At 68.0% G+C, this 56803-nt stretch carries 48 protein-coding genes and 2 tRNA genes (1 of these 50 only partly in view); 30 read left to right on the forward strand and 20 right to left on the reverse strand.

Annotated elements, in window-relative coordinates; translation table 11 throughout:
- Positions 1-111: 111 nt before the first annotated feature.
- Positions 112-187, forward strand: a tRNA-Glu gene (locus AC3WOH_RS12880).
- A 52-nt stretch (positions 188-239) separates the two neighbouring features.
- Positions 240-316: transfer RNA gene (locus AC3WOH_RS12885), tRNA-Asp, on the forward strand.
- A gap of 115 nt (positions 317-431) precedes the next feature.
- Here AC3WOH_RS12885 and AC3WOH_RS12890 read toward each other — a convergent pair.
- A complete protein-coding gene (locus AC3WOH_RS12890; protein WP_492229718.1) occupies positions 432-1376 on the reverse strand; it encodes a LysR family transcriptional regulator in 945 nt (314 codons plus the stop codon).
- Between the two features lie 111 nt (positions 1377-1487).
- Here AC3WOH_RS12890 and AC3WOH_RS12895 point away from each other — a divergent pair, with 111 nt between their 5' ends.
- The 11 genes from AC3WOH_RS12895 (at position 1488) to paoC (ending at position 13789) form a co-directional block, all read left to right on the forward strand.
- Entirely contained in the window at positions 1488-2471 is a 984-nt protein-coding gene (locus AC3WOH_RS12895; protein ID WP_492229719.1) for a Bug family tripartite tricarboxylate transporter substrate binding protein, read from the forward strand.
- Positions 2472-2491: 20 nt separating this feature from the next.
- On the forward strand, positions 2492-3868 hold the full coding sequence (locus AC3WOH_RS12900) for an MmgE/PrpD family protein (RefSeq protein WP_492229720.1): 1377 nt from the start codon (positions 2492-2494) through the stop codon (positions 3866-3868).
- Between the two features lie 68 nt (positions 3869-3936).
- Positions 3937-4923, forward strand: a complete 987-nt coding sequence (locus tag AC3WOH_RS12905; protein ID WP_492229721.1) for a quinone oxidoreductase family protein — start codon at positions 3937-3939, stop codon at positions 4921-4923.
- A 33-nt stretch (positions 4924-4956) separates the two neighbouring features.
- Complete coding sequence (locus AC3WOH_RS12910; protein WP_492229722.1) at positions 4957-5766, forward strand: ABC transporter substrate-binding protein; 810 nt, start codon at positions 4957-4959, stop codon at positions 5764-5766.
- Between the two features lie 48 nt (positions 5767-5814).
- Positions 5815-6810 carry an MBL fold metallo-hydrolase gene (locus AC3WOH_RS12915; RefSeq protein WP_492229723.1) on the forward strand — a complete coding sequence of 332 codons (996 nt, stop codon included), beginning with the start codon at positions 5815-5817 and terminating at the stop codon, positions 6808-6810.
- 40 nt (positions 6811-6850) lie between these two features.
- Entirely contained in the window at positions 6851-8161 is a 1311-nt protein-coding gene (locus AC3WOH_RS12920) for a hypothetical protein (RefSeq protein ID WP_492229724.1), read from the forward strand.
- Between the two features lie 164 nt (positions 8162-8325).
- Positions 8326-8961: a YbhB/YbcL family Raf kinase inhibitor-like protein gene (locus AC3WOH_RS12925; RefSeq protein WP_492229725.1), complete on the forward strand. Its 636-nt coding sequence runs from the start codon at positions 8326-8328 to the stop codon at positions 8959-8961.
- The gene (locus AC3WOH_RS12930) at positions 8958-9836 is read left to right on the forward strand and encodes a helix-turn-helix transcriptional regulator (RefSeq protein WP_492229726.1); all 879 of its coding nucleotides are present in this window, start codon (positions 8958-8960) and stop codon (positions 9834-9836) included. Before AC3WOH_RS12925 ends, AC3WOH_RS12930 begins: the two co-directional genes overlap by 4 nt.
- Positions 9837-9974: 138 nt before the next feature.
- On the forward strand, positions 9975-10631 hold the full coding sequence (gene paoA, locus AC3WOH_RS12935; RefSeq protein ID WP_492229727.1) for an aldehyde dehydrogenase iron-sulfur subunit PaoA: 657 nt from the start codon (positions 9975-9977) through the stop codon (positions 10629-10631).
- A complete protein-coding gene (locus tag AC3WOH_RS12940; protein ID WP_492229728.1) occupies positions 10628-11578 on the forward strand; it encodes an FAD binding domain-containing protein in 951 nt (316 codons plus the stop codon). Before paoA ends, AC3WOH_RS12940 begins: the two co-directional genes overlap by 4 nt.
- A gap of 3 nt (positions 11579-11581) precedes the next feature.
- A complete protein-coding gene (paoC, locus tag AC3WOH_RS12945) occupies positions 11582-13789 on the forward strand; it encodes an aldehyde oxidoreductase molybdenum-binding subunit PaoC (RefSeq protein ID WP_492229729.1) in 2208 nt (735 codons plus the stop codon).
- A 3-nt stretch (positions 13790-13792) separates the two neighbouring features.
- On the opposite strand, the gene AC3WOH_RS12950 is transcribed toward paoC, so the two are convergent.
- Together AC3WOH_RS12950 and map are read right to left on the reverse strand one after the other, a co-directional pair.
- Positions 13793-16384: a [protein-PII] uridylyltransferase gene (locus AC3WOH_RS12950; RefSeq protein WP_492229730.1), complete on the reverse strand. Its 2592-nt coding sequence runs from the start codon at positions 16382-16384 to the stop codon at positions 13793-13795.
- Positions 16385-16465: 81 nt separating this feature from the next.
- On the reverse strand, positions 16466-17281 hold the full coding sequence (gene map / locus AC3WOH_RS12955) for a type I methionyl aminopeptidase (protein ID WP_492229731.1): 816 nt from the start codon (positions 17279-17281) through the stop codon (positions 16466-16468).
- Positions 17282-17424: 143 nt separating this feature from the next.
- Between map and purL the strand changes: the two genes are divergently transcribed.
- The 3 genes from purL to AC3WOH_RS12970 all read left to right on the forward strand — a co-directional run bounded on the left by purL (position 17425) and on the right by AC3WOH_RS12970 (position 23487).
- Positions 17425-21420, forward strand: a complete 3996-nt coding sequence (purL, locus tag AC3WOH_RS12960; protein WP_492229732.1) for a phosphoribosylformylglycinamidine synthase — start codon at positions 17425-17427, stop codon at positions 21418-21420.
- 306 nt (positions 21421-21726) lie between these two features.
- The gene (locus tag AC3WOH_RS12965) at positions 21727-22719 is read left to right on the forward strand and encodes a DUF808 domain-containing protein (RefSeq protein ID WP_492229733.1); all 993 of its coding nucleotides are present in this window, start codon (positions 21727-21729) and stop codon (positions 22717-22719) included.
- Between the two features lie 159 nt (positions 22720-22878).
- Complete coding sequence (locus AC3WOH_RS12970; RefSeq protein WP_492229734.1) at positions 22879-23487, forward strand: OmpW/AlkL family protein; 609 nt, start codon at positions 22879-22881, stop codon at positions 23485-23487.
- Here AC3WOH_RS12970 and AC3WOH_RS12975 read toward each other — a convergent pair.
- From AC3WOH_RS12975 to AC3WOH_RS12985, 3 genes are all read right to left on the reverse strand, one after another.
- On the reverse strand, positions 23484-24110 hold the full coding sequence (locus tag AC3WOH_RS12975; RefSeq protein ID WP_492229735.1) for a LysE family translocator: 627 nt from the start codon (positions 24108-24110) through the stop codon (positions 23484-23486). The two genes, AC3WOH_RS12970 and AC3WOH_RS12975, sit on opposite strands and share 4 nt — an antisense overlap.
- Positions 24107-24358, reverse strand: coding sequence for a DUF1272 domain-containing protein (locus AC3WOH_RS12980; protein WP_492229736.1), 252 nt, complete (start codon positions 24356-24358; stop codon positions 24107-24109). The genes AC3WOH_RS12975 and AC3WOH_RS12980 overlap by 4 nt, the downstream gene beginning before the upstream one ends.
- Before the next feature lie 111 nt (positions 24359-24469).
- Positions 24470-25537, reverse strand: a complete 1068-nt coding sequence (locus tag AC3WOH_RS12985) for a metal-dependent hydrolase (RefSeq protein WP_492229737.1) — start codon at positions 25535-25537, stop codon at positions 24470-24472.
- Between the two features lie 431 nt (positions 25538-25968).
- Between AC3WOH_RS12985 and egtD the strand changes: the two genes are divergently transcribed.
- Complete coding sequence (gene egtD, locus AC3WOH_RS12990; protein WP_492229784.1) at positions 25969-26925, forward strand: L-histidine N(alpha)-methyltransferase; 957 nt, start codon at positions 25969-25971, stop codon at positions 26923-26925.
- Between the two features lie 55 nt (positions 26926-26980).
- Positions 26981-28240, forward strand: coding sequence for an ergothioneine biosynthesis protein EgtB (gene egtB / locus AC3WOH_RS12995; protein ID WP_492229785.1), 1260 nt, complete (start codon positions 26981-26983; stop codon positions 28238-28240).
- Between the two features lie 18 nt (positions 28241-28258).
- On the opposite strand, the gene AC3WOH_RS13000 is transcribed toward egtB, so the two are convergent.
- A complete protein-coding gene (locus AC3WOH_RS13000; RefSeq protein WP_492229738.1) occupies positions 28259-29542 on the reverse strand; it encodes an O-acetylhomoserine aminocarboxypropyltransferase/cysteine synthase family protein in 1284 nt (427 codons plus the stop codon).
- Positions 29543-29689: 147 nt separating this feature from the next.
- Positions 29690-31693: a peptidase U32 family protein gene (locus tag AC3WOH_RS13005; protein WP_492229739.1), complete on the reverse strand. Its 2004-nt coding sequence runs from the start codon at positions 31691-31693 to the stop codon at positions 29690-29692.
- A gap of 215 nt (positions 31694-31908) precedes the next feature.
- On the opposite strand from AC3WOH_RS13005, the gene AC3WOH_RS13010 reads away from it, so the two are divergent.
- Entirely contained in the window at positions 31909-33060 is a 1152-nt protein-coding gene (locus tag AC3WOH_RS13010; RefSeq protein WP_492229740.1) for a branched-chain amino acid ABC transporter substrate-binding protein, read from the forward strand.
- A gap of 4 nt (positions 33061-33064) precedes the next feature.
- Here AC3WOH_RS13010 and AC3WOH_RS13015 read toward each other — a convergent pair whose 3' ends face one another.
- Positions 33065-34063: a GlxA family transcriptional regulator gene (locus AC3WOH_RS13015; protein ID WP_492229741.1), complete on the reverse strand. Its 999-nt coding sequence runs from the start codon at positions 34061-34063 to the stop codon at positions 33065-33067.
- A 101-nt stretch (positions 34064-34164) separates the two neighbouring features.
- Here AC3WOH_RS13015 and AC3WOH_RS13020 point away from each other — a divergent pair, with 101 nt between their 5' ends.
- The 4 genes from AC3WOH_RS13020 to AC3WOH_RS13035 all read left to right on the forward strand — a co-directional run bounded on the left by AC3WOH_RS13020 (position 34165) and on the right by AC3WOH_RS13035 (position 37584).
- Positions 34165-34785: a LysE family translocator gene (locus tag AC3WOH_RS13020; protein WP_492229742.1), complete on the forward strand. Its 621-nt coding sequence runs from the start codon at positions 34165-34167 to the stop codon at positions 34783-34785.
- 48 nt (positions 34786-34833) lie between these two features.
- The gene (locus AC3WOH_RS13025; protein ID WP_492229743.1) at positions 34834-35097 is read left to right on the forward strand and encodes a hypothetical protein; all 264 of its coding nucleotides are present in this window, start codon (positions 34834-34836) and stop codon (positions 35095-35097) included.
- Between the two features lie 8 nt (positions 35098-35105).
- The gene (gene tadA, locus AC3WOH_RS13030; RefSeq protein WP_492229744.1) at positions 35106-36500 is read left to right on the forward strand and encodes a tRNA adenosine(34) deaminase TadA; all 1395 of its coding nucleotides are present in this window, start codon (positions 35106-35108) and stop codon (positions 36498-36500) included.
- An 85-nt stretch (positions 36501-36585) separates the two neighbouring features.
- Positions 36586-37584, forward strand: coding sequence for an LD-carboxypeptidase (locus AC3WOH_RS13035; protein WP_492229745.1), 999 nt, complete (start codon positions 36586-36588; stop codon positions 37582-37584).
- A 43-nt stretch (positions 37585-37627) separates the two neighbouring features.
- On the opposite strand, the gene AC3WOH_RS13040 is transcribed toward AC3WOH_RS13035, so the two are convergent.
- Positions 37628-37978, reverse strand: coding sequence for a hypothetical protein (locus AC3WOH_RS13040; protein WP_184860862.1), 351 nt, complete (start codon positions 37976-37978; stop codon positions 37628-37630).
- A gap of 418 nt (positions 37979-38396) precedes the next feature.
- Between AC3WOH_RS13040 and AC3WOH_RS13045 the strand changes: the two genes are divergently transcribed.
- The 3 genes from AC3WOH_RS13045 (at position 38397) to AC3WOH_RS13055 (ending at position 43250) form a co-directional block, all read left to right on the forward strand.
- Positions 38397-39326 carry an adenylate/guanylate cyclase domain-containing protein gene (locus AC3WOH_RS13045; RefSeq protein WP_184860859.1) on the forward strand — a complete coding sequence of 310 codons (930 nt, stop codon included), beginning with the start codon at positions 38397-38399 and terminating at the stop codon, positions 39324-39326.
- Positions 39327-39672: 346 nt separating this feature from the next.
- Positions 39673-42225 carry a penicillin acylase family protein gene (locus AC3WOH_RS13050; RefSeq protein WP_492229746.1) on the forward strand — a complete coding sequence of 851 codons (2553 nt, stop codon included), beginning with the start codon at positions 39673-39675 and terminating at the stop codon, positions 42223-42225.
- Between the two features lie 14 nt (positions 42226-42239).
- Entirely contained in the window at positions 42240-43250 is a 1011-nt protein-coding gene (locus tag AC3WOH_RS13055) for an asparaginase (protein ID WP_492229747.1), read from the forward strand.
- Here the strand turns inward: AC3WOH_RS13055 and AC3WOH_RS13060 are convergent.
- Entirely contained in the window at positions 43239-43979 is a 741-nt protein-coding gene (locus AC3WOH_RS13060; protein ID WP_492229748.1) for a hypothetical protein, read from the reverse strand. The two genes, AC3WOH_RS13055 and AC3WOH_RS13060, sit on opposite strands and share 12 nt — an antisense overlap.
- 79 nt (positions 43980-44058) lie before the next feature.
- Between AC3WOH_RS13060 and AC3WOH_RS13065 the strand changes: the two genes are divergently transcribed.
- The 3 genes from AC3WOH_RS13065 to AC3WOH_RS13075 are packed head-to-tail and all read left to right on the forward strand — an operon-like array spanning position 44059 to position 45656.
- Positions 44059-44772: a hypothetical protein gene (locus AC3WOH_RS13065; RefSeq protein ID WP_492229749.1), complete on the forward strand. Its 714-nt coding sequence runs from the start codon at positions 44059-44061 to the stop codon at positions 44770-44772.
- Positions 44773-44832: 60 nt separating this feature from the next.
- Positions 44833-45258, forward strand: a complete 426-nt coding sequence (locus tag AC3WOH_RS13070) for an OsmC family protein (protein ID WP_492229750.1) — start codon at positions 44833-44835, stop codon at positions 45256-45258.
- Complete coding sequence (locus AC3WOH_RS13075; protein ID WP_492229751.1) at positions 45255-45656, forward strand: OsmC family protein; 402 nt, start codon at positions 45255-45257, stop codon at positions 45654-45656. Before AC3WOH_RS13070 ends, AC3WOH_RS13075 begins: the two co-directional genes overlap by 4 nt.
- 31 nt (positions 45657-45687) lie before the next feature.
- Here AC3WOH_RS13075 and AC3WOH_RS13080 read toward each other — a convergent pair whose 3' ends face one another.
- From AC3WOH_RS13080 to AC3WOH_RS13100, 5 genes are all read right to left on the reverse strand, one after another.
- Positions 45688-46962, reverse strand: a complete 1275-nt coding sequence (locus AC3WOH_RS13080; protein WP_492229752.1) for an acyl-CoA dehydrogenase family protein — start codon at positions 46960-46962, stop codon at positions 45688-45690.
- A gap of 36 nt (positions 46963-46998) precedes the next feature.
- On the reverse strand, positions 46999-48084 hold the full coding sequence (locus AC3WOH_RS13085; RefSeq protein WP_492229753.1) for a phosphotransferase: 1086 nt from the start codon (positions 48082-48084) through the stop codon (positions 46999-47001).
- Positions 48085-48193: 109 nt separating this feature from the next.
- Complete coding sequence (locus AC3WOH_RS13090) at positions 48194-48913, reverse strand: Crp/Fnr family transcriptional regulator (protein WP_492229754.1); 720 nt, start codon at positions 48911-48913, stop codon at positions 48194-48196.
- Between the two features lie 281 nt (positions 48914-49194).
- Positions 49195-49974: an oxepin-CoA hydrolase, alternative type gene (locus AC3WOH_RS13095; RefSeq protein ID WP_492229756.1), complete on the reverse strand. Its 780-nt coding sequence runs from the start codon at positions 49972-49974 to the stop codon at positions 49195-49197.
- Between the two features lie 33 nt (positions 49975-50007).
- Positions 50008-51531 carry a 3-hydroxyacyl-CoA dehydrogenase gene (locus AC3WOH_RS13100; protein WP_492229758.1) on the reverse strand — a complete coding sequence of 508 codons (1524 nt, stop codon included), beginning with the start codon at positions 51529-51531 and terminating at the stop codon, positions 50008-50010.
- Positions 51532-51637: 106 nt separating this feature from the next.
- Between AC3WOH_RS13100 and AC3WOH_RS13105 the strand changes: the two genes are divergently transcribed.
- Positions 51638-53908, forward strand: a complete 2271-nt coding sequence (locus tag AC3WOH_RS13105; protein WP_492229759.1) for a hypothetical protein — start codon at positions 51638-51640, stop codon at positions 53906-53908.
- Positions 53909-53986: 78 nt separating this feature from the next.
- Here the strand turns inward: AC3WOH_RS13105 and AC3WOH_RS13110 are convergent, their stop codons facing one another.
- The 4 genes in view from AC3WOH_RS13110 to AC3WOH_RS13125 are tightly spaced (at most 18 nt apart) and all read right to left on the reverse strand, a layout consistent with a single transcriptional unit that may run on beyond the window.
- Positions 53987-54895: a thiamine phosphate synthase gene (locus tag AC3WOH_RS13110; RefSeq protein WP_492229760.1), complete on the reverse strand. Its 909-nt coding sequence runs from the start codon at positions 54893-54895 to the stop codon at positions 53987-53989.
- On the reverse strand, positions 54888-55694 hold the full coding sequence (locus AC3WOH_RS13115; RefSeq protein ID WP_492229761.1) for a thiazole synthase: 807 nt from the start codon (positions 55692-55694) through the stop codon (positions 54888-54890). The genes AC3WOH_RS13110 and AC3WOH_RS13115 overlap by 8 nt, the downstream gene beginning before the upstream one ends.
- 18 nt (positions 55695-55712) lie before the next feature.
- Positions 55713-55910 (reverse strand): sulfur carrier protein ThiS, encoded by a 198-nt coding sequence (gene thiS / locus AC3WOH_RS13120; protein ID WP_492229762.1) that lies wholly within the window; start codon positions 55908-55910, stop codon positions 55713-55715.
- A 2-nt stretch (positions 55911-55912) separates the two neighbouring features.
- Positions 55913-56803, reverse strand: the 3' portion of a protein-coding gene (locus AC3WOH_RS13125; RefSeq protein ID WP_492229763.1) for an FAD-dependent oxidoreductase. Its footprint extends 234 nt past the window's final position; only the last 891 of its 1125 coding nucleotides appear in the window; the start codon falls outside the window, past its right edge; the stop codon is at positions 55913-55915.

Below are 56803 nucleotides of genomic sequence, written 5' to 3' on the forward strand. Positions count from 1 at the left end.
GGGGTATAGCTCAGCTGGGAGAGCGCTTGCATGGCATGCAAGAGGTCATCGGTTCGATCCCGTTTACCTCCACCACGGTTTTTTTGGTTAGTCGGTTAGTTCCAAGGTTATGACCCTATCGTCTAGAGGCCTAGGACATCACCCTTTCACGGTGAGTACCGGGGTTCGAATCCCCGTAGGGTCGCCAAGTTTGTAGCGCTTGGCCTGTGTCGCACGATGCAGGTGAAAGCTATCTACCAGGAGTGGTAGTTCAGTTGGTTAGAATACCGGCCTGTCACGCCGGGGGTCGCGGGTTCGAGTCCCGTCCACTCCGCCATATTCATCAGGGTCAGCAGATATCCATCTGCTGACCCTTTTGTTTTTGTTTTGTCGCTTTTGTATTTTTTGATTCCACCCGGCTTGAATGAAGCGGGTGGCGCATGGCCGCTTTCTCATGCCGGCGCGCGGCTTGGTTTCGGCGGCCGTATCGGCTTGACGGCCATGACCGTCTTTTGGCTTGTGTTCGTCAACAACTGCGCAAATGCCGCGGCTGCCGGCGACAGGCTGCGGCCCCTGCGCTGCAGCATGCCGATGGTGCGCGCGATCTCGGGCTTTTCCAGCCGTACGCCCACCACCGAAGCCGAGCGGCGCGGCAGGGTGAGCTGCGGCACCACGGCCACGCCCAGCCCGTTTTCCACCAGCCCGATCAGGGTGGACACATGCCGCACCTCGCACACGGGGCGCGGCAGGGGCGGCAGTTCGGCCAATGCCTGGTCGATGAAGAGCCGGTTGCGGCTTGCGTGCGAGACGCGGGCCAGCGGGTAGTCGGCCAGTTCCTCCCAGCGCACGGATCGGCGCCCGGCCAGCGGATGTTCCTTCGGGCAGGCCAGCACGTAAGGCTCTTTCAGCAGCGGGGTGAATTCCAGGTCCGGGTCCTGCATGCCGATGTAGTTGAGCGCGAAATCCGCCTCGCCCTGCTTTACCGACTCCAGCACCTCGTCGGCGCCTTCTTCGATGATGCGCACCAGCACCTGGGGATGTTGTGCCCGGAAGGCCTTGATCAGGGGCGGCAGGAAGTGGTGTACGGCCGAAAACACGCAGCCGATGGTCACGTCGCCCGCTTCGAGCCCGGCCGCATCGCGCAGGCTGGCGATGCAGCGGTCGAGCTCATCGACCTGGCCGCGCACCTGCTCGAGAAAGCGGCGGCCCAGCAAGGTGAGGTGCACGGTGCGTGTCGTGCGGTCGAACAGCCGCACGCCCAGCAGGTCTTCCAGGTGCGAAATGCGGCGCGACAGCGCAGGCTGCGACAGGTGCAAGGCCTTGGCGGCCGCAGCGAAGCTCTGCAGATCGCCCACGGTGACGAAGGCGCGCAGATCGGCCAGCGACGGCTTCAGCACGGCAAACCCCAGCTATTCATGCAGAACATGCAATAAAACCTCAGAAAGTTGCAATTTACAGCAGCTGGCCTGGGCCTTCAAGATGCGCTCCATAACAGGAGACAAGCACCCATGAAGCGACGCCAACTGCTGCTGCAGGCAGCCTCGGCCGCGATCGCCTTGCCCGGCCTGGGCAGCACGGCGCTGGCGCAGGCCTACCCGAACAAGCCGATCCGCTACCTGGTGCCCGTCGCTGCGGGCGGGGGCAGCGACATGATCGCGCGCGTCGTCACCGAGCGCTGGGGCAAGCAGCTCGGCCAAGCCTTCGTGGTGGACAACCAAAGCGGTGGCGGTGGTGTGGTCGCCTGCATGTCCACCGCCCGCGCCTCGCCGGACGGCTACACGCTGATGCAGAGCTACGTGGCCACGCACGGCACCACGCCGGCCACGCGCAAGGTGGGCTACGACGCGGTCAAGGATTTCACGCCGGTCGGCATGATCGGCGCCACGCCCAACGTGCTGGCCATCAGCGCCAACCTGCCCGCGAAGACCATCAAGGAGTTCATCGACTACGTGAACCGCAACCCCAGCAAGGTGAGCTATGGCTCGGCCGGGCAGGGCTCGCTCACGCACCTGACGATGGAGCTGCTCAAGCAGGAGACAGGCGCCTTCATGCTGCACATCCCCTACCGGGGCATCGCACCGGCCATCAACGACGTGCTCGGTGGCCAGACGCAGGCGGTGTTCCCAGGGCTCGCGGCCGCGCTGCCGCACCTGCGCTCGGGCCGCCTGCGCGCACTGGCCGTGACCGGCCGCCAGCGCAGCCCGCAGCTCAAGGACGTGCCGACCATGGAGGAAGCCGGCTTCAAGGGCTTCGACGCCATGCAGTGGTATGGCTCGGTCGGCCCGGCCGGCATGCCCCCGGACGTCGTCCAGCGGCTCAACGAGGCGCTGGTGCAGATCCTCAGGGCGCCCGACCTGGCCGAGAAACTCGCCGGTGAGGCGGTGGAGCCCTGGCCCATGGCGCCCGAGCAGTTCGGCCAGTACATGCGCGAAGACATTGCGCGGTGGACCCGTCTGGCCAGCGCGCGAAAAATCCAGCTCGATGAACAGTGAACCGCAGACAGGAACCTACCTTGGCACGCAACACCCACGTAGCCGCCGACACATCGGCACCCGCTGTGACCTCCATCCTGGCGAACCTCGCATCCGCACACCCGAGCAAGGGCTGGAGCGACGCCGTCGAGCACGAGGCGCACCGCACCTTCTACAACTGGCTGGGCTGCGCCATCGGCGCGGCGCGGCACGAGGCCGCAGACGCAGCGCTGTCGGCCATACAGATGCTGGAGCCCGCCGCCCAGGCCACCGTGCTGGGCCGGCGCGAAAAGGTCGACATGGCCAATGCCGCGCTGCTCAACGGCATCACCTCGCACACCTTCGATTTCGACGACACGCACCTCAAGACCATCATCCACCCCGCCGGCCCCGTGGCCTCGGCCGTGCTGGCGCTGGCCGAGCAACGGGGCGCCAGCGGGCGCGAGGTGATCGATGCGCTGGTGCTGGGCATCGACGTGGCCTGCCGCGTGGGCAATGCCATGTACCCCGAGCACTACGACCGGGGCTGGCACATCACCGGTTCCACCGGCATGCTGGGCGCGGCGGCGGGCTGCGCGCGCGTGCTGCGGCTCGGTGCCGAGCAGACTGCCATGGCGCTGGGCATCGCCGCCTCGCAACCGGTGGGCTTTCGCGAGCAGTTCGGCACCATGGCCAAGCCTTTCCATCCCGGCGGCGCGGCGCGCGCGGGGCTGGTGTCGGCACTGCTGGCCAGCCGGGGCTTCACCGCCAGCCCGCGCGCGCTGGAGGCCCCGCGCGGCTTCATGCAGGTGGCCTCGGACAAGCGCGACTGGAACGAGATCACGAGCGAGCTGGGCCAGCGCTTCGAGATCTCGTTCAACACTTACAAGCCCTTTGCCTGCGGCATCGTGATCCACCCGAGCATCGACGCCAGTGTGCAGCTGCGTGCCAAGGGCGTGGCACCAGACCAGGTCGAGTGCATCGAGCTCAAGGTGCACTCGCTGGTGCTGGAGCTGACCGGCAAGAAGGAGCCCAAAGACGGGCTGCAGGGCAAGTTCAGCGTGTACCACGGCGTGGCCGTCGGCCTGATCCACGGCCGGGCGGGTGAGGAGGAGTTTGCCGATGCGGTGGTGACCGACCCCCAGGTCGTGGCGCTGCGCAACAAAGTGCAGGCCAGCGTGGACGACGCCATCGACGAGGCAGCCGTGGAGATGACGGCCGTGCTCAAGGACGGCAGCCGCGTGCGGGTGCGCGTGGACCACGCCATCGGTTCGCTGGAAAACCCGCTGACCGACGCCATGCTGGAGGCCAAGTTCCACGCGCTGGCCGTGCCGGTGCTGGGTGCGGCAAAGGCGCGCGACATCACTGCGGCCTGTTGGTCGCTGGCTTCGATGCCGGACGTGCGCACGCTCACGGTGCTCTGCCAGCCCTCGCTATGATGGATTTCGAGACAGAGGGCGACGCGCAACACTGCGAAATACGGAGACATCGAAAGGTGAGCAAGACCATGCAGTCTTATTGGATGCAGATGACCGATGCGGGCACCGCGCTGGAACTGCGCGATGTGCCGGTACCCGAGGCAGGCCCGGGGCAACTGCTGGTGCGCATGCACGCGGCCTCGCTGAACCGGGGCGAATTTGTCGTCGGCCATAGCCTGCATGGCAAGGCCGGCAGCTGGAAGGCGATAGGCGGTGAGGGCGCTGGCGAGGTGGTGGCGCTGGGCGCCGGGGTGCAGGGCTTTGCGCTCGGTGACCGCGTGATGGGCCGGTGCGTGGGCGGCTTCTCGGAATTCGCCCTCATGGAGATGGTCGAGGCCATCCCGATGCCGCCCGCCATGACATGGCAGGAGGGGGCGTCGATCCCGCTCACCTTTTTGGTTACCTATGACATGCTGGTGCTGCAGGGGCGCCTGCAGGCGGGCGAATGGCTGCTGATCAACGGCGTGTCCTCGGGCGTGGGCGTGGCCAGCCTGCAATTGGGCAAGGTGCTGGGCGCCAAGGTGATCGGCACCTCGGGTTCCGCGGAAAAACTGGCCAGTCTCCGTGCGCTCGGCCTGGACGTGGCGCTGCACACCCGCGCCGCCGATTTCGCACCCGCCGTGATGGAGGCTACGGCCCAGCATGGCGCGGACCTGGTGGTGAATGTGGTGGGCGGCACGGTCTTTGCCGAAGACATCCGCGCCATGGCGTTCGAGGGCCGGCTGGCCACGGTCGGCTATGTGGACGGCGTGATCAACGCCGACATCGACCTGGGTGCGCTGCATGCCAAGCGGCTGGCGGTGTTTGGTGTGTCCAACAAGCTGCGCAGCAAGGCCCAGCGCTCGGCGGCCATACCGCGCTTCATCGCCGAGGTCATGCCGCATTTCGCCGAGGGCCGCATCCGGCCGCAGATCGACCGCGTGCTCGATCTGCTCCAGTTGCCCGAGGCCAAGGCGCTGATGGAGGCCGGCGGGCACACCGGAAAGATCGTGCTCAACGTGGGCAAGGCCGCGTGACGGGCATCAAGAAGGGAAAAGGAAGCAGACGCCATGGACACCACCCGCCGATCACTCTGCGCCGCGGGCGCTCTTCTCTCCCTGGCCGGGTGCGCTGCCTCCCACCGCAACCTGCCTGACGCACGGGCCGCTGCGGCCGAACTGGCGCCCACAGGCACGCTGCGCGCCGCCATCAACTTCGGCAACCCCATCCTCGCTGCGCGCGGCCCGGGCGGCGAACCCACGGGGGTGTCCGTCGACCTCGCGCGCGAGGCCGCGCGGCGCCTGGGCCTGCCGATCGAGCTGGTGCCGTTCAATGCCGCCGGCCTGGTGGTCGAAGCCGTGAAGAGCAAGCAGGTCGATCTGGCCTTTGTCGCCATCGACCCGGTGCGCGGGGCGGACACCGACTACACCGCCCCCTACGTAATCATCGAAGGCGCCTACCTGGTGCGCGACGCCTCGCCGCTGCGCACCAATGGCGAGGTGGACAGGGCCGGCACGCGGATCGCGGTTGGCAAGGGCAGCGCCTACGACCTGTACCTCACACGCGAGATCAAGGCTGCCACTCTGGTACGCGCACCGACTTCCCCTGCGGTGATCGACACCTTCCTGTCGGAGAATCTGGACGTGGCCGCCGGCGTGCGCCAGCAGCTGGAGATGGATGCGCGCCGCGTCGGTGGCGTGCGCATGCTGCCGGGCCGCTTCATGGTCATCGAGCAGGCCATGGGCGTGCCCAAGGGCCGCACGGCGGCGCAGGCCTGGCTGAGCGCCTACATCGAGGAGATGAAGGCCTCGGGCTTCGTCGCCGATGCCCTGCGGCGCCATCGCATCGAAGGTGCCGCGGTGGCGCCGGCCCGCGGATAGTTCTTCCCCCGGGTCCCCTCTGTACCTACCCATCTTGAGGAATTCGCCATGAAAAGCTTGAACCGACTTCTGGCCGCAGGTGCCGTGCTGGCTGCCTGCGCTGCACTGGTGGCCTGTGCGGTGCCCGCATCGGCGCCCGCCGCCGGGCCAACCGTCAAGATCACGCCGCTGGGCGGCATCGACGGCGAGTTCTGCGTGCAGGACCGGGCACTGGTCTTCGAAGACCCGAACGGCACGCGCGTTCTCTATGACCCCGGCCGCACCGTGGCCGGCGCCGACGACCCGCGCCTGGGCAAGATCGACATCATCCTGGTGAGCCACATGCACGGCGACCACGTGGGCAACGCGCACACCCGGGCACCCAATGCCGGCACCTGCGCCGCGCCCGACATGTCCGTCTCGGCCATGCCCAATTCGCTCACCGTGAACATCGCGCTGGCCAAGAAGTCCAAGATCATCACCGGCAGCGAAATGCCCCCGTTCTTCGCTGCCAAGCTGCGGGCCAACGGCGGCAACCCGGCCGATTCGATCCTGGCACGCTTCGGCGGCAGCGTGACGCAGAACGGCATCCGCATTGCCACCGTCACCGCCATGCACAGCAACGGCGTGGACCCCGACTACATCGGCGGAGACCTGGGCAAAGCCATGAAGGACGCCGGCCTGGCCGGCGACGTGGGCCTGGCCACGGGCTATGTGCTGACCTTCAGCAACGGCCTGGTGGTCTACCTCTCGGGCGACACCGGCATCGTGGCCGACCAGGAGCGCGTGGTGCGCGACTACTACAAGGCAAAGCTGGCCGTGATGAACATGGGCGACGGCTTCACCACCGGCCCGGCCGAATCGGCCTTCGTGATGAACGAGCTGGTCAAGCCCGCATCCGTCATCGCCTCGCACGCCAACGAGGTCGGCACCATCAACGGCAAGGTGCGCCCCGGCAGCAAGACCGAGGCCTTCATCAAGGCGGTGAAGATGCCCGTGCACATACCGCTGTCAGGCAAGGTGATGGAGTTCGATGCGGCGGGGAAGTGTACGGCGGGATGCTGAGAGATACCCGCTCGCCGGGCTACGGCAATGCGAGGGCTCCGTGCGCATGAAAGCTCCAGGCGTTCCGCTGGACCCGGCCGCATTTGCCCTGGCATTGCGCAGGGGGCACGGCCGTGCCTTGCAGCATGTGCAATCCCATGGGGCGCATGGTCTGGAGCGCCAGATCATCGACGCCTGCCTGGAGTGCCAAACCCATGATCCCCAATGCGAGGCAGAGAGGGCGCCCTGGCTGCGCTCCATAGTGGCGTGCGCGCAGCTGGAGGCAAGGGTCATTCAGGCCATTGGCTCACTGGTGCATCGGCCGCCGCAAGCAAATCACAGAGACCTCGACCACCGCAGCGCAATGCTCAGAGAGTTTGCTGCTGAGGGGGCGTCGGAGGCCCGGCAGCTGCTGTATGCATCGCTGGTGCGCCTTTCAGGCACCTCTGCCGATGTGATTGCTGCCGACGACATCGTGGCGCTGGATGGCATGGAAGGCCTGGTGCATGTCGCCAGGCAGATGGGCCGATGGAGCCAGGAAGATCCTCGCTTCTGGGTGGACGATGGACTTGTCGAGCAATGCAAGATGTCGGGAGGCGCTCCTGCGGCGCTTGCGGTGTTGGAGCGCGAAGCCGTGGCAGACCCGTGCATTGGGCGTTATTTGCAGGTGCTGGCTGAAACCCGTGCTCTGCGCAGCGATCACCCCAGCGCGCCGGATGCTGCGGCATTCACGGCGGAGCAGGTTGTGGCTTATGCACGCAACCATCCCAAGGATCCGTGTCATTGGTTCAGGCAGTGGGCCTTGCGGGCAAAAGCCTCTGCGCTGGAGGTGGTCTTTCTCGCGCTGCTGGACGTGCAAGAGCCGGGACATGCCACGCGCTTGCTGAGATGCTTCGCCCAGCGGGGCGTGCCGCGATTTGACAACCGATTGCTGTCCTGGCTCGACCACCCGGATCCGGCGGTGAACATGGCCGCCATGCGTGCCGTCAGGTCTACTCGGCACCCGGCCCTGCGCGGCCTGGCACTTCGCTGGATGGCCGATGGAGATTTGGCAGGCGGAATGCGATTGTTGACCGCCAACTTCGAGGCGGGCGACTTTGTGTTGCATGTGCCGCGTTTGCAGTCCGTTGGCGACATCGAGGAGCGCCACGATCTGGGTTCGAACATCGTCGACTTGTGCGAGGCCCATCCGAGCGCCGAAGCCTTCGATGCCCTTCTCGACGTGTATGAATTTTCGCCGTGCTCGACCTGCCGCCACAAGGCTGTCAAGGTTTTGGTGGACCTGGGCATTGCGCCCGACTGGCTGCGCCAGGAGGCCCGATTCGATGCAGATCCAGCAACGCGCGCTCTGCTGCCTGCAGAATCCCAGTGAGCTTCCTTGACGTAGCCTATGCCATCAAATTGACTGGATCAGCGGCAGTTTTGATTGGATTTGGAGATCGTGCCCCGCAGCGCATCCCTAGAATTCAGATGCTTGCCCGGTGACCGTCTGTCGCCGGATTCGTGCATCACTACCAACCAAAGGATGGGACTTCCATGCAACTCACCAGCCACAGTTTCCAAGACGGCCAGGCCATTCCCGGCGAATTCGCCTTTGCCGTGCCCGATGCGGCATCGCACGTGGCCCTGTCCTCCAACCGCAATCCGCACCTCGCGTGGAGCGGCGCGCCCGAAGGCACCCAGTCGTTCGTGGTGGTCTGCCATGACCCCGATGTGCCCAGCCGGGGCGACGACGTGAACCAGGAGGGCCGCCAAGTGCCCGCCTCGCTGCCGCGCGTGGATTTCTTCCACTGGCTGCTGCTCGACATCCCGGCCGGCACCACGCAGATCGAGGCGGGTGCGCATTCGAGCGCCGTCACGCCCCGCGGCAAGAGCGGCCCTGCGGCACCCGGCGGCCTGCGCCATGGCATCAACGACTACACCGGCTGGTTTGCGGGCGACGAGCAGATGAAGGGCGACTACTACGGTTATGACGGCCCCTGCCCACCGTGGAACGACACCCTGGTGCACCACTACATCTTCACGGTGTATGCCCTGGCTGCGCCGACCCTCGCGGTGGAGGGGCCGTTGACCGGTGCGAACGTGCGCCAGGCCCTGGCGTCGGCCCCCGTGCTTGCGCAGGCCCGTATCACCGGTCTTTACAGCCTGAACCCTGCGGTGCCATCCGCTTGATCACCAAGGGCCCATTGCCGCCAGCCGTTGGCTTGGGCGCCGACGCGGCCCCGGGCTGGCGGCTGCCGCCGGAGGCGCCTGTGCTGCGGCGCGGCCTGTGCGGCCTGGCCCAGCCATGCCTGAAGCAGCCCCAGCACACCCCGCGCTTTCTTTTCCATGAAGCCACGGTGGTGCTGGTGGTGGCGGGCCGGCTGGAACTGGACGATGGCCATGGCAGCCGGGCAGTGGCGGACTCTCCGGTCTCGCTGCTGCTCGTGGAGCCGAACACCTGCGTGGAGCTGGTGAAGGCGCCGGGCGGCGACGAGCAGCGTTTTCGTTCGGTGCTGGTCACGCTTTCGGCCGAGCTGCTGGATCGCTTCCACCGCGCCCGGCCGCCCGGGGTGGCGGGCACGGCCGCCGCCGTGGCACCTTTCCGGCAGATGCCGCTGGACGAAGACCTCGCGGCGACCCTGCGGCATGTGCTGGACAGCGCTGGCGGGCCGCATGTGAGTGACGAACGGCTGGCTTATCGCCTGATGGACCTGCTGGCCGCGTTGGCGGAGCGCGGCCACCTTTTCAGGGCGGCTGCACAGCAGGGCACTTCGGGGCGCTTGCGCACGCTGATTGGTGAAGCGCCCGAGCGGCACTGGACCGCACAGGAGGCTGGCCGGGCGTTGGCCATGAGCGAAGCCACCCTGCGCAGGCGTCTGGCCCAGGAGCGTGTGCGCTTCGATTCCCTGCTGGTCGACATCCGCATGCACCACGCCTTGATGCTGGTACAGACCACTTCGTGGAGCATTCCGCGCATTGCACAGGCCTGTGGATACCAGTCGCGCGCACGCTTTGCCGAGCGCTTCCGTGCGCGCTTCGGCTACCTGCCTTCCGCTGTCCGTTAGCGACGCTCTTTTGCGGTGCCTCCCGCCCCGAGCGTGTGGCTGCGGGCAATCGTCCTACATGGATTCAGGACGCTGCCGCGATGGCACGGCGGGCGCATGCGACCACCATGGATCGATCCGCCCCCACAGGATCACACCATGAACCCAGCGACTGCGCTGCCGGCCATCTCCCGGCGCGACCTGCTGATTGCCGGCGCTGCCACCGGCTCGGCAACGGCAAGCCTGCCGGTGGATGCCCAGGTACCACCAGTACCCCAGCCCCCCGGCGTCACGTTCCCCATCCCCGTCGCAAAGGTGGCCTTCATCGTGAACAGCCAGCCGCGCGAGCTGGAGCTGGACACCCGCACCACCTTGCTCGACGCGCTGCGCGAGCACCTGCAGCTCACGGGCACCAAGAAGGGCTGCGACCATGGCCAGTGCGGCGCCTGTACGGTGATCGCCGATGGCCGGCGCATCTATGCCTGCCTGACGCTGGCGGTGATGCACGAGGGATCGCAGATCACCACCGTGGAGGGCCTGGGCACGCCGCGCAACCTGCACCCCATGCAGGCAGCCTTCGTCAAGCACGACGGCTACCAGTGCGGCTACTGCACGCCGGGGCAGATCTGCTCGGCCGTGGGCGTGCTCGACGAGATCCACCGCGGCATCCCCAGCCATGTGAGCGCCGACCTCTCTGCCAAGCCGCTGCTCTCGGCCGAGGAACTGCGCGAGCGCATGAGCGGCAACATCTGCCGCTGCGGTGCGTACTCCAACATCGTGGATGCCATCGCGGACGTGGCGGGGGTGAAAGCATGAAACCCTTTACCTACGAAAGGGCCCAGTCGCCCGCAGAGGCTGCAGCGGCAGTGGAGCGGGTGCCCGGCGCCAAATTCATCGCGGGCGGCACCAACCTGCTGGACCTGATGAAGCTGCAGATCGAGAACCCCGTGCACCTGGTGGACGTGAACGCCTTGCAGCTCGACCGGGTGGAGCCCGCGCTGGACGGTGGCCTGCGCATCGGCGCCCTGGTGCGCAACACCGACCTGGCCGCGCACGAGCGCGTGCGGCGCGACTATGGCGTGCTTTCGCGGGCCTTGCTGGCGGGGGCCTCGGGCCAACTGCGCAACAAGGCCACCACGGCCGGCAACCTGCTGCAGCGCACGCGCTGCCCGTACTTCTACGACACCCACATGCCCTGCAACAAGCGCCAGCCGGGCAGCGGTTGCAGCGCCATCGGCGGCGTGACGCGCCAGCATGCGGTGATTGGCACCAGCCCGGCCTGCATCGCCACGCACCCGAGCGACATGGCCGTGGCCCTGCGCGTGCTCGATGCCAAGGTAGAGACGGTGCGCGGCGACGGCCGCACGCGCGTGATCCCCATTGCGGATTTCCACCGCCTGCCGGGCACCACGCCGCAGGTGGACACCGTGCTGGCGCCGGGCGAGCTCATCACCGCCGTCACGCTGCCCCGGCCCGTGGGGGGCGCCCACATCTACCGCAAGGTGCGTGACCGCGCCTCGTATGCGTTTGCGCTGGTTTCGGTGGCGGCCATCGTGCAGCGAAATGGCAGCGGCCGCATTGCCCTGGGTGGCGTGGCACCCAGGCCCTGGCGCGTGGAAGCGGCCGAGGCGGAGCTGCCCAGTGGGGCCAGGGCCACGGCGGCCAGGCTGCTGGCCGGCGCCCAGCCGGGGCACGACAACGCTTTCAAGATCACGCTGGCCGAGCGCACCCTGGCGGTCGTACTGGCGCAGGCGAGGAGCTGACCCATGAAATTCGACACCCCCGCCACCACCAACCCCATCGACCAGCTGCGTGTCATCGGCCAGGCCACGGACCGCATCGACGGGCCCATGAAGACCAGCGGCACGGCTCCCTACGCCTACGAGCGCCATGACGCGGTCGCCCGCCCCGCCTATGGCGTGGTGGTCGGCGCCGCAATTGCCAAGGGCCGCATCGAATCCATGGACCTCCATGCCGCGCAGGGCTCGCCCGGCGTGATCACCATCGTGACGGCCCAGACGGCAGGCAAGCTCGGCAAGGGCCAGTTCAATACGGCCACCTTGCTGGCCGGACCCGAGGTCGCGCACTACCACCAGGCTGTGGCCCTGGTCGTGGCCCATACCTTCGAGCAGGCACGGGCGGCCGCGCAGCTGGTGAAGGTGCAGTACAGCCGTGGCAGTGGCCGCTTCGATCTGGCCGCCGCCCGCCCTTCGGCCCAGAAGCCGCCCGAACAGGATGGCTCGCCACCCGACACCCGCAAGGGGAATTTCGAGAAGGCCTTCGACGCCGCACCCGTGCAGCACGATGCCACCTACACCACGCCCGACCAGTCGCACGCGATGATGGAGCCGCATGCCACCACCGCGGCATGGAACGGTGACAAGCTCAACGTCTGGACGGCCAACCAGATGGTCAACTGGAGCGTGGGCGACCTGGCCAAGACCCTGGGCATGCCCAAGGAGAGCGTGCGCCTGGTCTCGCCCTTCGTGGGCGGTGGCTTTGGCGGCAAGCTCTTTATCCGCGCCGATGTGCTGCTGGCCGCCCTGGGTGCCAGGGCCGCGCGCCAGCCCGTGAAGGTGGCGCTGCAGCGGCCCCTGGTGGCCAACAACACCACGCACCGGCCCGCGACCATCCAGCGCATCCGCATCGGCGCCTCGAAGAATGGCAAGATCAACGCCATCGCGCACGAAAGCTGGTCGGGCGACCTGCCGGACGGCAAGCCCGAGACGGCGGTGAACCAGACGCGACTGCTCTATGCCGGGGCCCACCGCCTCACGGCCACGCGCCTGGCCGTGCTCGACCTGCCCGAGGGCAATGCCATGCGCGCGCCCGGCGAGGCCCCCGGCATGATGGCTCTGGAGATTGCCATGGACGAGATGGCGCACAAGCTGGGCATCGACCCGGTGGAGCTGCGCGTGATCAACGATACGCAGGTCGACCCCGAAAAGCCCGAGCGCCCGTTCTCGCAGCGCCAGCTCGTCGAATGCCTGCGCACCGGTGCCCAGCGCTTTGGCTGGAGCCAGCGCAAGGCAGAGCCCGGCCAGGTGCGCGATGGCCGCTGGCTCGTGGGCCTGGGCGTGGCGGCGGCGTTCCGCAACAACCTGGTGATGAAATCGGGTGCGCGCGTGCGCCTGAACCCGCGCGGCGTGGTGACGGTGGAGACCGACATGACCGACATCGGCACGGGTTCATACACCATCATCGCCCAGACCGCGGCCGAGATGCTGGGCGTGCCGGTCAACAAGGTCATGGTGCGCCTGGGCGATTCGGCCTTCCCCGTGTCGGCCGGCTCGGGTGGGCAGTGGGGCGGCAACTCGTCCACCGCGGGTGTGTATGCGGCCTGCGTGAAGCTGCGCGAGGCCATCGCCCAGAAGCTGGGCATGCCGTCCGAAACGGCCCAGTTCGAAGGCGGCATGGTGCGCGCAGGCGAGCGCTCCGTGCCTCTGGCAGAGGCGGCCAGCGAGGGCGAACTGGTGGCGGAAGACACCATTGAGTACGGCGACCTGCAGAAGAAATTCCAGCAGTCCACCTTCGGCGCGCACTTCGTCGAGGTGGGTGTGGACGCGGCTACCGGCGAGATCCGTGTGCGCCGCATGCTGGCCGTGTGTGCGGCGGGCCGCATCCTCAACCCCAAGTCCGCGCGCAGCCAGGTGATCGGCGCCATGACCATGGGCGTGGGCGCCGCGCTGATGGAAGACCTGGCCGTGGACAAGCGCCAGGGCTTCTTCGTCAACCACGACCTGGCGAGCTACGAGGTGCCGGTGCATGCCGACATTCCGCACCAGGAGGTCATCTTCCTGGACGAGACCGACCCCACTTCTTCGCCCATGAAAGCCAAGGGCGTGGGCGAGCTGGGCCTGTGCGGCGTGGGCGCGGCCATTGCCAACGCCATCTTCAACGCCACGGGGGCGCGTGTGCGTGACTACCCCATCACGCTGGACAAGCTGCTCGACAAATTGCCTGCGGTGGCGTGAAGATCAGGAAGACAGCTCGCGCAGAAGCTCAGTCTCGATCTGGATCTGGCGCGCGTTGTTCTGCAGCTCGGGCCCTTGCACCAGAAAGGTGTCTTCCACCCGCTCGCCCAGGGTGCTCACCTTGGCCAGCTGCACGCTCAGGTGGTGCTGGGCCAGCACGCGTGCCACCAGGTAGAGCAGGCCGGCGCGGTCGCTGGCCGAGATGGCCAGCAGCCAGCGCTGGGCCTTCTCGTCCGGGCGCAGGGTGACGCGCGGTGCAAAGGGGAAGCTTTTGACCCGGCGCGAGACGCGCTTGCGCGTGGGCTCGGGCAGGGGGCCGCCTTCCTCGATCACATGCACCAGATCGCTCTCCACCATGTGGGTCAGCTCGCGGTAGTGGCCGGCCTGGTCGTCCGCCACGATCTGGAAGGTGTCGAGCGCATGCTGGTTGTTGGCCGTGTGCACGCGGGCATCGAGGATGCTGAAGCCCGCGCGGTCGAAATAGCCGCAGATGCGCGCGAACAGGTCTTCCTGGTCGGGCGCGTAGACCATCACCTGCAGGCCGTCGCCGGCCAGCGACTGGCGCGCGCGCACCACGGGCTTGGGTGCACCCACATGGCGTGACAGGTGGCGCGTGTGCCAGGCGATGTCGGCCGCCTCGTGGCGCATGAAGTAGCTCACGTCCAGCGTGGCCCACAGGGCCTTGTGCGCCTCGAAGGGCAGGGCGCTCAGCGCCAGCAGCACCAGGGCCTCGCGCTTGCGTGCCTCGACCTCGGCTGCGGCATCGGGGGCGCGCCCACCCAGGGCGCGCAGCGTGGCGCGGTACAGGTCTTCGAGCAGCTTGCCCTTCCAGGCGTTCCACACCTTGGGGCTGGTGCCGCGGATGTCGGCCACCGTGAGCAGGTACAGCGCCGTGAGGTAGCGCTCGTTGCCCACGCGCTGGGCGAAGGCGGCGATCACGTCTGGATCGCTCAGGTCTTCCTTCTGCGCGATGCGGCTCATGGCCAGGTGTTCGCTGACCAGGAACTCGACGAGCTGGCCGTCTTCGCGGTCCACCTTGTGCTGGCGGCAAAAGCGCCGCACTTCCATGGCGCCGATCTGCGAATGGTCGCCGCCGCGGCCCTTGCCGATGTCGTGGAACAGCGCGGCCAGGTACAGCAGCCACGGCTTGTCCCAGCCGCCGGCCAGCTGCGAGCAGAACGGGTATTCGTGCGCATGCTCGGCCATGAAGAAGCGGCGCACATTGCGCAGCACCATCAGGATGTGCTGGTCCACCGTGTAGACGTGGAACAGGTCGTGCTGCATCTGCCCGACGATGCCGCGGAACGCCCACAGGTAGCGCCCCAGCACCGAGGTCTGGTTCATGAGCCGCATGGCATGCGTGATGCCGGCGGGCTGCTGCAGGATGCGCATGAAGGCGGCGCGGTTCACCGGGTCGCTGCGAAAGGCCCCGTCCATCACGCCGCGCGCGTTGTACAGCGCGCGCAGGGTGCGTGCCGACAGGTCCTTGAGCCCCACCGTGGTCTGGTAGAGCAGAAAGGTCTCCAGTATGGCGTGCGGGTCCTTGAGGTACAGGTCGTCGCTGGCTACCTCGATCAGGCCCGATTTTTCGAAGAAGCGCTCGTTGATGGGGCGCAGTTCGTGCGCCGAGGGGTTGAGCGCCTCCTCGATGTTGAGCAGCAAAATCTGGCTGAGCTGCGACACCGCCTTGGCCGCCCAGTAGTAGCGGCGCATCATGGCCTCGCTGGCGCGCATGGGCAGGCGCGAGCCATCGGGCGCCTGCGAGCGGTAACCGAAGGACTCGGCGACGGCGGTCTGCAGGTCGAACACCAGCCGGTCCTCGTGCCGGCCCGCCGCCGCATGCAGGCGCGCACGGATCAGGCACAGCACGGCTTCGTTGCGCTCGATCTGGCGCACCTCGAAGGCCGTGGCCATGCCGTTGGCGGCCAGCTCCTTCCAGGTGCTGCCCAGGCCCGCGGCGCGCGCCACCCACAGAATCATCTGCAGGTCGCGCAGGCCGCCGGGCGACTCCTTGCAGTTGGGCTCCAGCGAATAGGGTGTGTTCTCGTACTTGTTGTGGCGCTGGCGCATCTCCAGCGTCTTGGCCACCAGAAAGGCCTGCGGGTCCATCTGCGCGCGGTAGCGGGCCTGGAAGCGGGTGAACAGCGTGGTGCTGCCGCAGATCTGGCGCGCTTCGAGCAGCGAGGTCTGTACCGTCACGTCGGCTGCCGCCTCGGCCAGGCACTCGGCAATGGTGCGCACGCTGGAGCCGATTTCCAGCCCCGCGTCCCAGCAGCTGCCGATGAAGGCTTCAAGCTGCGCGCGCAGCACGTTGCAGCCGTCGGCCGCGCGGTCGTCGGGCAACAGCAGCAGCACGTCCACGTCGGAGTAGGGGAACAGCTGGTCGCGGCCAAAGCCGCCCACGGCCACCAGCGCCAGATCGGGCGGCAGCTCGGCGCGCTGCCACAGCTGCTGCAACAGATCGCCCGCCAGGGTGGAGAGCTTGCGCAGCAGCACCCGGATGCCGCGCGTGGAGGCGCCCGTGGCCTGGATGGATGCCATCAGTGCCGCCTTGTCACGGCGGTAGGCATCCCGCAGGGCGTGGATTTCGGTCATGGACGATAGGGGCGTTGCAGTCGATATGGCCATGCAGTGTTCCACGCAAGAGTCGTGCGCAGCGGGTTTCCCGCTGACTTTTTATGTCTTTGTGGATGTCACAAAGGACGGCAGCGGCGGCGAGCCGGCCGAGATGGTCATCACCTCGTAGCCTGTCTCGGTGACCAGCACCGTGTGCTCCCATTGGGCCGAGAGGCTGTGGTCCTTGGTCACGATGGTCCAGCCGTCGTTGCCATGCTCCTTCACCTCGCGGCGGCCGGCGTTGATCATGGGCTCGATGGTGAACACCATGCCGGGCTTGAGCTCGTCGAGCGTGCCGGGCTTGCCGTAGTGCAGCACCTGGGGCTCTTCATGGAAGCGCTGGCCGATGCCGTGGCCGCAGAACTCGCGCACCACCGAGAAGCCCAGGCCTTCGGCAAACTTCTGGATGGCGTGGCCGATGTCGCCCAGGCGCGCGCCCGGCTTGACCTGCACGATGCCATGCCACATGGCGTCAAAGGTCATGGCGCACAGGCGCTTGGCGGCGATGGAGGTCTCGCCAATGAGGTACATGCGGCTGTTGTCGCCGTACCAGCCCTCCTTGGTGATGACGGTGACGTCCACGTTCACGATGTCGCCCTTCTTCAGAGGCTTGTCGTTGGGGATGCCGTGGCACACCACGTGGTTGACCGAGGTGCACAGCGACTTGGGGTAGGGGGGGTAGCCGGGTGGCTGGTAGCCCACCGTGGCCGAGATCGTGCCCTGCTGGGCCATGCATTCGGCGGCCAGCCGGTCGATCTCATTCGTGGTGATGCCGGGCTTGATGTGGGGGGCGATGTAGTCCAGCACTTCAGACGCCAGGCGGCACGCCACGCGCATGCCCTCGATGTCCTGTGCACTTTTGATGTTGATCGTCATACCGGGATTATCCCATTGCGGACCGGACACTGCATGCGGTGGGGCGCGGCCGGTTAAAATGGGAGGCTAACCGCTGCCCGCGCAGACTTTTCGGGGCGGCGGTTGTGCCCACGTACCCCTCACACCCCCAACAGGCCGCTACCGTGACCTTGCACATGACCACGCTGGCGGGCGGCAACGCCCTCAGCACCTTCCGCGCCCAGCAACTCCAGCCCGCCCTCGAGGCCATCCACCCCAAGATCACCGGCATCGCTGCGCGCTTCGTGCACCTGGTGGCCACCGACAGCCCTGTCTCGCCTGCCGAGCAGGAGCGCCTGGCGGCCCTGTTGACCTACGGTGACCCCTATGCCGGCCCTGACAGCGGCGCCGTCATCGTCGTTACCCCGCGCCTGGGCACCCTGTCGCCCTGGGCCTCCAAGGCCACCGACATCGCGCGCAACTGCGGCATCGCCATCCGCCGCGTGGAGCGCATCACCGAATACCGCGTGGCCCTCAAGCCCGGCCTGCTGGGTGGCACGCCCGAGCTGAATGCCGAGCAGGTGGCCCAGGTCGCAGCGCTGCTGCACGACCGCATGACCGAATCGGTGGTGGCCGACCGCAGCGCCGCCGCGGCCCTGTTCACCGAGCTGCAGCCCGCGCCCATGGAGCATGTGGACCTGCTGGGCGGCGGCCGTGCCGCGCTGGAGGCCGCCAACACCCGTTTCGGTCTGGCCCTGGCCGAAGACGAGATCGAATACCTGGTCAACGCCTTCACCTGCCTGGCACGCAACCCGAGCGACGTCGAGCTGATGATGTTCGCCCAGGCCAACAGCGAGCACTGCCGCCACAAGATCTTCAACGCCCAGTTCACCATCGACGGCGTGGCCCAGGACAAGAGCCTGTTCGGCATGATCCGCAACACCCACCAGTTGGCCCCCCAGCACACGGTGATCGCCTATTCGGACAACGCCTCGGTGATGGAGGGCCACCAGGTCGAGCGCTTCATCGCCCGCATGGGCGAGGCCGGCACGCCCGGCTACGCCAAGAGCGAGGCCACCCAGCACGTGCTGATGAAGGTGGAAACGCACAACCACCCCACGGCGATCTCCCCGTTCCCCGGCGCTTCCACCGGCGCGGGCGGCGAAATCCGTGACGAAGGCGCCACGGGCCGCGGCTCCAAGCCCAAGGCGGGCCTCACGGGCTTCACCGTGTCCAAGCTCTGGGGCAGCGAGGTCGGCAAGCCCGAGCACATCGCCAGCCCGCTGCAGATCATGGTCGAAGGCCCCCTGGGTGGCGCCGCGTTCAACAACGAGTTCGGCCGGCCCAATCTGGCGGGCTATTTCCGCGAGTACGAGCAGAACGTGGGCGGCGTGCAACGCGGCTACCACAAGCCCATCATGATCGCGGGCGGCGTGGGCGTGATCGATGCCGGCCTGACCAAGAAAATCGAATTCCCCGCCGGCTCGCTGCTGATCCAGCTGGGTGGCCCCGGCATGCGCATCGGCATGGGCGGTAGCGCGGCCAGTTCCATGGCCACGGGCACCAATGCAGCCGAGCTCGATTTCGACTCCGTGCAGCGCGGCAACCCCGAGATCGAGCGCCGCGCGCAGGAAGTCATCAACCACTGCTGGGCGCAGGGCGATGCCAATCCCATCCTGGCCATCCACGACGTGGGTGCGGGCGGCCTGTCCAATGCCTTCCCCGAGCTGACCAACGACGCCGGCCGCGGGGCGCGCTTCGACCTGCGCTCGGTGCCGCTCGAAGAATCGGGCATGGCGCCCAAGGAAATCTGGAGCAACGAAAGCCAGGAACGCTATGTGCTGGCCATCGCCCCCGGTTCGCTGGCCCAGTTCCAGGCCTTCTGCGAACGCGAGCGCTGCCCGTTTGCCGTGATCGGTACCGCCACCGAAGAGCGCCAGCTGGTGCTGGACGACACGGCCGTGGCCGGCGGCGACCAGAAGCTGCCCGTGGACATGCCCATGAACGTGCTGCTGGGCAAGCCGCCCAAGATGCACCGCGACGTGGCCACCGTGGCGCGCGAGTTCGCGCCCATGGACCTGACCGGCGTGCCGCTGCAAAAGGCCGTGATCGACGTGCTGGCCCATCCCACGGTGGCGTCCAAGCGCTTCCTCATCACCATTGGCGACCGCACGGTGGGCGGCCTGTCGCACCGCGACCAGATGGTGGGCCCCTGGCAGGTGCCTGTGGCCGATTGCGCCGTGACCCTGGCCGACTACAAGGGCTTTGCCGGCGAGGCCATGAGCATGGGCGAGCGCACGCCGCTGGCCGCCATCAACGCCCCCGCCTCGGGCCGCATGGCCGTGGCCGAAGCCATCACCAATCTGCTGGCCGCACCCATCGAGCTACCGCGCGTCAAGCTCAGCGCCAACTGGATGGCCGCCTGCGGCGAGCCCGGCGAGGACGCCGCGCTGTACGCCACGGTCAAGGCCGTGGGCATGGAGCTGTGCCCGGCGCTGGGTGTCTCCATCCCCGTGGGCAAGGATTCGCTGTCCATGCGCACCCAGTGGAAGGACGAGGGCGCCACCAAGAAGGTCACCTCGCCCGTGAGCCTGATCGTGAGCGCGTTCGCCTCGCTGGCCGACGTGCGCGGCACGCTGACCCCGCAACTGAACGCCACCGAGGAAGACACCACCCTGGTGCTGATCGACCTGGGCAAGGGCCAGAGCCGCATGGGCGGCAGCATCCTGGGCCAGACCCTGGAGCAAAGCGGCGACGTGGTGCCCGACCTGGACGACCCGCAGGATCTGGTGAACCTGGTCAACGCCGTGAACGCCTTGCGCGCCAAGGGCCAGATCCTGGCCTACCACGACCGCAGCGACGGCGGCCTCTTGGCCGCAGCCGCCGAAATGGCCTTTGCCGGCCATGTGGGCGTGGCGCTCAATGTGGACCTGCTGGTCACCGAAGGCGACGGCATCAGCGACAGCCGCATGGAAACCGGCGACGCCAAGAACTGGGCCAACCAGGTCAGCGCGCGCCGTGAAGAACTGACCCTCAAGGCCTTGTTCAACGAAGAACTGGGTGTGCTGCTGCAGGTGCGCACGGCCGAGCGCAACGAAGTGATGCAACTGCTGCGCGAGCACAACCTGTCGCGCTTCAGCCACTTCGTGGGCAAGACGCGCCCCGCATCGTCCACCATCGACGCAGGCAAGGGCGAGCTGCAGGTCTGGCGCGATGCCAAGGCCGTGTTCAGCGCGCCGCTGTCCGACCTGCACCAGGTCTGGGACGCCGTGAGCTGGAAGATCTGCCAGCAGCGCGACAACCCCGCCAATGCCGACGCCGAGCACGCCGCTGCCGGCGCGCCGGCCGACCCCGGCATGCACGTGCACCTCACGTTCGACACGGCCGACAATGTGGCCGCGCCGTACCTCAACCTCACGCGCCCCAAGGTCGCCATCCTGCGCGAGCAGGGCGTGAACTCGCACATCGAGATGGCCTATGCCTTCACCGAAGCGGGTTTCGAGGCCTACGACGTGCACATGACCGACCTGCAGACCGGCCGGGCCCAGCTCGCCGACTTCAAGGGCGTGGTCGCCTGCGGTGGCTTCAGCTATGGTGACACGCTGGGCGCCGGCATCGGCTGGGCGCGCAGCATCACCTTCAACCCGGTGCTGGCCGCGCAGTTCGAGGGCTTCTTCGGCCGCACGGACACCTTCGGCCTGGGCGTGTGCAATGGCTGCCAGATGTTTGCCGAACTGGCCGACATCATCCCCGGCGCGCAGGACTGGCCGCGTTTCACCACCAACCAGAGCGAGCGCTTCGAGGCCCGCCTGTCGATGGTCGAAGTGCTTGAATCCCCGAGCCTGTTCCTGCAGGGCATGGCCGGCAGCCGCCTGCCGATCGCCGTGGCGCACGGCGAGGGCTACGCCAACTTCCGCTACCGCGGCAATGCCGACAAGGCCATCGCCGCCATGCGCTTCGTGGACAACCATGGCGCGGCCACCGAGCAGTACCCCTTCAACCCCAACGGCAGCGCTGCCGGCCTCACCGCCGTGACCACGGCCGACGGCCGCTTCACCGCCATGATGCCGCACCCCGAGCGCGTGTTCCGCAACGTGCAGATGAGCTGGACCAGCGGCGACCGCAGCCAGCTCAGCCCGTGGATGCGCATCTGGCGCAACGCCCGCAAGTGGGTGGGTTGAATAGAGTACATCCCCCTGAGTCGCTTCGCGCCTTCCCCCTTCTCTCGACTCGCTAGCGAGTCGGGAAGGGGGACGCCCCCAGTGCGGCGGGGCGGCCCTTGCACGGGGGCCCTGGCGTAGGTCGTGCGAGATTTCCCGATTTGGGCGATCTTTAGCGTTTCCGGGGTTGAGGCGTTCCCGGGTGGCTACGCTGTGGAAGCGCAAGAACGGGGCTTCGGCCCCGTTTTTCATGCCCATTCACGATGTGGGGGATTGACCTGCATCATTGCTATAGTCTGCGGTTTTTACGTATATCAAGGACCTTCCATGGCCGCTGGCAGCCTTCTAGCCCTGTTGGACGACATCGCCACCATCCTCGACGATGTCGCCGTCATGACCAAGGTGGCGGCCAAGAAGAGCGCTGCCATGGCCGACGATGTGTCGGTCATGACCAAGGTGGCCGCGCAGAAGACGGCCGGCGTGCTGGGAGACGATCTGGCGCTCAACGCCCAGCAGGTCACCGGTGTCCGCGCCGAGCGCGAGATCCCCGTGGTCTGGGCCGTGGCCAAGGGTTCGATGGTCAACAAGGCCATCCTGGTGCCCGCCGCGCTGCTGATCAGTGCCTTCGCGCCCTGGGCCATCACGCCGCTGCTCATGGTCGGCGGCGCCTTCCTGTGCTTCGAGGGCTTCGAGAAGATCGCGCACAAGTTCCTGCACAGCGACAGCAAGGACGCTGCCGAGCACGAAAGCCACGCCCAGGCCAACGCCAACCCGGCCGTGGACCTGGTGGCGTTCGAGAAGGACAAGATCAAGGGCGCGGTGCGCACCGACTTCATCCTCTCGGCCGAGATCATCGCCATCACGCTGGGCACGGTGGCCACGGCCTCGTTCGCGCAGCAGGTGGCTGTGCTGACGGGCATTGCCGTCATCATGACGGTGGGCGTCTATGGCCTGGTGGCCGGCATCGTCAAGCTCGACGACCTGGGCCTGTGGCTCAACAACAAGCGCAGCGCGGCGGCCAAGGCCCTGGGCACGGGCATCATCAATGCGGCCCCCTGGCTCATGAAATTCCTGTCCGTTGCGGGCACGGCCGCCATGTTCCTGGTGGGCGGTGGCATCCTGGTGCACGGCGTGCCGGCCCTGCACCATGCCGTGGAAGGCGCGGGCGCTGCGGCCGGCACCTGGCCTGCGGGTGCGCTGTGGGGCGGCCTGGTTTCCAACCTGCTCAACGCCGTGGTGGGCATCGTCGCGGGCGGCTTGGTGGTGGCTGTGGTGACTGCCGTGCAAAAAATGCGCGGCAAGGGTGCGGCCGCGCACTGAGCTTTTCTTGACCCAGATCGAAAGCCGGCCATCGCGCCGGTGGGGCGCCGCGCTAGCGGCCCATGGGTTGATCTGTGGCAAGGCGCGATGGGGGCGCCGGGAGCCCAATGCATGCACGGGGGTCGTCCCCGTTCAACGCATCCATCGAGAGTAGCTCCCATGAACAAGAAGATGAATCTGCTGGCCCTGGCCGCTGTGACCAGTTGCGCCCTGAGCTCCCACGCCGCTTTCGCGCAGGAAACCCCAGGCCCCTGGCTGGTGCGCGCCCGCGTGGTGAACCTGGACAGCGCCAACAAGGACACGACCGGCCTGGGCCTGTCGGTCAATGACAAGGCCATTCCCGAGGTCGATGTCTCCTACTTCTTCACCAGGAACATCGCGGCCGAGCTGATCCTCACGGTGCCGCAAAAGCACGACGTGCGCGCCAGCACCCTGGGCGGCAAGATCGGCACACTCAAGCACCTGCCACCCTCGCTGCTGCTGCAGTACCACTTCGACGCGCCCGGTTTCAAGCCCTATGTGGGCGCAGGCCTGAACTACACGCGCTTTTCCAGCGTGCACCTGCCCGCTGGCGTGGGCATCGACAAGAACAGCTGGGGCGCCGCCCTGCAGGCCGGGGTGGACATTCCGCTGTCCAGGAACCTGTACCTCAACGTGGATGTGAAGAAGGTCTATATTCAGACCGACGTGTTCGCCGGCGGTGCCAAGGCGGGCACGTTCAAGGTCGACCCGGTACTGTTTGGTATCGGCCTCGGCTACCGGTTCTAAACGCTGCGGCGATAAAAGGCCAACGACCCAGCCAGGGCCAGCAGTGCGCCACCGCAGCAGCGGTCCAGCCAAAGTACCGCACTGCGGCGCAGCAGCTGCACGGCCTTGGCGCCGGTGATGGCATAGGCCAGCATCACCGCGAAGTCCAGCCCTGCGAACACCACCGCAATGGCCGCGTACTGCGGCCATTGCGGCGCAGCGGCGTCGATGAACTGCGGCAGCAGGGCCGAGCAGAACAGATAGCCCTTGGGGTTGGTGACGGCAACGAGGAAGGACTTGGCGAAGATATCCCATGCCGTGGCCCCTTCGCCGCCCCGGGCCTGCGCCAGGTCCAGTCCGCCCTGCGAGCGCAGCAGGCGCAGCCCCAGCCAGGCCAGGTAGGCGGCCCCCACCCATTTGACGACCGAAAACCAGAACTCCGAAGCCGCGAGCAGCGCGCCCAGGCCCAGCGCCACGGCGCCCACCAGCACGAAGTCGGACGCCACCGCGCCCAGCATGCCTGGCAGTGAGCGGCGCACGCCATAGCGCGAGCCATTGGCCAGCGCCAGCAGCACCGTGGGCCCGGGCGTGGCGATGGCCACCAGGGCCACGAGCGAGAAAACGAAGAGGGTGGTCGTGTTCATGCCAGCACCGGCCCGCAGCCTTGCGGCTTGTGTACGCGCTCGGTCGACGCGGGGAACTTTGCGAGCTTGGACGCTGGCCGGCGTGGGCGCTGCAGCAGCTCACCTCCACAGTTCGGGCAGATGCCGCCCAGCGCACCGCCCGCGCAACTGCTGCAGAAGGTGCACTCGAAGGTGCAGATGCGTGCCTCGGTGGTGTCGGGCGGCAGGTCTTTGTCGCAGCATTCGCAGCTGGGGCGCATCTGGAGCATGGCGGGGCCTCGGGTGGTCGGTGAACCGGCCACTCTATGCGCAGCGGCCCCGCGCGGCAAGATACAGGCGGCGGCTGCCAGCGCTGCCGTCTGTACTGCCTGCCTGCGTGCTCAGCCTGCCGGGGTGGTCGGGGCAGAGGGCTTTGGCGCGGTGCCTGCCGGACGCAGGGGCGCATCGTCCAGCGCCAGCATGCGGCGCCAGAGCCAGGGCAGGGCGGTCTCCAGGTCGGGGCGCTGCCACTCCTGCCGCGCCTTGGCCGTGCCGGCCAGCACCTGCTGCGGCGTGCCGATGTCGAAGTGGAACGAGTACGCGGGCTCCATGCCCATGCGCAGGTCGGTGATGTAGATGTGCCCGCCCGCCTCGCTCATGCGGTAGAAGCCATGGGTGAAGCGCGACAGGCGCTGCACATGGGCGTTGCCCTGGTAGGCGGCGTACAGCCTGGCGCCGCGCTCATGGCGTGTCCAGCGCATGGGCTGGTCCTGGCCGTCGGCCAGCGAGCGAAAGCCTTCCAGGTAGTGCGTGGGCGTCATGGCCACCACGCGCCACAGCACGGTGGAGAAGGGCGCGGGCGTCACCAGCACGCGCTCGGCTGCAATGCCCTGCGATTGCAGCGAGGCGCGTGCAATGCCCTCCACATGCTGCTGTGCCAGCACGCTCCAGCCCAGGTAGGCGGTGCTGAAGACCAGGGCCCAGGCGTTCCAGCGCAGGCCGCGCCTGCCATCGCGCCCGCGCGCCACCAGTGCCGCCAGCACGCCGATGAGCAGGGGCACGGTGTACAGCGGGTCGATGATGAACACGCTGCCCACGCCGTAGGGGTGGTGGGTGTAGGGGTAGAGCAGCTGCGTGCCGTAGATGGTCATGGCGTCGAGCAGCGGGTGGGTCACCAGCGCCAGCCACAGGGCCAGCCACCAGCGCAGCAGGTGCGGCGTTTCGCCATGCAGGCGTGCGACAAGCCAGGCCAGCGGCCCTGACAAAAGTGTGAGTGTCAGCAGGGCATGGCTGCTGCTGCGGTGCAGCACCATGTTGAGCATGGCATCGCCATGGTCGATGAAGGCATCCAGATCGGGCAGCGTGCCGGCCACGGCGCCCCAGAAGACGGCTTTCCACGCAGCGGTGCGGCGGCCCATGGTGGCGAGGGTGACGGCGGATCCCAGGGCGATCTGGGTCAATGAATCCATGGGGCGGTGTGTCCTTGTCAGGAGGCGGTGGGCGATGGCGGCAAAACCCCGTCTGCAAGCGAAATACGGGCCAGCCCCAACAGGGCTTGCGGTGCCAGCGCCGGGGGCCCATGATTGTGGCTTGGCTCGATGACAGGCATGGGCACGGTGGCTGCCCGGCGGGTTGCGGGCGCATGCTGTCTGCTCGCTGCCCGCGGTGCTGTGCAGCCTGGTACCTGCCAGGCGAGGCACACGGGCGTTCGTCCTACCCGGGGGGCTCCCACCCCCCGCTAACCTTGCGACCCATGGCCCAAGCATTCCTGCACAATCCCTCGCCCTTGCTTCCAACCCGGGGCGCGCCGCGCCAGGCGGCCTGGAATGCCAAGCCACCCCACCTGGCCTTCGAAGCCTTCGAGGGCCTGGCCTCTGAAGCGGAGAGCGCCGCCGTGCCAGTGGCCGCCCAGGCACTGGCAGAGCAATCGGTGTTCGACGAGATCACCGGCGGCCTGCTGCAGCAGCCCGCCACCATCTCGCCCAAGTTCTTCTATGACCAGCTCGGCTCGGAGCTGTTCGAGTCCATCACCCGGCTGCCCGAGTACTACCCCACGCGCACCGAGCATGCCGTCATGCAACAGCATGCGACCGAGATCGCTGCCGCCGTGGGCCAGGGCCGCACGCTGATCGAGCTGGGCGCGGGCAACTGCGAGAAGGCGCGCGCTCTGTGCCGCACGCTGGCGCCGGCCTGCTTTGTGGGCGTGGACATCTCGGCCGACTTTCTGCAGGGCGCCGTGGCCCGCATGCGCGAGGAATTCCCGCACATGCAGGCCCATGCCGTGGGCGCCGACATGACGCGCGGCGTGACCCTGCCGGCCGACATACCGGGCACCGGGCGCCTGGTGTTCTACCCCGGCTCGTCCATCGGCAACTTCGACCCGCCGCACGCGCTGATGCTGCTCGAACAGATGCGCGAACTCGTGGACGGCGAGGGCGAGCCTGGTGCTGATGGTGGCCTGCTGATCGGCATTGACATGCCCAAGGAGGTGGACGTGCTCGAGGCCGCGTACGATGATGCGGCGGGTGTCACCGCGGCCTTCAACCTCAATGTGCTCACGCATGTGAACCGCCTCATCGGCAGCAACTTCGACCCTGCGCAGTGGCGCCACCTGGCCTTCTTCAACACCCTGCATTCGCGCATCGAGATGCACCTGCAGGCCATGTCGCCGCTGCAGGTGCGCTGGCCCGGCGGCGGCGTGCGCGACTTTGCGGCCGGAGAGTGCATCCACACCGAGAACAGCTACAAGTACACGCTGCCCGCCTTCACCGACCTGCTGGCGCGCGCGGGTTTCTCGCGTGCCCGGGCCTGGACCGATTCGCGCGACTGGTTTGCCGTGGTCCATGCGCAGCCTTGAAGGCCCGGTGGTTCCGGTGCGTGCGCGCGCAGCGCCGCTGGGGCACACTGCGCGGATGGCCGCGCCTCCCACCGCCGCTGACTATGCCGCCGTGCGCCAGTGCTCGGTAGAGCTGGTCGCCCCCTTGTCGCCCGAAGACGCCAGCGCCCAGTCCATGCCCGACGCCAGCCCTGCCAAGTGGCACCTGGCGCACACCACCTGGTTCTTCGAGACCTTTGTGCTGGAGCCGCACGAGGCCGGGTTTGCACCGTTCCACCCCGCGTTCCGCGTGCTCTTCAACTCCTATTACAACGGTGTGGGAGCCAAGCACCCGCGCCCGCAGCGCGGCCTGCTCACGCGCCCCGCGTTGGCCGAAGTGCTGGCCTACCGCGCCCACGTGGATGGGCGCGTGCAGCGCCTGCTGGCCCAACGCGCCGACGACGCCAAACTCCATGCCCTGGTCGAGCTGGGCCTGCACCATGAGCAGCAGCACCAGGAACTGCTGGTGACCGACATCAAACACCTGCTCTCGTGCAACCCCCTGTTCCCGGCTTACCACGGCCCGCGGCCGGCGAGCGGCAGCGGGGCAGCCCAGTCCCTGGCCTGGCTTGAGAGCGATGGCGGTGTAATGGAGATCGGCCATGCCGGCGACGGCAGCTTCGCCTTCGACAACGAACTGCCGCGCCACCGGGTGTACGTGCAGCCCCATGCCATCGCATCGCGCCTGGTGAGCAATGGCGAGTACGCGGCCTTTGTCGAAGACGGCGGCTACCGCAACCCCGCACTGTGGCTGGCCGAAGGCTGGGACTGGCGCACCGCACAGGGGCTCACACAACCGATCTACTGGCACCGCGAAGGGGCGGGTGAAGATGCCTGGCATGAGTTCACGCTGGCCGGCCTCGTGCCCCTGGCCAGCGCACTGCCTGCGGTGCACCTGTCGTACTACGAAGCCGACGCCTACGCCCGCTGGGCTGGCGCCCGCCTGCCCACCGAGGCCGAATGGGAATGCGCCGCTGCGCGCCAGCCCGCGCAGGGCCACCTTGCCGATGGCCCTGGTGCGTTGTTACACCCTGGTGCGGCCGAAGGCCCGGGCCTGGTGCAGATGTTCGGCGATGCCTGGCAGTGGACCCAGTCGAGTTACGCCCCGTACCCCGGCTTTCGCACGGCAGAGGGCGCAGTGGGCGAGTACAACGGCAAGTTCATGGTCAACCAGTATGTACTGCGCGGCGGCTCGTGCGCCACGCCGGCAGGGCATTCGCGCGCCACCTACCGCAACTTCTTTCCGGCGACTGCGCGGTGGCAATTCTCCGGCGTGCGCCTGGCGCGCGACCTGTAAGGCGCAGGAGGCAGGGCGTCAGACCTTGCCCAGGGCCTGCTCCAAGTCCGCCTTCAGGTCATCGATGTGTTCAATCCCCACCGACAGCCGCACCATCCCTTCGCTCACCCCTGCCTTGGCCAACTCCTCGGGGTTGAGCTGGCGGTGCGTGGTCGATGCGGGGTGCGTCGCCAGTGACTTCGCATCGCCGATGTTCACCAGGCGGGTGAACAGTTGCAATGCATCGAGGAAACGCGCCCCCGCCGCACGCGGATCGGCATCGCTGTTCTTCACGCCGAAGCTCAGGATGCCCGAGGCGCGCCCGCCCAATTGGCGTTTGACGAGCGCATGGTCCGGGTGGTCGGGCAGGCCGGCATAGCGCACCCATTCGACCTTGGGGTGGGCCTGCAGGTATTCGGCAATGGCCAGGGTGTTGTCGCAGATGCGGTCCAGGCGCAGGGCCAGGGTCTCGATGCCTTGCAGGATCAGGAAGGCGTTCTGCGGTGCCAGCGCGGCACCTGTGTTGCGCAGCGGCACGACGCGGGCACGGCCGATGAAGGCCGCGGGGCCCAAGGCCTCGGTGTAGACCACGCCATGGTAGCTCACGTCGGGCTCGTTCAGGCGCGGGAAGCGCTCTTTGTGCTGGGCCCATGGGAACTTGCCGCTGTCCACGATGGCACCGCCCACGCTGTTGCCATGGCCGCCCAGGTACTTGGTGAGCGAGTGCACCACGATGTCGGCCCCGTGCTCGATGGGGCGCAGCAGGTAAGGGGTGGGCACGGTGTTGTCCACGATCAGCGGCACGCCATGGTCGTGGGCGACCTTGGCCAGGGCCGCGATGTCGGTCACATTGCCCAGCGGGTTGCCGATGGATTCGATGAAGATGGCCTTGGTGCGAGCGTCGATGTGCTGGGCGAAGCTGGCCGGGTCGCGCGGGTCGGCAAAGCGCGTGGTGATGCCCTGCTGGGGCAGGGTGTGGGCAAACAGGTTGTACGTACCTCCGTACAAAGTGCTCGCGGAGACGATGTTGTCCCCTGCCTCTGCAATGGTCTGGATGGCGTAGGTGATGGCCGCCATGCCCGATGCGACGGCCAGCGCGGCGATGCCGCCTTCGAGCGCCGCAATGCGCTTTTCCAGCACATCGTTGGTCGGGTTCATGATGCGGGTGTAGATATTGCCCGGCACCTTGAGGTCGAACAGGTCGGCGCCATGCTGGGCGCTGTCGAAGGCATAGGCCACCGTCTGGTAGACGGGCACGGCGACGGCCTTTGTGGTGGGGTCGGGGCTGTAGCCAGCGTGGACAGCGAGGGTTTCGATCTGCATGAGGGGCTTGTCTCTGGAAGGGGTTGGTACGAAGGGCCAGGCACCTTGGCGGAGTGCCCGAACCATTCTTCCATCGCCCCTTCAGAGGCAGATCGAATCGTTTCGTATGTGCTTATGCGGCCAGCGATGGCCGGCCGGCGCGCCCGCTCAGCTGGTGCGCTGGGGCCGGGTGCGGTAGAAGCTCATCGGCGTCTCGCGCGCCTGGTTGAGCACCTGGCGCTTGATCTTGCCCACCACATGCATCTCGCAGGGCTTGCAGTCAAAGCGCAGGGTCAGCTTTTCCTTGCCGTTGATGAGCATCAGCGGCTCGGCCTTGATGGTGCCCTGCACGCCGGTCACGCCCTTGGCCTGTTTGGGGCACAGGCTCATCGAGAAGCGCACACAGTGCTTGGTGATCATGAGGCTGACTTCGCCTTCTTCCTCGTGCGCCTCGTAGGTCGCATCGATCACCTTCACGCCGTGGCGCACGTAGAAGTCGTGCGCCTTGTGGTTGAACACGTTGCCCAGAAAGCTCAGCGTGTCCTCGGGGTAGGGGGCCGGGGGCTCCACCGGGGTCGCGCGCTGCAGGCGCAGGAAGCCCTTGGCGCGGTTGGCCTCCAGGTCGGCCAGCGCATCGCGGCGCAGGGCGTTGACGGCCGATGCGGGGATGAACCAGGGCTGCGAGAGCTGCAGGCCCACATCGTTCACCGCGAAGATGGTGGCGCCGAAGCGGGCCAGGTGCTCGCGCAGGCTGGCCTCGGCCTTGGCGGCGTCGGTGGCGGGCTGGTGGGCATGGTCGAGCTGCGCGCCGCCGGCAAAGCCGTCCTCGTCGGTCAGCGTGAGGGCAAAGCCGGTGGGTGTCTCCGACAGGTAGGCCCACAGGCCGATGCGGCGGTCGCTCGACTTCTTGTCCAGCGTGCGCACCCAGTCCATGTCGCGGTTGCGGTTGATCTCGGTGCCCTTGCGCAGGTCCTTGAAGCCCTCCATCGGGTCCTTGGGGAACACGCGCCACTGGGTGGTGCTGCGCGGCGATACGGGCTCGGCCCGGTTGATGGCCATGCCCACCAGTTCCTTGTGCAGGTCGTAGTAGCACAGGCCGTCGCCGTTGTGCAGCACGGTCTCGGGGCTGCTCACTTCCAGTTCCACGAAATCGGCACCCACCTTGGTCACCCAGCCGATGGCCTGGCCGGGGTTCTTGGGCGTGTCGAAGGCGCCGATGTCCTGCTTGCGGCCGGTGACGAAGTAGTCGGTGAACTCGCGGTTGAAGTTCTGCAGCGGGTCGGGCGTGAAGGTGAAGGTGGTGCGCCCGCTCGACGAGCGCGACAGCGGGTGGCCTGAGGCCTCGCGCTCTTCCATGATGCCGTCGATGATGGTGCGGTAGTGGGCCGTGATGTTCTTCACGTAGCCCATGTCCTTGTAGCGGCCTTCGATCTTGAAGCTGCGCACGCCGGCATCGATCAGCGCGCGCATGTTGTCGCTCTGGTTGTTGTCCTTCATGCTGAGCACGTGCTTGTCGTGCGCGATGAAGCGGCCCTGCGCATCGGTCACCTGGTAGGGCAGGCGGCAGGCCTGGCTGCAGTCGCCGCGGTTGGCGCTGCGCCCGGTCTGTGCATGGCTGATGTTGCACTGTCCGCTGTAGGCCACGCACAGCGCGCCGTGGATGAAGAACTCGATGTTGGCGCGCCCCGGTGCATCCACCGGGCCCAGGGCCTTGTGCACGGCCGCTATCTGCTGCACCGTGAGCTCGCGCGCCAGCACGATCTGCGACAGCCCAGCGTCCTGCAGAAAGCGCGCCTTCTCGGGCGTGCGGATGTCGGTCTGCGTGCTGGCATGCAGCTGGATGGGCGGCATGTCGATTTCGAGCAGGCCCATGTCCTGGATGATCAGTGCATCGGCCCCGGCCTCGTAGACCTGCCAGGCCATCTTGCGTGCGTCTTCGAGTTCGTCGTCGCGCAGGATGGTGTTGAGCGTGATGAAGATGCGGCTGTTGAAGCGATGGGCGTGTTTGACCAGGCGCTCCAGGTCGCGGATGTCGTTGCCCGCGCCCACGCGCGCGCCGAAGGCCGGGCCGCCGATGTAGACGGCGTCGGCACCGTGGTTGATGGCTTCGATGCCGATGTCTGCGTCGCGCGCGGGCGCAAGCAGTTCGAGCTGGTGGGGCAGGAGGGACATAGCCTTCGATTATCCCAGGCCCGGCGTTTCCGAGGGAAGTGAACCACCAATTAGATCAACTAATACTGTATGCAATTCTGTTGTGCAAGTCTGGTGTACCCGCGGCGGGTTAGGATGCCCGCACCTTGGCCGGCCGTGGGTGCTCGCCCCCGTTCCCGTGAGGGGGTTGCCATGGGTTGGTCGGTTTATTTTTCGTTCATTCTGGAGACTTGTCCGTGTTCTTTGCTTCCCGTTCGCGCTTTTCCCTGTCCCTGATCGCTGCTGCCGCCGCTGCCCTGGCCTCCACTGCCGCCCTGGCGCAAGAGGTGCAGGTCGTCAAGATCGCCCATGCGGGCCCGCTGTCGGGCGGCATTGCCCACATCGGCAAGGACACCGAGAACGGCGTGCGCCTGGCGCTGGATGACCTGAACGCGCAGAACCTGGTGATCGGTGGCAAAAAGATCAAGTTCGAGATCGCCGCCGAAGACGACGCCGGTGACCCTCGCCAGGCCACGGCCGTGGCGCAGAAGCTGTGCGACCAGAAGGTCGCTGGCGTGGTGGGCCACCTGCAGTCGGGCACCTCCATCCCCGCCGCCGCGGTGTACGACAAGTGCGGTGTGCCGCACATCACGGCCGCCGCCACCAACCCCGACCTGACCAAGCCCGGCTACAAGACCACCTACCGCCTGATCGCCAACGACAGTGCCCTGGGCGCGGCGCTGGCCATCTTCTCGGCCGACCACCTGAAACTCAAGTCCGTGGCCATCATCGACGACCGCACGGCCTATGGCCAGGGCGTGGCCTCGGTGTTCAAGGCCACGGCGCAGCAAAAGGGCCTCACGGTGGTGGGCGAGGAGTTCACCACCGACAAGGCCACGGACTTCATGGCCATCCTCACCGCCATCAAGAACAAGAAGCCCGACGCCATCTTCTACGGCGGCCTCGATGCCCAGGCCGGCCCCATGCTGCGCCAGATGGAGCAGCTGGGCCTGGGCAACGTGAAGTTCTTCGGCGGCGACGCGCTGTGCACCGAAAAGCTGCCCGAACTGGCGGGCAAGACGCCTGCCCTCAAGAACGTGACCTGCGCCACGGGCGGTGCCTCGGTCGCCAAGATGCAGGGCGGCGCCGACTGGAAGAAGCGCTACGACGCCAAGTTCCCAGGCCAGTTCCAGATCTACAGCCCCTACGCCTACGATGCCGCCATGGTGCTGGCCGATGCGATGAAGCGCGCCAATTCCGTGGACCCCAAGGTCTACATCCCCTTCATCGCCAAGACCGAGTACAAGGGCGTGACGGCGAACATCGCCTTCACCAACAAGGGCGAGCTGACCACGCCCGCCGTGACGCTCTACACCTACAAGGACGGCAGCCGCGTGGCCTTGAACTGATCCTTCAGGGCTCGGTTCTGGCCCGCCCGGCGCGCAATGCGCCAGGGCTGGTGCCGTAGTGCTTGCGGAACAGCCGCGCCAGGCTGCTGGCGTTGCCCAGGCCCACTTCGTCGGCAATGGCTGCCAGGCTGTGGTGCGAGTGGGTCACGCGCCAGTGCGCGTGCTCCATGCGCATCTTCGTCCAGTGGTCGTGGGCGCTCATGCCCATGTGCTCGGCGAACAGCCGGTCGAGCTGACGGCGGCCGATGCCGATGCGCTCAGCCAGCTCGGCCACGGTCAGGCCGTCGGCCAGGGAGCTGCGCATCAGCGCCACCGCGCGCGCCAGGTGGCGGCCCAGGTCGGGCCCGGTGCCCTCCATGGACTGCAGTTGGTGCCCCTGGTGGCGGGGCGCGTCCACCAGCATGTCGGCCAGGCCCTTGAAGGCCCGCACACGGCCGCAGTGGCGCGAGAGCAGCTCCACCGCCATGTCGATGGCGGCCGTGCCGCCCGCGCAGGTGATGCGGTCGCGGTCAAAGCAATAGATCTGTTCGCTGGCCACCGCGATGCGCGGAAAGGCCTCTCGGAACTCGGCCACATGGCGCCAGTGCAGGGCCACGCGGTGGCCCCGGAGCAGGCCCGCCTCGGCCAGCAGAAAGCTCGCGTTGTCGATGGCCACCAGCGGCAGGCCGTGTGCCGCCGCCTTGCGCAATACCGGGCCATAGGCGTCGGCGTATGCACGCGAAGCCCTTACCGTGCGGCTGCCAAAGACCACCAAATAGTCGAAGGCCGAGAGGTCCACGGCCTCGACCGAGGTGTCCATGCCCACCTGCACGCCGCTGCTGGTGATCACGGGGGCGGCGTCGATGCCGAGCAGAGTCCACGCGCAGTAGCGCTGGCGGCTGCGGTCCTCGTCGTCGGCCGAAAAGCGCAGCTTGTCCAGAAAGGCGCCAAACGGCAGCAGGGCGAAGTCGGGCAGCGGCATCAGCAGCAGGCGCACATCGGGGCTGGGCAGGGTGGTGCTCATGCGGGGTGTCCAATTTAGTATTTATATTAGCCAAATTGGATGCTGTGCGTGTCGCCTCGCCCGCCTAGACTGCAGGCCATGCTTCAAGAGACGGTGCTGCAATGGAACTGAAAATCTGGCTGGTGTATCTGCTGGCGGTCATCGGCCTGTCGCTGACCCCGGGCCCCAACAGCCTGCTGGTGCTGGCCCATGGCGCCCTGCACGGGCGGGCGCGCACGCTGTGGACCATTGCGGGCGGGGCGCTGGGCTTTGCGGCCCTGATCGGGCTGTCCATGCTGGGCATTGGGGCGCTGCTGCAGTCGTCTGCCCATGCGCTCACGGTGATGAAGTGGGTGGGCGGCGCCTACCTGGTGTGGCTGGGCATCCAGCTGTGGCGTGCTCCGGCCATGCAGCTGCAGGCCTTGCCCAGTGCCGCAGGGCAGCCCACGGCCACGGGCGGCAGGCTGTTCCGCCAGGGGCTGCTGGCCGCCATTTCCAACCCCAAGGTGCTGTTGTTCTACGGTGCCTTTTTGCCGCAGTTCATCACGCCGGGGCGCGACCTGTGGCTGCAGTTCGTGGTCATGGCCGGCACGTTCGCCATCGTCGAATGCCTGGTGGAGTTTGGCCTGGCCAGCCTGGCGCACCGCATCCGGCCCTGGCTGCAGCGTACGGGGCGCAAGTTCAACCGTTCCTGCGGTGCGCTGTTCGGATTGATGGGGGCGGCCTTGCCCATGACGCACTGAGGCATCCCGGTTTACAGTGCAGGGCTGCACAGTATCTGGGAGCAAGGCATGCGTGGGTTGTTCGGTTTGGTCGGGCTGGTCCTTGTACTGGCCATCGTGGGTCTGGTGGCCAAGAAGCAGCTGTCGTCCACGCGCGCGCCAGCGGCTGCATTGCAGCAGGCCCCCATCCCGGGTACCGGAGCGTCGGTGCCGGTGATCAACCCCACGGGCAATGTGCAGCAGCAGAGCCAGCAGGTGCAGCAGCAGGTCCAGCAGCAGCTTGATGACATCATGAAGCAGCGTGCGCAAAGCCTGCCCGACGCCGACAAGTGATTCTGGCGATGCCCGCTGTGCTGACCGACGAAGACGGCATGCGCCTGGCGCTGGCCGAGGCGCGCGCCGCCGCCGAGGCAGGCGAAGTGCCTGTGGGGGCCGTGGTCGTCAAAGACGGGCAGGTGGTCGCCACGGGCCGCAATGCCCCCGTGCAGGCCAACGACCCGACTGCCCATGCCGAAATCGTCGCCTTGCGTGCGGCGGCACAGCGGCTGGGCAATTACCGGCTCGATGGCTGCACGCTCTATGTCACGCTGGAGCCCTGCGCCATGTGCAGCGGGGCCATGCTGCACGCACGCCTGGCCCGCGTGGTCTATGGCGCCGTGGAGCCCAGGACGGGAGCCGCAGGCTCGGTGCTCGACCTGTTTGCCCACACGGCCATCAACCACCAGACGGCCGTGCAGGGCGGGGTGTTGGCCCATGAGTGCAGTGCGCTGCTCACGGGCTTCTTTGGCGCGCGGCGCAGCCAGCAGCGGGCCGAGGCCCTGGCGCGCCACCCCTTGCGCGACGACGCCTTGCGCACGCCCGATGCCGCCTTTGCAGACCTGCCCGGCTACCCCTGGGCACCCCGCTATGTGAGCGATCTGCCCAGCCTGGCGGGTCTGCGCCTGCACTATCTGGATGAAGGCCCCGAGGACGCGCCGCGCACCTGGTTGTGCCTGCACGGCAACCCGGCCTGGAGCTACCTGTACCGCCACATGCTGCCCGTGTGGCTGGCGGCGGGCGACCGCGTGGTGGCACCCGATCTGATCGGCTTTGGCAAGAGCGACAAGCCCAAGAAAGAGGCCGCCCACCGCTTCGAATGGCACCGCCAGGTGCTGCTGGAACTGCTGGAGCGGCTGGACCTGCAGCGCACGGTGCTGGTGGTGCAGGACTGGGGCGGCATCCTGGGCCTGACCCTGCCCATGGACTGCCCGGAGCGCTTCGGCGGCCTGCTGGTGATGAACACCTTGCTCGCCACGGGCGACGTGCCGCTGCCCCAGGGCTTCGTGGACTGGCGCGCCATGTGCCGCGACAAGCCGCTCTACGGCGTGGGCCGGCTGCTCGCGCGGGGCAACCCGCAGCTGTCGCCGGCCGAGTGCGCGGCCTACGATGCGCCGTTTCCCGGCAAGGGCTACCGCGCGGCGCTGCGCGCCTTTCCCGAGCGCGTGCCGGCCGGGCCCAACGATCCGGGTGCCGCACTGTCGCGCCAGGCGCGCGATTTCTGGCGCCAGCAGTGGCAGGGCGAGAGCCTGATGGTGGTGGGCGCGCAGGACCCGGTGCTGGGCATGGCGACCATGCAGGCACTGCAAAAGGACATCCGTAACTGCCCCGAACCGGTGGTTTTGCCCCTGGCCGGGCACTTCGTGCAGGAGCATGGCCGGGGCATTGCCGAGCGGGCTGTGGAATACTTCAGGCCCTGACCGCACGCCAGCGCCGCCTTTTTCGCGGCCCGCCAGCGGCACCGCATCCCTATTCGGAGCAGGCCCGCACCGGCGCCTGAACGCTTTGCACAACGATCACGACCACCACCACCATCACGACCACCATGGCGATTGCGGCCATGACCATGGTCCCAAGCACATCTACATCTACTCGCCGTCGAGCGCCGTGCGCGACAAGGCGGCCTTCAAGCGCGGCATTGCCCGCCTCAAGGCCCTGGGCCACGAGGTCGAGGTGGATGTGGACGCCCTGGCCAGCCACACCCGCTTTGCTGGCGACGACGCCACCCGCCTGGCCGCCATCCACCGGGCAGCGGCCAGCGGTGCCGATGTGGCGCTGATCTCGCGCGGCGGTTACGGGCTGTCGCGCATCCTGCCGGGCATCCGCTACAAGGCGGTGGCCAAGGCCATCGGCCAGGGCATGAAGTTCGTCGGCCTGAGCGATTTCACGGCCTTCCAGAACGCGCTGCTGGCGCAGACCGGTGCGATCAGCTGGTCCGGCCCGGCCCTGGGCGCCGACTTTGGCGTGGCGAGCGAGCCCGACGACATCATGGAGGCCTGCTTCGACGACCTGCTCACCGGCCACGGCGAGGGCACGGGCTGGCGCATGCACCGCGAAAAGCCCCATGCCACCACCGGCAAGCCGGCCGTGCCCGACATCTATGTGAAGAGCGCCCAGCTCTGGGGCGGCAACCTGGCCGTGCTGGCGTCGCTGGTGGGTACGCCCTACCTGCCCAGCGTGAAGGGCGGCATCCTGTTCCTCGAAGACGTGAACGAGCACCCCTACCGCATCGAGCGCCTGCTGACCCAACTGCTGCATGCCGGCGTGCTGGCGCAGCAAAAGGCCGTGGTGCTGGGCCAGTTCAACCAGTACAAGCTGGTGCCGCACGACAAGGGCTACAAGCTGCAGTCGGTGGTGGACTGGCTGCGCACGCAGATCAAGGCCCCGGTGCTCACCAACCTGCCGTTCGGCCACGTGGAGACCAAGGTGCTGCTGCCCGTGGGAGCGACGGTGTCGTTGTCGGTGGAGGAGCGCGATGCCTTGATCTATTGGGGGCATCTGTAGGCCTCGCAGGGCGAGGCGCTGTGGCAGCTGCCGCCCTCAGCGTTCAGGAGAGCGGTGCGCGAGCGGGCGCGCCCACGGCGCGCGGCAACAGGCCCTGGAACAGGAGTGTCACTTCGTCTATGACGTTTTTGGCAACGGGCTCGCCCTGCAGCGGGGCCAGGGTGCTCTGCAGGTCGCTGCGCAGGTACCACAGGGCCTCGATGTCGCCGGCATAGCGCAGGCGGATGTTCATGCGTGCCACCTCGCAGCCGGAGAAGCCCGAGAGGCTGCGGATCATGGCGCGGCGCACCTCTTCCAGCTGCTGGTCACGCACCCAGGCCGTCGATGCAGGCGCATCACGGCCAATGAGGCCGTGCAGGCTGCTGCCGCGGACAGTGGGTTTGTTCCAGCGCATGGAATGGTTTTGCACCATAAAGAGGTAACAGGGCTCAAGTTAAGTGGCCGCCTTCGCAAATGCAAGGGGGCCACTCCCTTTTTTTGCAGAAAGCCAACAGGCCTTCATAGCTTTTTGCAAACAATTGCAAGTTTTCGATGCTTTTTTGAATCTAGTAGAAAAGGATTAAGCAGAAGTCATGCCCGGTGCTTCGGCTCTCGGCGCCCTGCGCCGACAAGGGCTGGGAAGGCGCTGCCGGCCTTGCGAATAGGGGAAGAGGGGGCATGCAAGGGGCCCGCATGGGACCGTCGGGGTGCACGCGCTCCAAAGGGATTTGCCCCATGCTGCAGCCCGGCCCTGAGGGTGACACGGGCGCCATGCACACTGCAGGCGCTTGAACTAAACTGGGTCACATGATGTTACCTGCGGTCCCGTGCCCATGACAGTTCTCTCGACGGTGGTCTTTGCCGATATCTCGGGCAGCACCTCTCTGTACGAGACGCTGGGAAACGAGCGCGCCACCGAAGCCGTGACGCAGCTCACCCAGTGGATTGCCGACACCATCGAAGGCAATGCGGGCCGCGTCGTCAAGAAGCTGGGCGATGGCGTGCTGGGCATTTTCGGCGATGCTGCGGGCGCCGTTTCGGCCGTGGCCGAGATGCAGCGCAAGCACCTCACGCGGCTGGACCGCTGGCCCCATCCCCTGCGCATGGACATCCGCGTGGGCGTGGCCAGCGGCGAGGTGGTGGAGGTCGACGGCGACTGCTATGGCGACGCCGTGAACGTGGCCTCGCGCCTGTGCGAACGGGCCGGTCCGTCCGAGATCTGGGCTACTGAAACCGCCGTGCTGCTGGCCGGCGCGGCGGCCTCGGTCTGGTACCGCAAGCTCGGGGTGATGGAGATCCGTGGCAAGGCCGAGACCCTGATGCTCTACCAGGTGGAATGGCGCCTGGACGAGGAGCCCGAGTCGCTGACCATGCAGTCGGCGCTGGTCAGCAATTTCTCGCCGGTGGATTCCATCCTGGGGCAGATCCAGTTCTCCTGGCATGGGGTGGACCTGTCGTTCAGCTCGGCCGATGCCCCGGTGCACGTGGGCCGGGCCACCGAGATGCAGTTGCGCATCAACGACCCCCGGGTGTCGCGCCTGCACGCGCGCATCGACTGGCGCAACAGCGGCTTCGTGCTCACCGACATGAGCAGCTTTGGCACCTGGGTGCGCTTCGAGGGCAGCGACTCGCCCGTGCGCCTGCGCCGCGATGCCTGCATCCTGCACGGCACGGGGGAGATCGCGCTGGGCGTGTCGTTCAGCGAGCCCACGGCGCCCAAGATGCACTTCCAGGTCGTCGGTGCCAGCGTGCATTTGGGCTGACCCCCTGAGTCGCTTCGCGCCTCGGTGCCACCGCCAGAGGCGGTGGCTCTTCGGGCACGTCCAAGCCTGCGCAGGCAGGCTTGGAGCCGCGGCCCTCAGCCCCTCTCTCGCCTCGCTGCGCGAGTCGGGAGGGGGACGCCCCCAGCGCAAGCGCTGGACACGCTGCCTTCGCGGCGGGGCGGCCCTTGCGCGGGGGCACTGGCTTGGGGTGCGCCAGTTGCCGAGGGCTGGGCTGGCGCGTAGCGTTGTCGAAAACCGGTATAAGGCCAATCTGAATTGGCGCAGCGCTGACACGTTCTGACACAATGCCCGGCGACTAGACCGAGACAAGACAGGACAGAACGATATGGCGTGGATCAAGAAGACGGCCGTGGCCCTGGTGGCCGGGGCTTTGCTGGTGGGGGCGGGGGCCGCCATCTATGTGCAGCGGACCTTTGCGGTGGTGGATGGCAAGCTCCAGGTGCCGGGCCTGGGCCAGGGGGTGAAGGTGCAGCGCGATGCGGCGGATGTCACCCATGTCAGTGCGCAAAGTCCGCAGGACGCCTGGTTTGCCGTGGGCTATGTGCACGCGCAGGAGCGCACCTGGCAGCTGGAGTTCAACCGCCGCGTGATGCACGGCCAGCTCTCCGAGGTGTTCGGCGAAGCCACGCTGGAGACCGACAAGCTCATGCGCTCGCTCGACGTCGTGGGCACTGCGCGCAAGCAGTACGCCGGGCTGCCCCTGTACGCGCGCGAGGCGCTGCAGGCCTACAGCCAGGGCATCCACGCCTTCCACAAGAACCGGCCGCAGGCCCTGCCACCCGAGTTCCTGGTGCTGGGCGCCAAGCCCGGCGGCGATACAGGCGCGGTGTGGGAGCCCGAGGACAGCGTGGGTTGGGCGCTGATGATGGCGCTGGACCTGGGCGGCAACTGGGGCAATGAGTTCGCGCGCCTGTCCGTGGCGCGCTCGCTCGATACCGAGCGCCTGTGGCAGTTGATGCCGCCGTACCCTGGCGAGCCGCCGGCTGCCACGGCCGACCTGGCCACCCTGTACCGGCACTGGGGTGTGTACCGCAGCGATGCCGCTGCGGCGGCGCCCAGCGCCGGCCTGGCGCGCGGTGCCGCGCTGCAGGCCAGAGGGCCCGATGCCGCAGCAGGGCAGGGCGGCAGCGCCTTCTCGCGCCAGGTCGGCGCCGGTATGCTGGCCTGGGCCGAGGAGTTCGCGCGCAACGCCGGCACCAACGAGGGCAAGGGCAGCAACAACTGGGTCGTCGCCGGATCGCGGACCGAAAGCGGCAAGCCGCTGCTGGCCAATGACCCGCACCTGTCACTGAGCGCGCCTGCCATCTGGTACTTTGCCGGCCTGAAGGCGCCGGCGGGCAAGGCATCCGATGGCTCGCCCATCGCTGCCATCGACGCCGTGGGTGCCACCTTGCCGGGCCTGCCCTTCGTGGTGCTGGGCCGCACGGCCCAGGTGGCCTGGGCCTTCACCAACACCAACCCGGATGTGCAGGACCTGTTCCTGGAGCAGATCAACCCTGCAGACCCTGCGCAGTACCGCACGCCCGAGGGCTGGGCGCCCTTCGAGGTGCGCAAGGAGGTGTTCCGCGTCAAGGGCAAGCCCGACGTGGAGCTGGCGCTGCGCAGCACGCGCCATGGCCCCGTGCTCAGCGATGCGCAGAAGTCGCATGCCGAGGTGCTGGACCTGCAGAAATACGTGCTGGCCCTGCGCTGGACCGCGCTGGACGCCGACAACCAGACCGTGCTGGCCGGCCTCATGGCCAACCAGGCGACGTCGGTGGAGAGCCTGTTCGCGGGTTTTGCGAGCTACCACTCGCCCATGCAGAGCGTGCTGGCGGCCGATGTGAGCGGGCGCATCCGCTTCCAGGCCATGGGCCGCGTGCCCGTGCGTGCGCCGGACAACGACATCCGCGGCGTGGCGCCTTCGCCCGGCTGGGATGCACGCTACGACTGGAAGGGCTGGCTGCCGCTGGACCAGACCCCGCAGGACGAGGGTGAAAAGGGCTGGATCGCCACCGCCAACCAGCGCGTGACGGCGCCTGGCTACCCGCACTACCTGACGCAGGACTGGGCGCTGCCCTACCGCTACGAGCGCATCGCCGAGCTGATCGAGGCCCGCCCCAAGCACACGGCCGCGAGCCTGCAGGCCATCCAGCTCGACACGGCGTCGCTGGCCGCACGCCACCTGCTGCCCTACCTGCAGCAGGCGCAGTCCAGCCACCCGCTGGCAGCCAAGGCCCAGGCCCTGCTCAAGGAGTTCGACGGCGTGATGGACGCGCGCCGCGCGGCGCCGCTGATCATGGCCGCGTGGACCGACGAACTGGTGCGTGGCCTGGTCGTTCCGCGCATCGGCGAGGCGCGCTTTGCCGCCACCTATGGCAAGCGCGACTACCGCGCCGGCCTGGAGGGCATGCTGGCACGCAACGATACCTGGTGGTGCCAGCCCTCCACCTGTGCCGAGCAGTCGGCTGCGGCCCTGGGCCGTGCGCTCGACCGCCTGCAGGCCGCCTACGGCGCCGAGCCTGCCGCCTGGCGCTGGGGCGATGCGCATCCGGCCGTGAGCGGCCACCGGCCCTTCGGCAATGTGGCAGCGCTGGCGCGGTACTTCGATGTGAGCGTGCCATCCAACGGCGACTCGTACACGGTCAACGTAGGCCAGTACAACCCAGGCGACGCCAAGGCGCCCTTTGCCAACCGCCATGCGGCATCGCTGCGCGCCATCTACGACCTAGCGGACCTGGAGCAGTCGACCTTCATCTACCAGACGGGGCAGAGCGGCCTGGTGTTCTCGCCACGCTACCGCGACATGGCCACGGCCTGGGCCGGTGCGGGCAACCGTCTGCTGCAGCGCGAGCCGGCGCGCTTCGCCCACTCCCTGACGCTTGCGCCTGCGCCTTGAGACAAAGGATTCCCATGGGTTTCGTACCGTTGATCGAAGTCACCCGGGGTGGCCTGGTCGAGTGCCAGCACTGGGGTGCAGTGGCCGTGGCCAACCGAGATGGCAAGCTGCTCGCCCAGGTGGGCGACCCGGAGGCGGTGGTGTTCACGCGCTCCACCATCAAGGCCTTCCAGGCGCTGCCCTTCATGCTCTCGGGCGGCGCCAAGGCCCTGGGCTGGGGGCCGGCCGACCTGGCGCTGCTGTGCGCCAGCCACAACGGCGAGCCTATGCACGTGGCCCAGGTCGAGCGCATGCTCGCCAGCGTGGACAAGGACTACCACGCGCTGCGTTGCGGCTGCCACCGGCCGCTGTTTGCCGAGCTGGGGCTCGGGTCGTTGCCTGCGGACTTCGCGCCCGACGAGCGCCACAACAACTGCAGCGGCAAGCATGCGGGCTTCGTGGCCTACTGTGTGCAGCAGGGGCTGCCGCTCGATGACCATCTGGACCCCGGCCATCCGCTGCAGGTGGCGATACGGGAGCGCGTGGCCCAGGCCGTGGGCCTGCAGCCGGGCGATCTGGCCGCCGGTACGGACGGTTGCTCCGCCCCCAATTACGCATTGCCGCTGGCGAATCTGGCGCGGGGCTATGCGCGCCTGGCTGGTGGTGCGCCGGACACCGAACTCGACGAGAGCCTCACGGCGCTGGTCGATGCCATGGTGGCGCGGCCCGAGCTGGGCTCGGGCACCGGGCGGCACGACCTCGACTTCATGCGTGTGGGTGGCGGGGATTGGGTCTCCAAGACCGGGGCCGATGGCGTGCAGGTGGTCGGCAGCCGCAGCCGGGGCGAGGCCTTTGCCTTGAAGGTCATGGACGGCAGCATGCTTGCGCAGGTGGCGGCCGCCGTGGAGGTGATGGACCAGCTCGGTTGGCTCAGCGAAGCGCAGCGCGAGGCGCTGGCGCCTCGGCGCTCGGCGCGCATCGTCAATGCCCGGGGGCGTGAGGTGGGAACGCGGCGGCCGGCGTTCCGGCTCGCTTCAGGACGGTAGCCGGGCCTGCGGGTAGGCCGCATCCGCCGCGGGGAAGAAGGCGGCGAACGGCTCCGAATCGGGCAGCACATAGACTACACCCGCCTCGCGCCCCAGCCAGGGCGCGATATGGCGGTTGTAGAACGCCGTGGGCGCATTCACGCAGCCATTGCTGATGCGCCGCTCGGCCAGCACCGGGCTGGCCAGGCGCTGCACGCGGCGCTCGACCGGGGCGCCGCGCACGCGGTGCAGCGATACGGCGGCCTCATAGTCGATCCACACGATGTCATGGCCCTGCAGGTTGCTGCCGGGCTCGCTCACGAAGCGGCCGGCCGGCGTGGTGCGCTCGTGCGGGCGAACCTGCGACAGCGGCTTCTGGCCGATGCCGGGTGCCGAGTGGTCGCCCAGGGCCGAACCCAGCAGCACCGGCGCGCTGCCGGCATGGTCCCCGCCGGGGCCGAACACATGGATGGTGGCCGCCGGCTTGTCGATCACGGCAAAGGGCATGCCCTGGTGGTTGCCTGTGGCGGCCACCCAGCGCACCAGGCGCTGTGCGTCCAGGCTGGCGCCGGCGCGCTCCCACGAAGCTGCAGCCCGTGCCGCAGGCGCCCAGGCTGCCGCGCCCAGCAACAGGCCGGCACTGGCCAGCAGGGTGCGGCGCCGCAGCAGGCCGGCCGGGATGGCCGGCTGCGCGGCCGAAACCGCCAAAATTTCACGAAGGACAGAATCGGTCGGGGCAAGCGTGGTCATGGTGCCCCCCAATCGTAGCGGTTTGTGCCAATAATGGCGCATCCGCGACTCCATCGAAGCCTTCGGGCTTGTGAACACCATGTTTGATCGCATCCGCCAGGCCTTTGCCGGAGCGCCGTCCGATGCCGCCGACGGCCTGTCCTCCAACCAGCCCGTGACCGGCCCGCAACTGGCACGCTGGATCGCCGACCAGCAGCTGTCCAGCGTGGCGCAGGCTGCGCCCGGCCATTTCGACGTGGGCGGCGAGATCCTGGGCCACCCCTGGCGGCTGGAGTGCGGTGCCTCCACGCGCGATTACATCCTGGGCCTGGAGCTGCGCGGACGCGCCGACGTGAAGGCCGACCCCGATGCCGCCGTGCTGGTGCTCAACCGCCCGCTGCGCGATGCGCTGGAGCGCCACGCCTACAACGCCATCACCGACAACCTGCAGACCAGCGTGGATGCGCGCATGCCCGAAGAGATGCGCTGGCTGTCCATGTTCGACGAGGTGTCCTGGCCCGAGCTGCCCAGCTCGTTCCGGCGCCATTTCGCGGTGGTGGCCGAGCGCAGCGAGCATGCCGAGCATTGGGTCCATGCGCACCTGGTGTCGGCTCTGCTCAATGCGGTGGAGGGCGAACAGGGGGCGTTGAGGTCCGAAACCCCCATGGTGCTGATGCTGGCGCGCGGCCATGTCTACCTGCGCACCGAACACACCCGGCGCACCCTGGCCGAGATTGCCCATGCGCGCACCGTGCTGGTGACGGCCGCCCAGGCGGCGGCGCAGAACCTGCCGGCACCGCCGCCGCAGACCTGACCCGGGTCTCCTATGATCGCAGGCCATCGGCGCATGGGCGCCGAGCTTGCGAGAACCTGAATGAGCACACCCTCTGTCCGCGCCATCGGCGGGACCATACCGTACACCGTGACCCTGGTCGATGAGGCCGGTCACACCTGGCTGGGCGACGAGCCTGCCGACCTGGGCGGCGCCGATGCCGGCCCGTCCCCGTTCCACCTGCTGCTTTCCAGCCTGGGCGCCTGCACCGTCATCACGCTGCAGATGTTTGCTGCGCGCAAGCAATGGCCCTTGTCGGGCGTGGAGGTGGCATTGCAGCTCAACCCCGGTGGCGCGCCCGCCAGCGGCACCGATATCACGCGCACCATCACCCTGTCGGGTGCTCTGAACGATGAGCAACGCCAGCGCCTGCTGCAGGTGGCCAATGCCTGCCCGGTGCACAAGCTGCTGACCGGCGAGGTGCGCATTGCCTCGTCGCTCGCTGCATCCCAAGGGGCACAGGCATGACGAAAATCGCATCGGCCTCGGTGGTGTCGGGCGACGCCAACTACGTCCACAAGGTCCGCGCGGGCCATTTCGATCTCGTCACGGACGAGCCGAAGGCGCTGGGCGGGCAAGGGCAGGGCCCGGCGCCGTTCGACTACTACCTAGCGGCCCTGTCGGCCTGCACGGCCATCACGCTGCGCATGTATGCCGAGCGCAAGGGCTGGAACCTCGGCGAGTTCCGGGCCGAGCTGGCCTTGACCAGGGACGAGGAAGGCCGGCTGCACATCCACCGCGTGTTGCATTCGGACCAGGCGCTGAGCGACACGCAGTGGGAGCGCCTGCTGGAAGTGGTGGTCAACACGCCGGTGACCAAGGCCCTGCGCGAAGGGGCCGAGATCACCAGCGAACGGGGGCGCTGACCGGGGCATCCCCCGGGGCCGGGGACTGGCTTCAACTGCCGCGCGTCACGGGCACGCCGGCATCGCGGCCGTAGGCACCGTACTTGCCCAGCTCCCACTTGGCGATGGCATTGCGGTGCACCTCGTCCGGGCCGTCGGCAAAGCGCAGGGTGCGCGCGCCGGCGTAGGCATACGCCAGCGGGAAGTCGTCGCACATGCCGCCGCCACCATGCACCTGCATGGCCCAGTCGATCACCTGGCAGGCCATGCTCGGGGCCACGACCTTGATCATCGCGATCTCGGTCTTGGCCACCTTGTTGCCGGCCACGTCCATGAGCCACGCGGCCTTCAGGGTCAGCAAACGGGCCATGTCGATCTTGCAGCGGGCTTCGGCAATGCGCTCCTGCGTCACGGTCTGCTGGGCCACGCTCTTTCCGAAGGCCACGCGCGAGGAGGCGCGCTTGCACATCAGCTCCAGCGCGCGTTCGGCCAGACCGATCAGGCGCATGCAGTGGTGGATGCGGCCGGGGCCCAGGCGACCCTGAGCGATCTCGAAGCCGCGGCCCTCGCCCAAGAGGATGTTGGAGACCGGCACGCGCACGTTGTCGAAGGTCATCTCCACATGGCCGTGGGGCGCATCGTCGTAGCCGAACACGTTGAGCGGGCGGATGATGTTGATGCCCTTGGCATCGGCCGGTACCAGCACCATGCTCTGCTGCGAGTGCTTGGGGGCTTCGGGGTCGGTCTTGCCCATGGTAATGAACACGGCGCAGCGCGGGTCGGCCGCGCCAGAGATCCACCACTTGCGGCCGTTGATCACGTATTCGTCGCCCTGGCGCTCGATGCGGGTCTCGATGTTGGTGGCGTCGCTCGAAGCCACCTCGGGTTCGGTCATGGCGAAGGCCGAGCGGATCTTGCCTTCCAGCAGCGGCTTGAGCCAGCGCGCCTTGTTGGCCTCGTCGCCATAGCGGGCAATGGTCTCCATGTTGCCCGTGTCGGGTGCGGAGCAGTTGAACACCTCGCTGGCCCATGGCACGCGGCCCATGACCTCGGCCAGGGGGGCGTATTCCTGGTTGGTCAGGCCCGCACCTTCGTAGCCCGATGCGGCCGCGCTGTCCACCGGCAGGAACAGGTTCCACAAGCCGGCGGCCTGGGCCTTGGGTTTCAGGTTCTCGATGGTGGACAGGGCCGACCAGCGCTTGCCCGCGGCCGTGTTCGCGGCCAGTTCATTCTTGTACGCAGCCTCGTTGGGATAGATGTGCTCGTCCATGAACTGCAGCAGCTTGGCCTGCAGGTCCTTGGTCTTGGGGGAGTAGTCAAAGTCCATGGGGGTCTCCGTTGGGTAATTTCTGTGGGTGGGTGCTCAGCTGCGCTGGGCAAAGGACCAGGCCAGTTGTGCCATGGGGCGCGCTGTGTCGCCCGAGGCCTTGGCCTGGGCGCTGGAGGCCGTGCCGGCCTCCACGCGCTTGGCGATGCCCTGCAGGATGGCGGCGATGCGGAACATGTTGTAGGCCAGGTAGAAGTTCCAGTCGGCGCGCAATGCCTCGGGCGTGGCGATGCCGGTGCGCTCGCAGTACATGCGGATGTAGCGGTCCTCGTCGGGGATGCCCAGGGCCGCGATGTCCTGGCCCGCGATGCCGCGGCCCATGGCGGCGGGGATGTGCCAGCTCATGCAGTGGTAGCTGAAGTCGGCCAGCGGGTGGCCCAGGGTGGACAGTTCCCAGTCGAGCACGGCGATCACGCGTGGCTCGGTGGGGTGGAACATCAGGTTGTCCAGGCGGTAGTCGCCGTGCACGATGGAGACTTGGCTCTCATCGCGCGCGCTGGCCGGCATGTGCGCGGGCAGCCACTCCATGAGCTTGTCCATCTCGGGGATGGGCTGGGTGATGGAGGCCACGTACTGCTTGCTCCAGCGGCCGATCTGGCGCTCGAAGTAGTTGCCGGGCTTGCCGTAGTTGGCCAGGCCGCGCTCGGCGAACTTCACGCTGTGCAGCGCGGCGATCACGCGGTTCATTTCGTTGTAGATGTCACCGCGCTCGGCCGGCGTCATGCCGGGCAGGGACTGGTCCCACAGCACGCGGCCCTGCATGCATTCCATGATGTAGAAGGCGCGGCCAATGACCGATTCATCCTCGCACAGCACATGCATGCGCGGCACGGGCACATCGGTGCCGGCCAAGCCGCTCATCACCGCGAATTCGCGCTCCACGGCGTGGGCCGAGGGCAGCAGCTTGGCCACTGGGCCGGGTTTGGCACGCATCACGTAGCTGGCCTTGGGCGTGACGAGCTTGTAGGTGGGGTTGGACTGCCCGCCCTTGAACATCTCCACGGTCATGGGGCCCTCGAAGCCCTCCATGTGGGTGCTCAGCCAGGTGGTGAGGGCGGCGACGTCGAAGGCATGCTGCTCGGACACCGCGCGGGTGCCGACAAAGTGGTCAAAATTGCTCATGGGTGCTGGGTCCTCACACTGGTGGTGGCAGCGTGCTTGTCTCGCCCCGCCGTGGTCGGCAGGTGTTGGGGAATGGCGGCGCCGGGGCAGGCCCCGGGCCGGGATGTCGTCAGGTATCGGCTTCGGCGATGCGCATCAGTGCATCGCGGTCGCGTATCACCAGGCCGCCCGGTTCGATGCGGATGGCGTCCTCGCGCTCCATGGACTTGAGCTCCTGGTTCACGCGCTGGCGTGATGCGCCCAAGAGCTGCGCCAGTTCTTCCTGCGCCAGCTGCAGGCCGATGCGCATCTCGCTGCCGTCCGACAGGCTGGGCACGCCATAGCTGCGCACCAGGTGCACCAGCTGCTTGGCCAGGCGCGAGCGCAGGGGCAGGGTGTTGAGGTCTTCCACCAGCCCGAACAGCTGGCGGATGCGCCGTGCATGCAGGCGCAGCATGGCTTCGTACAGCTCGGTATGGGCGGCCAGGATCTTTCTGAAGTCGGCCTTGGCCACGCACAGGATGGTGGTATCGCCATGCGCATAGGCGTCGTGCGTGCGCCGGTCCCCGTCGAAGATCGCCACGTCGCCGAACCAGATGCCCGGCTCCACGTAGGTCAGCGTGATCTGCTTGCCCGAGATAGAGGTGGAGCTCACGCGCACCGCACCGCGCGCGCAGGCAATCCACTCCTCGGGCGGGTCCCCGCGGGCGGCGATCAGGCCGCCATCCTTGAAGCGTTTGACGTAGGCACATCGGAGGATGTCGTGGCGTAGCGAAGGTGAGAGGGAAGAAAACCAGCGACCAGAGTTGATCGCTTCACGTTCTTCGATGGTAAGAATCGGGTCGTCCATGGCCTGTCTTTTGCGTGACTGGAAACAGGCCCATTGTCGCGTGAGGGACCGGCGCCTTGCGTCAGGGTTGTCACCTGAGCGTCTTGCCCGTGCGCCGCGCTGGCAGGCAGAAACGCCAACGGCCCTGCGAGAGGGCCGTTGGCGTGTGTGTCGAGGGTGGCGAGGCTTGGAGCGGCTCACAAAACTCAGTGAAGCGGTTCTGGCTAGGCGCTGCGTCGCAGGCAGTACGAGCAGTACGACAAGACGCCGCAACGACGCCAGAAGAGTTTTGTTAGCCGCTCTTACTCGTACTTCGGTGTCTGCTTGTCCAGGAAGGCGGAGATGCCGATGCCCCCGTTGGCATGGTGAAGGTTGTTCACGAAGTGGTCGCGTTCGCTGGCCAGGTGCTGCGTGAGGTGGTTGCCAGGGGCTTCGTTCAGCAGTTCCTTGATGCTGGCCAGGGCGTTGGGCGCGCGGCCGTTCAGCCGCTCGGCCAGGGCCAGGGCGGCTTCCAGGGCGCTGCCCGGGTCGGCCAACTGGTTGACCACGCCCAGGGCGTGCAGGCGCTCGGACGGGATGCGGTCGCCGCACATCAGGATCTCGGTCGCGATCTGGCGCGGCAGGGCCTGCGCCAGGCTCCAGCTGGCGCCGCCGTCGGGCGACAGGGCGACATTGCTGTAGGCCATCACGAACACCGCATTGCGCGCGGCCACCACCATGTCGCAGGCCAGGGCCAACGAGAAACCCGCGCCCGCTGCCGCACCCTCCACCGCCGCGATGATGGGCTTGGGGTAGGTGCGCACCATCTCGATCCAGTTGTGCAGGCCTTCGATGCTCTGCGCCTGCACCTCGCGCGCCTCCTGGCGGTTGCCCAGCAGGCGCTGCAGGTTGCCGCCCGCGCAGAACATGTTGTCCGAACCGGTGATCACCACGCTGCGGATGTCGGGGCTGTTCTCGGCCACGCTCAGCGCCTCCACGCCGGCAGCGTAGATGGCCGGCTCGATGGCGTTGCGCCGCTCCGGGTTGTGGATGGTCAGCACGAGGGTCTTTCCCTGGCTGGTGCTCTTGAGTTCTGCAGGCATCTTGTCTCCGGGTTCTTTCTTTTTAGCGGGGGCTCAGGCTTCTTCGACGTGGGTCAGGCTCAGGCCAATGGCGCCGCGCCGGCGCAGCCAGGGGCTGGGGCGGTAGCGCGTGTCGCCGTACACCGTCTGCATGTTGAACAGCACTTCCAGCACATTGGTCGGGCCCCAGCGGTCGCCCATGGCCAGCGGGCCAAGGGGGTAGCCCAGGCCCAGCGTCACAGCCGTTTCCAGGTCCCGCGGGCTGCAGATGCCTTGCTGGCAGATGTCGCTGGCGATATTGACGATGGTGGCCACCACGCGCTGCGTGACGAAGCCGCCGCTGTCGCGGATCACGCTCACCGGCTTGCCGTCGCGCGCGAAGAGGGCGTGCGCGGCGTTGCGGATGTCCACGCGCGTGGCCGGGTTGGTGGCCAGCACGCGGCGCTTGGTGGCGGCTTCTTCGACCAGCATGTCGATGCCGATGGTGCGCGCCGGGTCCAGCCGCTCCACCACGGCCACGGTGGTCACGTCAAAGCCCAGGGGCGCCACCAGGGTGATGGCGTTGGGCGAGGGCGAGGTGCCGGTCTCGATGGTGGCGCCCAGGTCCTTGAGCAACTGGTACAGCTCGGCGCGGCGCGCGGCGCGCGGCGACACCCAGACGGGCGGGATCTGGTCCACCACGGGCACCGGGGGCTCGGCAGGCACCTGGGCGGTGCCGTTCTCATAGCGGTAGAAGCCTTCGCCCACCTTCTTGCCCACCACGCCGCCGGCCAGGCGCTGCGCGGTGATCACGCTGGGGCGGTAGCGCGGCTCGTCGTAGTACTGCTGGTAGATGGATTCCATCACCGGGTGCGACACGTCGAGTGCCGTGAGGTCCATGAGCTCGAAGGGCCCGAGCTTGAAGCCCACCTGGTCGCGCAGGATGCGGTCGATGGTGGCGAAGTCGGCCACGCCCTCGCCCACGATGCGCAGGGCCTCGGTGCCATAGCCGCGCCCGGCGTGGTTGACGATGAAGCCGGGGGTGTCCTGCGCCAGCACGGGCGTGTGGCCCATCTGCCGGGCGTACTCGGACAGGGCGGTGCAGACGGCCGGCTCGGTCTTGAGCCCGGCGATCACTTCCACCACCTTCATGAGCGGCACGGGGTTGAAGAAGTGGAAACCCGCCAGGCGCCCGGGGCGCTGCATGCCGGCAGCGATGGAGGTGACCGACAGCGACGAAGTGTTGGTGGCCAGCACCGTGTCGGGGCCCACCACCTTCTCGAGGTCGGCGAACAGGCCGCGCTTGACGTCCAGGCGCTCGACGATGGCCTCGACCACCAAGTCGCAGTGCGCCAGGCCCGCAGAATTGTCAACGATGTGCAATTGCGCAGACCAGGCCGCAGCCTGCTCTGCAGAAATGCGATTTTTTCCTACGAGTTTTTGCCATTGGTCGTGGATACTGTCTTTGGCGGCAAGGGCTGCACCGGCCTGGGTGTCGAGCAGGTGGACCTGGCTGCCCGCCTGGGCGGCGATCTGTGCGATGCCCCGGCCCATGGCGCCCGAACCCACGATGCCGACGTTGAGAAACTGAATTTTCATAGCGCCATTATGGCTGTGGACATGCCCGCGCACTTATGTGCAAGAATGGGACGCGCTCAAAACAGAAATTATTGTGAAACTCCGTAACACCATTTTGGGAGCCGGTTTGTGGGTTGTTGCCCTGGGCGCTTCGGCGCTTTCGCTGGGCAGCGGTCGGGGTGCCGCGGTGATCGGCTCGCCGGTCGATCTGAGCTTCGACATCCAGCCAGACCAGGGTTCTGACGTCGCGTCGTCATGTATCGGAGCCACCCTGGTCGCGGGCGATACGCCTGTCAGCCCCTCCCGGGTGCGCGTGACGCCCCAGCCCGCATCGGCCGGGCGCGCCGCCTCCGTGCGCGTGCAGACCACCTCGGTGATTGACGAGCCGGTGTTGACCGTCACGCTCACCGCCGGGTGCACGGGCAAGGTGACGCGCAACTATACCTTTCTTGCCGACCCCCCTGGGCGAGTCCCTCCTGCCGCCGCTGCGCAGGCCGGGGCCTTGCCGGTGGTGCCCCCCGTTGCGGTGGGCGGCACCGGTGCCGCGGCATCGGGCTTGGCCGAGCCTTCTTCCTCCCCAGATCGCAGCGCGGCCGGGGCGCCAGCCCGTGGCGCCGCCGCTGCAGCACGCCGGCAGGCGCCCGCCAGTGCCGCGCCCGCTGCGGAGCGCGCATCGCGTGCGGCCGCAGCAGCACCGGCACGCAGCAATGCGCGCGTGATTGCCAATGCACAGGCTCCTGCCCCCGCCGCCGGCCCGCGCCTGGTGCTGGAGCCGCTGGACCTGTGGCTGGAAAGCCCGGTGGCCCTGCGTGCCACGACGCAGTTGCTGTCCACCCCGGCGGAGGAGTCGTCGCCCCAGCGTGCCGAAGCGGCCGCCGCCTGGAAGGCCTTGAACGCCACCCCGGAAAGCCTGGCGCAGGATGCCGAGCGCCTGCGCGTGCTGGAGGCCGAGGCCAAGGCCGTGAAGGCAGGCTCGGCCCAGCAACTCGCCACCACGCAGCAATTGCAGCAGCAGCTTGACGAGGCCCAGGAGCGCTTTCCGGCCACGGTCGTCTATGTGCTGGGGGCTTTGCTGGCATTGGCGCTGGGCCTGTTGGCCTGGGTCTGGCAGCGCGCCAGCCGCCAGACCGCGTTGTCCGAGAAATCGTGGCGCGAGTCGGTCAAGGTCAGCGCGGTCGACTCCAGCGCGCCCACGGCAGGGCAGGTCGATCCCGGATGGGAGCCGCTCGAAACCCTGCCCGTCCCGTCGGTGAAGGGCGATCTGCGGGCACCTTCCGGCAGCGCTCCCCTGTTCAAGGATGCCAAGCCGGCCTCCGGGCCGGCACCCCTGTACGCGGCGCCGACGGCGGTGGCCGCAGCCGCCGCGCGGGTGCCGGCGCCTGCCCCGGTCAAGCCGGCAGCCCCCGCGATGGAGCCGGCCCGGGCGCTGAAGATCGTCAACCCCGACGATGTGTTCGACATCCAGCAGCAGGCCGAGTTCTTTGTCTCGGTGGGCGAGCACAACCAGGCCGTGGAAGTGCTGCGCAAGCACATCGTGGACCACAAGGAGACCACGCCGGTGGCTTACCTGGAACTGCTGCGCCTGTTCCACACGCTGAGCCGCGCCGAAGACTTCATGCAGCTGCGCTCGCAGTTCATGCGCTACTTCAACGCCAAGGTACCCGAGTTTTCGGCCTTCAACCGCCAGGGCCGACCGCTGGACCGCTACCCCGACGCGCTGGCCGAGATCGAGGCCGAGTGGAGCTCGCCGAACGTGCTGCACACGCTGGACAAGTTCCTGTTCCACCGCCCAGGCAACCAGGCGGCAGAGCCCTTTGACCTGGCAGCCTACGACGACCTGCTGCTGCTGCTGGGCATTGCGCAGACCACGCCACCGAGCCAGCGCGGGGCGCCGCCCCCCCGCAAGCGCACCACGCCCGTGGAGGAGTCATTCGATGCGGCGGTCGAGAGGGGCCTGGGCGTGCAATTCCGCTCGCCGCTGGACGATACGGAGCCTGACTTCCCGCTCGACTCGCTGGCCGCCAGCCTGGAGTTCGACTTCGGCAGCACCGAGCCCTCATCGTCCGCACCAGCCCCGGTGGCCCGGCAGTCCGGCCCGGCTGAACTGAGCCTGGAGCCCACATCGGGCATGGCCCCCATCGCTGGCGTGTCCTCGGCTCCGGCCCCGCTGGGCTCGGCGCTGCCGCGCAACCCGCCTGCGACCTACACCAAGTCCTCGGTGAACCTGGACGTGGACCTGTCCGAGCCCCTGCACCTCACGTTGAGCGACCTGCCGCCCGTGCCGGTCACGCCCCCGCCGCCTCCCGGCCAGGCCGTGGGCTTCGGCGCCGAGAACGACCTCATGGAGCTGCGCCTGGAGCTGGAGCAGCGCCAGGACGAGCACGGACGCAAGAAGTAGAAAAGGAAACAGGCCCTCCTCAGGGCCTGTTTTCTTTCAGGGCTGCCGGCCGGCGGACTCGGCGGCTGTGTTGCACCGCTAGGCGGTTTTCATCGCCCGCATCAGTGCAGCCGCGGCCGCCTCGGGATCGGGCGCATTGACCAGCGCGCGCACCACGGCCACCGAACCCACGCCCGTGGCCAGCACCTCGGGGAACTGCTCGGCCCCGATGCCACCGATGGCCACCTGAGGGTAGTGGCGCAGCAGCCGCGCATAGCCCTGCAGCCGCCCTACGCCCTGCGGCGCCGTGGCCATCTTCTTGAGCGTGGTCGGAAACACGGCGCCCATGGCGATGTAGCTCGGGCCGACGGCGTCGGCGCGCAGCATCTCGGCATAGCCATGCGTGCTCACCCCCAGGCGCACGCCGGAATGGCGCAGGGTCTGCAGATCCGCAGGGCTCAGCGCGTCGAGGTCTTCCTGCCCCAGATGCACGCCATAGGCGCCCGCATTGATCGCGGCGCGCCAGTGGTCGTTGATGAACAACAGGGCACCGGTGTCCTGCACCGCCTGCACGGCGGCATTGACCTCGCGCTCGATGGCGGTCGGGTCGTCGGACTTGAAGCGCAACTGCACGGTAGGCACGCCTGCACGGGCCATGCGGCCCACCCAGGCGGCGTCGGGCAGCACGGCGTACAGGCCCAGGGCATCGGGGCCGGTGGCAAAGGCCTGGGCGCGCGGCACGGCCTGCAGACCGAAGTCGGAGGGCTCGTCGGGCCAGGCTTCGGGGCTCACGGCGCCGGTGCGCTGGGTGCGGGCTTGCCAAGCGCGGGCGATGCATTCGGCATCGTGGGCGATGAAGCCCAGGGCGCTGGCTGCCTGCAGAGCGGCCAGGTAGGAGGGCTCGCTGGAGGTGGGCGCCGGCATGGGCTCGGCGCTGAAGCCGGCAAACGTGGCGGCGTGGTGCGCCACGATGGCCTTGGCCAGTTCGGTCGGTGCGGTATCAGGCATGGTCGTCGTGGTGCCAGAAGGGGGTGCCCAGCACGGGGGTGCTGGGTTGGGCGGCGTCCTGCGCCGTCATGGCGCCAGCCAGGCGGGCGGTGCGGCCGGCGTGCACGGCATTGGCAAAGGCACCTGCCATGGCCACGGGGTCCTGGGCCAGGGCCACGGCAGTGTTGAGCAACACGCCGTCGTAGCCCCATTCCATCACCTGGCAGGCGTGCGAGGGCAGGCCCAGGCCGGCGTCCACCAGCATGGGCACGTTCAGGCGCTCGCGCAGCATCTGCAGCGCATAGGGGTTGACAGGCCCACGGCCGGTGCCGATGGGCGCGGCCCAGGGCATCACGGCCTGGCAGCCCACGTCCACCAGGCGCTGGCACAGCACGAAGTCCTCGGTGCAATAGGGCAGCACCTGGAAGCCTTCCTTGATCAGGTGCTCGGCCGCGCCCACCAGGTTCAGCGTATCGGGCTGCAGGGTGTAGTCGTCGCCGATCAGCTCGAGCTTGATCCAGGGCGTGTTGAACACCTCGCGCGCCATCTGCGCGGTGGTGATGGCCTCCTGCACGCTGTGGCAGCCCGCGGTGTTGGGCAGCACGGGCACATCGAGGCGGCGCAGCAGCTCCCAGAAACTGCTGCCCGACTCGGCCGGGTTGCTGCCCTGGCGGCGCAGCGAGGCCGTGACCATGGCGGGGTGCGAGGCCTGCACGGCGGCTTCGAGCACGGCAGGCGAGGGGTAGCGCGAGGTGCCCAGCAGCAGGCGGCTGTGGAAGGTCTGGCCGTACAGGACCAGCGGGTCGTTGGAGGTGGTCATGGTGGAGGAGGGGAGGGATCAGCCGCCGGTGACGGGGGAGATGACTTCGATCTTGTCGCCCGGTTGCAGCGGCTGCGCTGCATAGCGGCTGTTGGGAACGAAGACGGTGTTCACGGCCACGGCAAAAGGCGGGCGCGCTTCGATGGCGGCCACGGCATCGACGACGGTGGCGCCCTCGGGCAGCTCGTGCGGGATCTGGTTGATGGAAACGTTCATGGTCAAAGGATGGGGGCGGCAGGCTCGCGGGGCTGGCATTGCAGCAGTTGCAGGTTCAGGTCGAATCGGGGGGCCAGGGCGGAACGGCCCGTACCCAGCACCTCCATCACCACGTCCAGCATGGCCGGCGCGATCATGAAGCCGTGGCGGTACAGGCCGTTGACCTCGAGCACGCCCGGGCGCTGCTGGCGTATGGCGGGCAGGTTGTCGGGCAGGGTGGGGCGGCATTGCGTGGCCACCTCAACGATGCGCGCCTCGGCAAAGCCGCTGTGCACGGCATAGGCTGCGCTCAGCAGCTCCAGCGTGGAGCGTACGCTCGCGGGCGAAAGGTCGTCGGACTCGATCTCGGTTGCGCCGATCACGAAGAGGTGGTCTTCCTTGGGCGCGATGTAGATCGGGTAGCGCGGGTGCACCAGGCGCGTGGGGCGCTGCAGCGTGACCTCGGGCGCCTGCACACGCACCACCTCGCCACGCACGCCGCGCAGCGCGCGCCAGGGGTCGCGCGCGCCCAGGCCCCGGCAGTCCAGCACCCAGTCGGGCTGGCCGGGCTCCCCAGGTGCAAAGGCATCGGGGTGGCGCGGCGCATGCCAGTGGGTGCGCACGTGGAGGCGCTGCATCTCGTGCACCAGGGCGGCCAGCAGCTGGCGGTTGTCGAGCTGGCCTTCGCCGGGCAGGTACAGGCCCCGGGCGAAGCGGCCCGCCAGGGCCGGCTCCACGCCAGTAAGGCCCGCGCTGTCGAGTTCCTGCAGGCCCGGTAGCTCGGGGATGGCGCGCTGGTTGGCCTGCAACTGGCGCGTGAGGCGCTGGGCCTCGGCTGCGTCCTGCCGGTGCCAGACGATGAGTGTGCCCTGCTGCTGGAAGAAGACGGGCTGCGCTAGCTGCGCGAGCAGCTG

The organism is Acidovorax sp. FW305-C-20-28, from assembly GCF_058783375.1.

Coding starts and splice junctions, on each gene's coding strand:
- AC3WOH_RS13000 (WP_492229738.1), bottom strand. CDS start 29,542: ATGCAGATCGAAACCCTCGCTGTCCACGCTGGCTACAGCCCCGACCCC.
- AC3WOH_RS13100 (WP_492229758.1), bottom strand. CDS start 51,531: ATGAAAATTCAGTTTCTCAACGTCGGCATCGTGGGTTCGGGCGCCATG.
- paoC (WP_492229729.1), top strand. CDS start 11,582: ATGAAATTCGACACCCCCGCCACCACCAACCCCATCGACCAGCTGCGT.
- thiS (WP_492229762.1), bottom strand. CDS start 55,910: ATGAACGTTTCCATCAACCAGATCCCGCACGAGCTGCCCGAGGGCGCC.
- AC3WOH_RS12950 (WP_492229730.1), bottom strand. CDS start 16,384: ATGACCGAAATCCACGCCCTGCGGGATGCCTACCGCCGTGACAAGGCG.
- AC3WOH_RS12975 (WP_492229735.1), bottom strand. CDS start 24,110: ATGAACACGACCACCCTCTTCGTTTTCTCGCTCGTGGCCCTGGTGGCC.
- AC3WOH_RS12895 (WP_492229719.1), top strand. CDS start 1,488: ATGAAGCGACGCCAACTGCTGCTGCAGGCAGCCTCGGCCGCGATCGCC.
- AC3WOH_RS13045 (WP_184860859.1), top strand. CDS start 38,397: ATGACAGTTCTCTCGACGGTGGTCTTTGCCGATATCTCGGGCAGCACC.
- AC3WOH_RS13020 (WP_492229742.1), top strand. CDS start 34,165: ATGGAACTGAAAATCTGGCTGGTGTATCTGCTGGCGGTCATCGGCCTG.
- map (WP_492229731.1), bottom strand. CDS start 17,281: ATGACGATCAACATCAAAAGTGCACAGGACATCGAGGGCATGCGCGTG.
- paoA (WP_492229727.1), top strand. CDS start 9,975: ATGAACCCAGCGACTGCGCTGCCGGCCATCTCCCGGCGCGACCTGCTG.
- AC3WOH_RS12915 (WP_492229723.1), top strand. CDS start 5,815: ATGAAAAGCTTGAACCGACTTCTGGCCGCAGGTGCCGTGCTGGCTGCC.
- AC3WOH_RS12940 (WP_492229728.1), top strand. CDS start 10,628: ATGAAACCCTTTACCTACGAAAGGGCCCAGTCGCCCGCAGAGGCTGCA.
- AC3WOH_RS13090 (WP_492229754.1), bottom strand. CDS start 48,913: ATGGACGACCCGATTCTTACCATCGAAGAACGTGAAGCGATCAACTCT.
- AC3WOH_RS12925 (WP_492229725.1), top strand. CDS start 8,326: ATGCAACTCACCAGCCACAGTTTCCAAGACGGCCAGGCCATTCCCGGC.
- AC3WOH_RS13115 (WP_492229761.1), bottom strand. CDS start 55,694: ATGACCACCTCCAACGACCCGCTGGTCCTGTACGGCCAGACCTTCCAC.
- AC3WOH_RS13095 (WP_492229756.1), bottom strand. CDS start 49,974: ATGCCTGCAGAACTCAAGAGCACCAGCCAGGGAAAGACCCTCGTGCTG.
- AC3WOH_RS12910 (WP_492229722.1), top strand. CDS start 4,957: ATGGACACCACCCGCCGATCACTCTGCGCCGCGGGCGCTCTTCTCTCC.
- AC3WOH_RS13080 (WP_492229752.1), bottom strand. CDS start 46,962: ATGGACTTTGACTACTCCCCCAAGACCAAGGACCTGCAGGCCAAGCTG.
- AC3WOH_RS13055 (WP_492229747.1), top strand. CDS start 42,240: ATGGGTTTCGTACCGTTGATCGAAGTCACCCGGGGTGGCCTGGTCGAG.
- AC3WOH_RS13015 (WP_492229741.1), bottom strand. CDS start 34,063: ATGAGCACCACCCTGCCCAGCCCCGATGTGCGCCTGCTGCTGATGCCG.
- AC3WOH_RS12985 (WP_492229737.1), bottom strand. CDS start 25,537: ATGGATTCATTGACCCAGATCGCCCTGGGATCCGCCGTCACCCTCGCC.
- AC3WOH_RS13070 (WP_492229750.1), top strand. CDS start 44,833: ATGAGCACACCCTCTGTCCGCGCCATCGGCGGGACCATACCGTACACC.
- AC3WOH_RS13025 (WP_492229743.1), top strand. CDS start 34,834: ATGCGTGGGTTGTTCGGTTTGGTCGGGCTGGTCCTTGTACTGGCCATC.
- AC3WOH_RS12965 (WP_492229733.1), top strand. CDS start 21,727: ATGGCCGCTGGCAGCCTTCTAGCCCTGTTGGACGACATCGCCACCATC.
- AC3WOH_RS12905 (WP_492229721.1), top strand. CDS start 3,937: ATGCAGTCTTATTGGATGCAGATGACCGATGCGGGCACCGCGCTGGAA.
- AC3WOH_RS13005 (WP_492229739.1), bottom strand. CDS start 31,693: ATGTCCCTCCTGCCCCACCAGCTCGAACTGCTTGCGCCCGCGCGCGAC.
- AC3WOH_RS13075 (WP_492229751.1), top strand. CDS start 45,255: ATGACGAAAATCGCATCGGCCTCGGTGGTGTCGGGCGACGCCAACTAC.
- tadA (WP_492229744.1), top strand. CDS start 35,106: ATGCCCGCTGTGCTGACCGACGAAGACGGCATGCGCCTGGCGCTGGCC.
- AC3WOH_RS12980 (WP_492229736.1), bottom strand. CDS start 24,358: ATGCTCCAGATGCGCCCCAGCTGCGAATGCTGCGACAAAGACCTGCCG.
- AC3WOH_RS13040 (WP_184860862.1), bottom strand. CDS start 37,978: ATGCGCTGGAACAAACCCACTGTCCGCGGCAGCAGCCTGCACGGCCTC.
- AC3WOH_RS12970 (WP_492229734.1), top strand. CDS start 22,879: ATGAACAAGAAGATGAATCTGCTGGCCCTGGCCGCTGTGACCAGTTGC.
- AC3WOH_RS13110 (WP_492229760.1), bottom strand. CDS start 54,895: ATGCCTGATACCGCACCGACCGAACTGGCCAAGGCCATCGTGGCGCAC.
- AC3WOH_RS13065 (WP_492229749.1), top strand. CDS start 44,059: ATGTTTGATCGCATCCGCCAGGCCTTTGCCGGAGCGCCGTCCGATGCC.
- egtB (WP_492229785.1), top strand. CDS start 26,981: ATGGCCGCGCCTCCCACCGCCGCTGACTATGCCGCCGTGCGCCAGTGC.
- AC3WOH_RS13060 (WP_492229748.1), bottom strand. CDS start 43,979: ATGACCACGCTTGCCCCGACCGATTCTGTCCTTCGTGAAATTTTGGCG.
- AC3WOH_RS13050 (WP_492229746.1), top strand. CDS start 39,673: ATGGCGTGGATCAAGAAGACGGCCGTGGCCCTGGTGGCCGGGGCTTTG.
- AC3WOH_RS13085 (WP_492229753.1), bottom strand. CDS start 48,084: ATGAGCAATTTTGACCACTTTGTCGGCACCCGCGCGGTGTCCGAGCAG.